The 57,072-nt window shown below is 59.4% G+C and carries 55 protein-coding genes; 39 read left to right on the top strand and 16 right to left on the bottom strand.

Features of this window, described 5'->3' with window-relative positions:
• Positions 1-313: 313 nt before the first annotated feature.
• Positions 314-3,082 carry a DNA polymerase I gene (gene polA, locus ACIPQ1_RS05670; RefSeq protein ID WP_411386062.1) on the bottom strand — a complete coding sequence of 923 codons (2,769 nt, stop codon included), beginning with the start codon at positions 3,080-3,082 and terminating at the stop codon, positions 314-316.
• A 74-nt stretch (positions 3,083-3,156) separates the two neighbouring features.
• Here polA and ACIPQ1_RS05665 point away from each other — a divergent pair, with 74 nt between their 5' ends.
• Positions 3,157-3,444, top strand: coding sequence for a DUF2782 domain-containing protein (locus ACIPQ1_RS05665; protein WP_053126892.1), 288 nt, complete (start codon positions 3,157-3,159; stop codon positions 3,442-3,444).
• A gap of 58 nt (positions 3,445-3,502) precedes the next feature.
• Positions 3,503-4,453 (top strand): homoserine kinase, encoded by a 951-nt coding sequence (locus ACIPQ1_RS05660; RefSeq protein WP_446533729.1) that lies wholly within the window; start codon positions 3,503-3,505, stop codon positions 4,451-4,453.
• A gap of 131 nt (positions 4,454-4,584) precedes the next feature.
• On the opposite strand, the gene znuA is transcribed toward ACIPQ1_RS05660, so the two are convergent.
• A complete protein-coding gene (gene znuA, locus ACIPQ1_RS05655; RefSeq protein ID WP_250961576.1) occupies positions 4,585-5,517 on the bottom strand; it encodes a zinc ABC transporter substrate-binding protein ZnuA in 933 nt (310 codons plus the stop codon).
• Positions 5,518-5,583: 66 nt separating this feature from the next.
• Here znuA and zur point away from each other — a divergent pair, with 66 nt between their 5' ends.
• Genes zur through ACIPQ1_RS05635 form a run of 4 tightly spaced genes read left to right on the top strand, consistent with a single transcriptional unit; the run spans position 5,584 to position 8,380 of the window.
• Positions 5,584-6,066: a zinc uptake transcriptional repressor Zur gene (zur, locus tag ACIPQ1_RS05650; RefSeq protein ID WP_053126886.1), complete on the top strand. Its 483-nt coding sequence runs from the start codon at positions 5,584-5,586 to the stop codon at positions 6,064-6,066.
• A complete protein-coding gene (znuC, locus tag ACIPQ1_RS05645; protein WP_060739886.1) occupies positions 6,066-6,848 on the top strand; it encodes a zinc ABC transporter ATP-binding protein ZnuC in 783 nt (260 codons plus the stop codon). Before zur ends, znuC begins: the two co-directional genes overlap by 1 nt.
• Entirely contained in the window at positions 6,841-7,629 is a 789-nt protein-coding gene (gene znuB, locus ACIPQ1_RS05640) for a zinc ABC transporter permease subunit ZnuB (RefSeq protein ID WP_411386059.1), read from the top strand. The genes znuC and znuB overlap by 8 nt, the downstream gene beginning before the upstream one ends.
• A 37-nt stretch (positions 7,630-7,666) precedes the next feature.
• A complete protein-coding gene (locus tag ACIPQ1_RS05635) occupies positions 7,667-8,380 on the top strand; it encodes a PA5502 family lipoprotein (protein WP_411386058.1) in 714 nt (237 codons plus the stop codon).
• Between the two features lie 118 nt (positions 8,381-8,498).
• Here the strand turns inward: ACIPQ1_RS05635 and katE are convergent, their stop codons facing one another.
• Positions 8,499-10,715: a catalase HPII gene (gene katE, locus ACIPQ1_RS05630; protein ID WP_411386057.1), complete on the bottom strand. Its 2,217-nt coding sequence runs from the start codon at positions 10,713-10,715 to the stop codon at positions 8,499-8,501.
• Positions 10,716-10,901: 186 nt separating this feature from the next.
• Here katE and ACIPQ1_RS05625 point away from each other — a divergent pair, with 186 nt between their 5' ends.
• From ACIPQ1_RS05625 to ACIPQ1_RS05615, 3 genes are all read left to right on the top strand, one after another.
• Positions 10,902-11,909, top strand: a complete 1,008-nt coding sequence (locus ACIPQ1_RS05625; protein ID WP_186706437.1) for an ATP-binding cassette domain-containing protein — start codon at positions 10,902-10,904, stop codon at positions 11,907-11,909.
• Positions 11,909-12,571, top strand: a complete 663-nt coding sequence (locus ACIPQ1_RS05620) for a methionine ABC transporter permease (RefSeq protein WP_030139002.1) — start codon at positions 11,909-11,911, stop codon at positions 12,569-12,571. The genes ACIPQ1_RS05625 and ACIPQ1_RS05620 overlap by 1 nt, the downstream gene beginning before the upstream one ends.
• A gap of 77 nt (positions 12,572-12,648) precedes the next feature.
• Positions 12,649-13,422, top strand: coding sequence for a MetQ/NlpA family ABC transporter substrate-binding protein (locus tag ACIPQ1_RS05615; protein WP_446533728.1), 774 nt, complete (start codon positions 12,649-12,651; stop codon positions 13,420-13,422).
• Between the two features lie 101 nt (positions 13,423-13,523).
• On the opposite strand, the gene ACIPQ1_RS05610 is transcribed toward ACIPQ1_RS05615, so the two are convergent.
• Complete coding sequence (locus tag ACIPQ1_RS05610) at positions 13,524-13,871, bottom strand: DUF6124 family protein (RefSeq protein ID WP_411386055.1); 348 nt, start codon at positions 13,869-13,871, stop codon at positions 13,524-13,526.
• A 641-nt stretch (positions 13,872-14,512) separates the two neighbouring features.
• On the opposite strand from ACIPQ1_RS05610, the gene ACIPQ1_RS05605 reads away from it, so the two are divergent.
• The 4 genes from ACIPQ1_RS05605 to ACIPQ1_RS05590 all read left to right on the top strand — a co-directional run bounded on the left by ACIPQ1_RS05605 (position 14,513) and on the right by ACIPQ1_RS05590 (position 17,467).
• Complete coding sequence (locus ACIPQ1_RS05605; RefSeq protein ID WP_033062452.1) at positions 14,513-14,887, top strand: lysozyme inhibitor LprI family protein; 375 nt, start codon at positions 14,513-14,515, stop codon at positions 14,885-14,887.
• A 301-nt stretch (positions 14,888-15,188) separates the two neighbouring features.
• Complete coding sequence (locus ACIPQ1_RS05600; RefSeq protein ID WP_446533727.1) at positions 15,189-16,313, top strand: diguanylate cyclase; 1,125 nt, start codon at positions 15,189-15,191, stop codon at positions 16,311-16,313.
• A gap of 371 nt (positions 16,314-16,684) precedes the next feature.
• Positions 16,685-17,104, top strand: a complete 420-nt coding sequence (locus ACIPQ1_RS05595) for an organic hydroperoxide resistance protein (RefSeq protein ID WP_250961589.1) — start codon at positions 16,685-16,687, stop codon at positions 17,102-17,104.
• Between the two features lie 33 nt (positions 17,105-17,137).
• On the top strand, positions 17,138-17,467 hold the full coding sequence (locus ACIPQ1_RS05590; protein ID WP_250961590.1) for a hypothetical protein: 330 nt from the start codon (positions 17,138-17,140) through the stop codon (positions 17,465-17,467).
• A 113-nt stretch (positions 17,468-17,580) separates the two neighbouring features.
• Here the strand turns inward: ACIPQ1_RS05590 and ACIPQ1_RS05585 are convergent, their stop codons facing one another.
• On the bottom strand, positions 17,581-18,369 hold the full coding sequence (locus ACIPQ1_RS05585; RefSeq protein ID WP_411386052.1) for an SDR family NAD(P)-dependent oxidoreductase: 789 nt from the start codon (positions 18,367-18,369) through the stop codon (positions 17,581-17,583).
• 544 nt (positions 18,370-18,913) lie between these two features.
• Between ACIPQ1_RS05585 and ACIPQ1_RS05580 the strand changes: the two genes are divergently transcribed.
• Both ACIPQ1_RS05580 and ACIPQ1_RS05575 read left to right on the top strand, forming a co-directional pair.
• On the top strand, positions 18,914-19,042 hold the full coding sequence (locus tag ACIPQ1_RS05580) for a lipoprotein (RefSeq protein ID WP_411386051.1): 129 nt from the start codon (positions 18,914-18,916) through the stop codon (positions 19,040-19,042).
• Positions 19,039-19,509 carry a hypothetical protein gene (locus tag ACIPQ1_RS05575; protein ID WP_411386050.1) on the top strand — a complete coding sequence of 157 codons (471 nt, stop codon included), beginning with the start codon at positions 19,039-19,041 and terminating at the stop codon, positions 19,507-19,509. Before ACIPQ1_RS05580 ends, ACIPQ1_RS05575 begins: the two co-directional genes overlap by 4 nt.
• Before the next feature lie 160 nt (positions 19,510-19,669).
• Here ACIPQ1_RS05575 and ACIPQ1_RS05570 read toward each other — a convergent pair whose 3' ends face one another.
• The 5 genes from ACIPQ1_RS05570 to ACIPQ1_RS05550 form a co-directional block, all read right to left on the bottom strand.
• Positions 19,670-20,029 carry a DUF6124 family protein gene (locus ACIPQ1_RS05570; RefSeq protein WP_434651200.1) on the bottom strand — a complete coding sequence of 120 codons (360 nt, stop codon included), beginning with the start codon at positions 20,027-20,029 and terminating at the stop codon, positions 19,670-19,672.
• A 506-nt stretch (positions 20,030-20,535) separates the two neighbouring features.
• Entirely contained in the window at positions 20,536-20,889 is a 354-nt protein-coding gene (locus tag ACIPQ1_RS05565) for a VOC family protein (protein WP_411386049.1), read from the bottom strand.
• A gap of 130 nt (positions 20,890-21,019) precedes the next feature.
• On the bottom strand, positions 21,020-21,745 hold the full coding sequence (locus ACIPQ1_RS05560) for a hypothetical protein (protein WP_446533726.1): 726 nt from the start codon (positions 21,743-21,745) through the stop codon (positions 21,020-21,022).
• A 387-nt stretch (positions 21,746-22,132) separates the two neighbouring features.
• Positions 22,133-23,020, bottom strand: a complete 888-nt coding sequence (locus ACIPQ1_RS05555) for a lysophospholipid acyltransferase (RefSeq protein WP_411386047.1) — start codon at positions 23,018-23,020, stop codon at positions 22,133-22,135.
• 43 nt (positions 23,021-23,063) lie between these two features.
• Positions 23,064-23,621 carry a DNA-3-methyladenine glycosylase I gene (locus ACIPQ1_RS05550; protein ID WP_250961595.1) on the bottom strand — a complete coding sequence of 186 codons (558 nt, stop codon included), beginning with the start codon at positions 23,619-23,621 and terminating at the stop codon, positions 23,064-23,066.
• 81 nt (positions 23,622-23,702) lie between these two features.
• On the opposite strand from ACIPQ1_RS05550, the gene glyQ reads away from it, so the two are divergent.
• The 4 genes from glyQ to ACIPQ1_RS05530 all read left to right on the top strand — a co-directional run bounded on the left by glyQ (position 23,703) and on the right by ACIPQ1_RS05530 (position 28,104).
• The gene (gene glyQ, locus ACIPQ1_RS05545; RefSeq protein ID WP_003177094.1) at positions 23,703-24,656 is read left to right on the top strand and encodes a glycine--tRNA ligase subunit alpha; all 954 of its coding nucleotides are present in this window, start codon (positions 23,703-23,705) and stop codon (positions 24,654-24,656) included.
• Positions 24,653-26,707, top strand: coding sequence for a glycine--tRNA ligase subunit beta (gene glyS, locus ACIPQ1_RS05540; protein ID WP_446533725.1), 2,055 nt, complete (start codon positions 24,653-24,655; stop codon positions 26,705-26,707). Before glyQ ends, glyS begins: the two co-directional genes overlap by 4 nt.
• A 3-nt stretch (positions 26,708-26,710) precedes the next feature.
• On the top strand, positions 26,711-27,244 hold the full coding sequence (gene gmhB, locus ACIPQ1_RS05535) for a D-glycero-beta-D-manno-heptose 1,7-bisphosphate 7-phosphatase (RefSeq protein WP_411386045.1): 534 nt from the start codon (positions 26,711-26,713) through the stop codon (positions 27,242-27,244).
• Between the two features lie 80 nt (positions 27,245-27,324).
• The gene (locus tag ACIPQ1_RS05530) at positions 27,325-28,104 is read left to right on the top strand and encodes a lysophospholipid acyltransferase family protein (RefSeq protein WP_250961599.1); all 780 of its coding nucleotides are present in this window, start codon (positions 27,325-27,327) and stop codon (positions 28,102-28,104) included.
• Positions 28,105-28,305: 201 nt separating this feature from the next.
• On the opposite strand, the gene ACIPQ1_RS05525 is transcribed toward ACIPQ1_RS05530, so the two are convergent.
• A complete protein-coding gene (locus tag ACIPQ1_RS05525; RefSeq protein ID WP_186706454.1) occupies positions 28,306-29,823 on the bottom strand; it encodes a sensor histidine kinase in 1,518 nt (505 codons plus the stop codon).
• 218 nt (positions 29,824-30,041) lie between these two features.
• On the opposite strand from ACIPQ1_RS05525, the gene ACIPQ1_RS05520 reads away from it, so the two are divergent.
• Entirely contained in the window at positions 30,042-30,776 is a 735-nt protein-coding gene (locus ACIPQ1_RS05520) for a response regulator transcription factor (protein WP_186706455.1), read from the top strand.
• Between the two features lie 120 nt (positions 30,777-30,896).
• Here the strand turns inward: ACIPQ1_RS05520 and gabP are convergent, their stop codons facing one another.
• The 5 genes from gabP to dnaA form a co-directional block, all read right to left on the bottom strand.
• Positions 30,897-32,291 carry a GABA permease gene (gene gabP / locus ACIPQ1_RS05515; RefSeq protein WP_446533724.1) on the bottom strand — a complete coding sequence of 465 codons (1,395 nt, stop codon included), beginning with the start codon at positions 32,289-32,291 and terminating at the stop codon, positions 30,897-30,899.
• A 304-nt stretch (positions 32,292-32,595) separates the two neighbouring features.
• Positions 32,596-35,013 (bottom strand): DNA topoisomerase (ATP-hydrolyzing) subunit B, encoded by a 2,418-nt coding sequence (gene gyrB / locus ACIPQ1_RS05510; protein WP_186706457.1) that lies wholly within the window; start codon positions 35,011-35,013, stop codon positions 32,596-32,598.
• A 5-nt stretch (positions 35,014-35,018) separates the two neighbouring features.
• The gene (gene recF, locus ACIPQ1_RS05505) at positions 35,019-36,122 is read right to left on the bottom strand and encodes a DNA replication/repair protein RecF (RefSeq protein ID WP_092167953.1); all 1,104 of its coding nucleotides are present in this window, start codon (positions 36,120-36,122) and stop codon (positions 35,019-35,021) included.
• Between the two features lie 14 nt (positions 36,123-36,136).
• Positions 36,137-37,240 (bottom strand): DNA polymerase III subunit beta, encoded by a 1,104-nt coding sequence (gene dnaN, locus ACIPQ1_RS05500; protein WP_003196145.1) that lies wholly within the window; start codon positions 37,238-37,240, stop codon positions 36,137-36,139.
• 38 nt (positions 37,241-37,278) lie between these two features.
• Complete coding sequence (gene dnaA / locus ACIPQ1_RS05495) at positions 37,279-38,805, bottom strand: chromosomal replication initiator protein DnaA (RefSeq protein WP_186728442.1); 1,527 nt, start codon at positions 38,803-38,805, stop codon at positions 37,279-37,281.
• Positions 38,806-39,373: 568 nt separating this feature from the next.
• On the opposite strand from dnaA, the gene rpmH reads away from it, so the two are divergent.
• The 19 genes from rpmH (at position 39,374) to glmU (ending at position 56,972) form a co-directional block, all read left to right on the top strand.
• Complete coding sequence (rpmH, locus tag ACIPQ1_RS05490) at positions 39,374-39,508, top strand: 50S ribosomal protein L34 (RefSeq protein WP_003213577.1); 135 nt, start codon at positions 39,374-39,376, stop codon at positions 39,506-39,508.
• Positions 39,509-39,524: 16 nt separating this feature from the next.
• Positions 39,525-39,926: a ribonuclease P protein component gene (rnpA, locus tag ACIPQ1_RS05485; protein ID WP_003207107.1), complete on the top strand. Its 402-nt coding sequence runs from the start codon at positions 39,525-39,527 to the stop codon at positions 39,924-39,926.
• Positions 39,919-40,164 (top strand): membrane protein insertion efficiency factor YidD, encoded by a 246-nt coding sequence (gene yidD, locus ACIPQ1_RS05480; RefSeq protein WP_010465488.1) that lies wholly within the window; start codon positions 39,919-39,921, stop codon positions 40,162-40,164. Before rnpA ends, yidD begins: the two co-directional genes overlap by 8 nt.
• A gap of 2 nt (positions 40,165-40,166) precedes the next feature.
• Positions 40,167-41,849: a membrane protein insertase YidC gene (gene yidC / locus ACIPQ1_RS05475; protein ID WP_411386043.1), complete on the top strand. Its 1,683-nt coding sequence runs from the start codon at positions 40,167-40,169 to the stop codon at positions 41,847-41,849.
• Between the two features lie 79 nt (positions 41,850-41,928).
• The gene (gene mnmE / locus ACIPQ1_RS05470) at positions 41,929-43,299 is read left to right on the top strand and encodes a tRNA uridine-5-carboxymethylaminomethyl(34) synthesis GTPase MnmE (protein ID WP_411386042.1); all 1,371 of its coding nucleotides are present in this window, start codon (positions 41,929-41,931) and stop codon (positions 43,297-43,299) included.
• 691 nt (positions 43,300-43,990) lie between these two features.
• Positions 43,991-45,889 carry a tRNA uridine-5-carboxymethylaminomethyl(34) synthesis enzyme MnmG gene (mnmG, locus tag ACIPQ1_RS05465; protein WP_411386041.1) on the top strand — a complete coding sequence of 633 codons (1,899 nt, stop codon included), beginning with the start codon at positions 43,991-43,993 and terminating at the stop codon, positions 45,887-45,889.
• Between the two features lie 5 nt (positions 45,890-45,894).
• Positions 45,895-46,530, top strand: coding sequence for a 16S rRNA (guanine(527)-N(7))-methyltransferase RsmG (gene rsmG, locus ACIPQ1_RS05460; protein WP_411387570.1), 636 nt, complete (start codon positions 45,895-45,897; stop codon positions 46,528-46,530).
• Between the two features lie 18 nt (positions 46,531-46,548).
• Positions 46,549-47,346: a ParA family protein gene (locus ACIPQ1_RS05455; protein WP_003187199.1), complete on the top strand. Its 798-nt coding sequence runs from the start codon at positions 46,549-46,551 to the stop codon at positions 47,344-47,346.
• Between the two features lie 9 nt (positions 47,347-47,355).
• A complete protein-coding gene (locus ACIPQ1_RS05450) occupies positions 47,356-48,228 on the top strand; it encodes a ParB/RepB/Spo0J family partition protein (RefSeq protein WP_053126822.1) in 873 nt (290 codons plus the stop codon).
• Positions 48,229-48,376: 148 nt separating this feature from the next.
• The gene (locus ACIPQ1_RS05445; protein WP_053126821.1) at positions 48,377-48,784 is read left to right on the top strand and encodes a F0F1 ATP synthase subunit I; all 408 of its coding nucleotides are present in this window, start codon (positions 48,377-48,379) and stop codon (positions 48,782-48,784) included.
• Between the two features lie 16 nt (positions 48,785-48,800).
• Positions 48,801-49,670, top strand: coding sequence for a F0F1 ATP synthase subunit A (gene atpB / locus ACIPQ1_RS05440; RefSeq protein WP_039593180.1), 870 nt, complete (start codon positions 48,801-48,803; stop codon positions 49,668-49,670).
• 131 nt (positions 49,671-49,801) lie between these two features.
• A complete protein-coding gene (atpE, locus tag ACIPQ1_RS05435; RefSeq protein ID WP_003097235.1) occupies positions 49,802-50,059 on the top strand; it encodes a F0F1 ATP synthase subunit C in 258 nt (85 codons plus the stop codon).
• Between the two features lie 58 nt (positions 50,060-50,117).
• The gene (locus tag ACIPQ1_RS05430) at positions 50,118-50,588 is read left to right on the top strand and encodes a F0F1 ATP synthase subunit B (RefSeq protein WP_003187193.1); all 471 of its coding nucleotides are present in this window, start codon (positions 50,118-50,120) and stop codon (positions 50,586-50,588) included.
• A 12-nt stretch (positions 50,589-50,600) separates the two neighbouring features.
• Positions 50,601-51,137 (top strand): F0F1 ATP synthase subunit delta, encoded by a 537-nt coding sequence (locus ACIPQ1_RS05425; protein WP_003207094.1) that lies wholly within the window; start codon positions 50,601-50,603, stop codon positions 51,135-51,137.
• A 21-nt stretch (positions 51,138-51,158) separates the two neighbouring features.
• On the top strand, positions 51,159-52,703 hold the full coding sequence (gene atpA, locus ACIPQ1_RS05420; RefSeq protein WP_003207093.1) for a F0F1 ATP synthase subunit alpha: 1,545 nt from the start codon (positions 51,159-51,161) through the stop codon (positions 52,701-52,703).
• A gap of 50 nt (positions 52,704-52,753) precedes the next feature.
• Positions 52,754-53,614: a F0F1 ATP synthase subunit gamma gene (gene atpG / locus ACIPQ1_RS05415; RefSeq protein WP_411386040.1), complete on the top strand. Its 861-nt coding sequence runs from the start codon at positions 52,754-52,756 to the stop codon at positions 53,612-53,614.
• A 27-nt stretch (positions 53,615-53,641) separates the two neighbouring features.
• Complete coding sequence (gene atpD / locus ACIPQ1_RS05410) at positions 53,642-55,018, top strand: F0F1 ATP synthase subunit beta (RefSeq protein WP_014340987.1); 1,377 nt, start codon at positions 53,642-53,644, stop codon at positions 55,016-55,018.
• A gap of 45 nt (positions 55,019-55,063) precedes the next feature.
• Positions 55,064-55,480: a F0F1 ATP synthase subunit epsilon gene (locus tag ACIPQ1_RS05405; RefSeq protein ID WP_186706462.1), complete on the top strand. Its 417-nt coding sequence runs from the start codon at positions 55,064-55,066 to the stop codon at positions 55,478-55,480.
• 124 nt (positions 55,481-55,604) lie between these two features.
• Entirely contained in the window at positions 55,605-56,972 is a 1,368-nt protein-coding gene (glmU, locus tag ACIPQ1_RS05400; protein ID WP_446533723.1) for a bifunctional UDP-N-acetylglucosamine diphosphorylase/glucosamine-1-phosphate N-acetyltransferase GlmU, read from the top strand.
• Positions 56,973-57,072: the final 100 nt, after the last annotated feature.

Below are 57,072 nucleotides of genomic sequence, written 5' to 3'. Positions count from 1 at the left end.
GTTTGCGGTGATTCAATGCGGTATCGATTGCCGGGCTGACGCTATCGCGAGCAAGCTCGCTCCCACAGTGGGATGGGTGTTGGGCTCGATCTTCGGCTCGACACAAACCCCATGTGGGAGCGAGCTTGCTCGCGATGGCCATCTCCCTATCCTGACACCACTCCCCTGTGGCGCGGGAGCTTGCTCCCGCTGGCCTGCGCAGCAGGCCCCTGCATTTTTCCAGCAGACCGCATCGCCCGGTTTACGGCTGCTGCGCAGCCGAGCGGGAGCAAGCTCCCTCGCCACAAGAGCCCTAGGCCTCAGGACGTGGGAATCAGTGCGCCTCGTCCCAGTTATTGCCCACGCCCACTTCCACCAGCAGCGGCACGTCCAGCGTGGCGGCGGCGCTCATGTGCTGGCGGATCTCTTCGCGCACCTGGTCGACCAAGTCTTCACGCACTTCCAGCACCAGTTCGTCGTGGACCTGCAGGATGACTTTCGCATCCAGCCCTGACGCCGTCAGCCAGCCATCCACGGCAACCATGGCTTTCTTGATGATGTCAGCCGCCGTGCCTTGCATCGGCGCGTTGATGGCGGTGCGCTCGGCGCCTTTGCGCAGGGCCGGGTTTTTTGCGTTGATGTCCGGCAGGTACAGGCGACGACCAAAAATGGTTTCGACGAAACCTTGCTCGGCCGCCTGGGCGCGGGTGCGCTCCATGTAGGCCAGCACACCCGGGTAGCGGGCGAAGTAGCGGTCGATGTAGGCCTGGGATTGCTTGCGATCGACGCCAATCTGCTTGGCCAGGCCGAACGCGCTCATGCCGTAGATCAAGCCGAAGTTGATCGCCTTGGCGCTGCGGCGTTGGTCATGGGTGACGGCTTCCAGGTCGACGCCGAACACCTCGGCCGCCGTGGCCCGGTGCACGTCCAGGTCATTGCGAAAGGCGTGGAGCAACCCTTCATCCTTGGCCAGGTGCGCCATGATCCGCAGTTCGATCTGCGAATAGTCCGCCGCCAGCAGCTTGTAGCCTTTCGGCGCAACGAACGCCTGGCGGATGCGCCGGCCTTCGGCGGTCCGAATCGGAATGTTCTGCAAGTTCGGATCGATGGACGACAGGCGCCCGGTCGCGGCGACGGCTTGCTGGTAATTGGTATGGACGCGGCCGGTGCGGCTGTTGATCTGTTCCGGCAGGCGATCGGTGTAGGTGCTCTTGAGCTTGCTCAGGGAGCGGTACTGCATCAGCACCTTGGGCAGCGGGTAATCCTGCTCCGCCAATTCGGCGAGCACCGCTTCGGCGGTGGAAGCCTGGCCCTTGGCGGTTTTGCTGAGCACCGGCAAGCCGAGCTTTTCGTACAGGATCACGCCCAATTGCTTCGGCGAACCGAGATTGAATTCCTCACCGGCGATGGCAAACGCCTCACGCTCCAGCGCCACCAACTTCTCGCCCAACTCAACACTTTGTACGCCCAGCAGGTTGGCATCCACCAGCGCGCCCTGGCGCTCGATGCGCGCCAGGACCGGCATCAGCGGCATTTCGATGTCGTTGAGCACCGGGCCCAGGCTTGGCGTGGCGGCCAGCTTTTCCTGCAAGGCCTGGTGCAGGCGGAAAGTCACGTCGGCGTCTTCGGCGGCGTAAGGGCCGGCCAGTTCCAGGGAGATCTGGTCGAAGGTCAGTTGCTTGACCCCCTTGCCGGCGATGTCCTGGAAATCGGTCTTGCTTTGGTCCAGGTACTTGAGCGCTAGGCTGTCCATGTCGTGACGGGTCGCAGTGGAGTCCAGCACGTAGGATTCCAGCATGGTGTCAAAGGCGATGCCCTGGACCAGGATGCCGTTGTTCTGGTCACCCCCAATGGCGCAGTTGGCCAGGATGTTGGTTTCGAACTTGGCGTGCTGGCCGACCTTGAGCTTGTCCGGGTTTTCCAGCAGCGGCTTGAGCGCCTTGAGCACTGTGTCGCGGTCCAGTTGCTCCGGCACGCCCATGTAGGAATGGGTCAGCGGGATGTAGGCCGCCTCGAACGGGGCCACGGCGAACGACAAGCCGACGAGTTGCGAATGCTGGGCATCGCCGCCGTTGGTTTCGGTGACGAAGGCAAACAGCGGCGCTTTTTCCAGTTTCGCCAGCCACGCGTCGAAGCGCGCCTGGGCGAGGATGACTTCGTACTTGGCCTCGGCAGCGCCGGGCTGTTCTTCGGCCACTTCGAGGATCTCCTGGCCGGCACGCTTGGCGTCCCGCTGGTTTTCTTCGAACCAGCTCTTGAACTCTAGCAACGTATACAACTCGGCCAGTTTCTCGTGGTCGGGCGTGCCCATTTGCAGGTCGTCGAGACCGACATCCAACGGTACGTCGGTCTTGATGGTCGCCAGTTCGTAGGACAGGAACGCCATTTCCTTGTGCTCTTCGAGCTTGGCGGCCAGAGTCTTGGCACCACGGATCGGCAAGGTGGCGACGATGTCCAGTTGCGCGTACAACTCGGTCAGGCCGCCGTTGACGCCCACCAGCAGGCCGGAAGCGGTCTTCGGTCCGATACCCGGGACGCCCGGGATGTTGTCGGACGAATCGCCCATCAACGCCAGGTAATCGATGATCTGCTCCGGAGCGACGCCAAACTTCTCCTTCACGCCAGCCACGTCCAGGGCGCTACCGGTCATGGTATTGACCAAGGTAATGTGCCCGTCGACCAACTGCGCCATGTCCTTGTCGCCCGTGGAGATCACCACCGGACGGTCGGCCGCCGCGCTGCTGCGGGCCAGGGTGCCGATCACGTCATCGGCCTCGACGTTGTCCACGCACAGCAACGGGAAGCCCAGGGCCTTGACGCTGGCGTGCAGCGGTTCGATCTGCACGCGCATGTCGTCGGGCATGCTCGGGCGGTTGGCCTTGTATTCGGCGTACAGTGCATCGCGAAACGTCCCACCCTTGGCGTCGAACACCACGGCGAACGGACTGTCCGGATACTGCTTGCGCAGGCTCTTGAGCATGTTCAGCACGCCCTTGACCGCACCGGTCGGCAGGCCTTTGGACGTGGTCAGCGGTGGCAGCGCGTGGAAGGCGCGGTACAGATAAGAAGAACCGTCCACCAGGACGAGGGGGGCTTGGCTCATGAGCAGGATCAACCTTTTCGGCGGGTCCGGGGCTAGAATAGCGGGACCGTTGACGACAAAGGGACAAGGTTATCATGCGTACACTAAATCGCCTGTTACTGGCTGGCTTGTTTGCATTCACCCCGCTGGCCGTCATGGCGGCGGATGACGCGCCCTCGGCGGACCCGGATGTCACCATCCGCACCGAAGGCGATAAAACCATTCAGGAATATCGGCAAAACGGCTTTTTGTACGCGATCAAGGTCACGCCCAAGAACGGCAAGCCTTATTTCCTGGTACGCGCCGACGGCACTGATGCAAACTTCATCCGCTCGGACCAGCCGGATATGCTGATCCCTTCGTGGAAAATCTTTGAGTGGTAATACCGCTCGCGACTTCAACCGGCGCCCGCTGAAGGGCGCCCGTACTGGCAGTTTAACCATGTCTGTGTTCACGCCCCTGGCTCGGCCCGAGCTGGAAACCTTTCTCGCCCCTTACGGGCTCGGCCGCTTGCTTGATTTCCAGGGGATCGCCGCTGGCAGCGAAAACACCAATTTCTTTATCAGCCTGGAGCAGGGCGAATTCGTCCTGACCCTGGTCGAGCGCGGCCCGGTGCAGGAAATGCCGTTCTTCATCGAACTGCTGGACGTGCTGCACGACGCCAACCTGCCGGTGCCTTACGCCTTGCGCACCACCGACGGCGTCGCGCTGCGGGAGCTGGCGGGCAAACCGGCGCTGCTGCAACCGCGCCTGGCCGGCAAGCACATCAAGCAGGCCAACGCTCAGCATTGCGCCCAGGTCGGCGAATTGCTCGCCCACCTGCACCTGGCGACCCGCGACAACATGATCAAGCGCAAGACCGATCGCGGCCTGGACTGGATGGAGGAGGAGGGCGGCAAGCTGCTTTCGCACCTCGACGCCGAACCGCGTCAGCTGCTGGAGGCTGCGCTGGAGGAAATTTCGTTAAAGAAGGTCGGCATCCTGGCGCTGCCCCGGGCCAACATCCATGCCGATCTGTTCCGCGACAATGCGATGTTCGAAGGCACGCACCTGACCGGGCTGATCGACTTCTATAACGCCTGCTCCGGGCCGATGCTGTATGACGTCGCCATCGCCCTGAATGACTGGTGCTCGGATGACGACGGCGTGCTCGATGGCGCCCGGGCCCGGGCGTTGCTGGGTGCTTATGCAGCGTTGCGGCCGTTCACGGCTGCCGAGGCCGAGCTATGGCCGACCCTGTTGCGCGTGGCATGCGTGCGGTTCTGGCTGTCGCGGTTGATCGCCGCCGAATCGTTTGCCGGGCAGGATGTGTTGATCCATGACCCAAAGGAGTTCCAGCAGCGGTTGGCGCAGCGGCAGACGGTTCATACGGTGTTGCCGTTCGCCCTCTGACACCTAGTGGATCTGAATGCCTTTGTGGCGAGGGAGCTTGCTCCCGCTCGGTTGCGCAGCGACCGCAAGATTTTTTAGGGCCGCTTCGCGGCCCAGCGGGAGCAAGCTCCCTCGCCACAAGAGCAGTGGGGTTATAACGACTCCAGGCACCCCGCCAAATCATTCCCCAGCTTTTCCAACAACTGCTCATACCCCTGCGCCGTCGCCGGGGTGTAGCCGCCCAGTGCATCCAGTTCCGCCAGTTTCACCGGCAACCCGGCCACCAGGGTTTCGGCCAGGCGCGGGCGCAGGGGCGGTTCGCTGAAGACGCAGGTCTTGCCCACCGCCTGCAAGCGCGTGCGCATCGCCGCCACATGCTGGGCGCCGGGCTGGACTTCGGCAGCCACGGCGAACACCCCGGCGTGCTTGAGGCCGTAGTTGTCTTCGAAATAATCGAACGCCTCGTGGAAGACGAAGTACGGCTTGCCCGCAACCCCGGCCAGGCGCGTCTTGAGGCGCGTGTCCAAGGCATCGAGGCGCTGGTTGAAGCCCTTGAGGTTGTTTTGATAGCGGGCCGCATTCGCTGGATCCGCCGCGCTCAGGTCAGCCGCCATCCTGGCAGCAATCACCCGCGCATTGTGCGGCGACAGCCACAGGTGGGCGTCCACGGTGCCGGGGCGATGGTCGTGATCGTGATCATCGCCCTCATCATGGTCATGATCCTCGTGGGACGCACTGTCCTGGGCGAAGTGACGCAACTTGAGCCCGGGCAGCTCCTGCACCGCAACGGAGGGCAGGGTACGACCGTTCAACACGCGCGGTAGGAAACCTTCCATGTCCGGCCCAATCCAGTACAGCAGGTCCACCGACTGCACCTTGCGTACATCGGAGGGCCGCAACGCGTAGTGATGCGGCGAAGCCCCCGGGGGCAGCAACACTTCTGGAACGGCCACGCCGTCCTGCACGGCGGCGGCGATCAACTGCAGCGGCTTGATGCTGGTGAGGACCTTGACGTCGGCCTGGGCCGGGCCGATCAGTAGAACACTTGCGACAAAAGCGACAAAGAGCGAAAAAAATCGGGACACGATGACCACTCGTAGAGGCGAGAACGGGTAACATAATAACGTCTCTCACTAAACTCGTCGCTGCCCATGCCTATTACACCCCTTGCCAGTCGTCCCCACGATCACTCCCACTGCGTGCACAGCGCGCTGTCCGAGGCCGACGCCATCTGCGCGCGCCAAGGGTTGCGCCTGACCGCCCTGCGGCGGCGCGTGCTGGAACTGGTCTGGCAAAGCCACAAGCCACTGGGCGCCTACGACATCCTCGCGGTGCTCAGCGAACAGGACGGCCGCCGCGCCGCGCCGCCAACCGTCTATCGGGCGCTGGATTTCCTCCTGGAAAACGGTCTGGTGCATCGGATTTCGTCGCTCAACGCCTTCGTCGGCTGCAACCATCCGGAGCACGCCCACCAAGGCCAATTCCTGATTTGCCGCGAATGCCACGCTGCCATCGAGCTGGAACAGAAATCCATCAGCGATGCCATCGTCGCCAGCGCCAAGGACGTCGGTTTCGTCGTCGACACCCAGACCGTCGAAGTCGTCGGCCTCTGCTCCGGCTGCCAGGGGGCCTGATGAGCAACGCGCTGATCCGCCTCGAGCAGGTGGCCGTGACGTTCGCCGGGCAGAACGTGCTGGACAACATCCACCTGAGCGTCGAGCCGGGGCAGATCGTGACCTTGATCGGCCCCAACGGCGCCGGCAAGACCACCCTGGTACGCGCCGTGCTGGGTTTGCTCAAGCCCGACAGCGGCAGCGTCTGGCGCAAGCCCAGGTTGCGCGTCGGCTACATGCCGCAAAAACTCCACGTCGACCCGACGCTGCCACTGTCGGTGCTGCGTTTCCTGCGCCTGGTGCCTGGCGTGGACCGCGCCCGGGCCTTGGCTGCGCTCAACGAGGTCGGCGCCGAACAGGTGATCGACAGCCCAGTGCAAAGCGTGTCCGGTGGCGAGATGCAACGCGTGCTGCTGGCCCGCGCCCTGCTGCGCGAACCTGAATTGTTGGTGCTCGACGAACCGGTGCAAGGCGTCGATGTGGCGGGGCAGGCCGAGCTGTATAGCCTGATCACGCGCCTGCGCGACCGCCATGGCTGCGGCGTGTTGATGGTGTCCCACGATTTGCACCTGGTGATGAGCACCACCGACCAGGTGGTCTGCCTCAACCGCCACGTTTGCTGCTCCGGGCATCCCGAGCAGGTCAGCGGCGATCCGGCCTTCGTCGAGCTGTTCGGAAAGAACGCACAAAGCCTGGCGATTTATCACCACCACCATGACCACGCCCATGACCTGCATGGCTCGGTGGTCAGCGCCCCTTCTGCTTCCAATCATGTTCATGGAGACGGCTGCAAGCATGGCTGATTTTCTGTTGTACGCCCTGCTCGCAGGCTTGGCACTCGCCCTGGTCGCCGGTCCGCTGGGTTCGTTCGTGGTCTGGCGGCGCATGGCCTATTTTGGCGACACCTTGTCCCACGCGGCACTGCTGGGCGTGGCCCTGGGTTTTCTGCTGGATGTCAGCCCGGCCATCGCGGTGACCGTTGGCTGCCTGTTGCTGGCGGTGGTGCTGGTCACCCTGCAACAGCGCCAGCCACTGGCGTCCGACACGCTGCTGGGCATCCTCGCGCCGAGCACGCTGTCCCTCGGGCTGGTGGTGCTGAGCTTCATGCGTGACGTGCGGATCGACCTGATGGCCTATCTGTTCGGCGATCTGCTGGCAATCAGTCCGACGGACCTTGCCTGGATCCTGGGCGGCAGCGCGGCGGTGTTGCTGTTGCTGGTGGCGCTGTGGCGACCAATGCTGGCGGTCACCGTCCATGAAGAACTGGCGCGGGTCGAGGGTTTGCCCGTGGTCAGCCTGCGCTTGGCGCTGATGCTGCTGATTGCGGTGGTCATCGCCGTGGCGATGAAGATTGTCGGTGTGTTGCTGATTACTTCATTGCTGATCATTCCGGCGGCTGCGGCACAGCGTCACGCCCGCTCACCCGAGCAAATGGCCTTGGGCGCAAGCCTGCTGGGCATGCTCGCGGTGTGTGGCGGCCTGGCCCTTTCCTGGTTCAAGGACACCCCGGCCGGCCCGTCGATCGTGGTCAGCGCCGCTGCGTTGTTTCTGCTGAGTTTTGTCCTGCCCCGTCGAGGGGTGTAGACTTGCTCGCTTTTTGCGCAAATAGAGAGTCGCAGGAATGAAGCCGTTCGCCTCCCGTTATCTGCTCCTTGTCGCATTTTCCCTGCTGCTGGGCGCGTGCCAGAGTACTCCGCCGGTCACCCAGGCTCCCGATACGCGGGGCCCGGCCATCGCGCAGCTCGAACAAAGCCTGGCCAGCAATGAGCTGGCCACCGCTGAAGGCCAGTTGGCCGCCTTGCAAGCCCAGTCGCCCGAAGATCCGACGCTGGAACCCTACCAGCGGCAATTGGCCGAGGCGTATCTACGCCGCAGCCAGATCGACCTGCAAAAAGGCGATGTCAACGCCGCCGCCACCGCCCTGAGCCGTGCCCGAGCGTTGATGCCCAAGGCCCCGGCCCTGACCGGCGAGGTCAACAGCGCCATCGCCGAAGCCCGCAAGGCCGACCTGGAAAAAGCCGAGGCCGACCTCAAGGCCGCCGAAGCCAAACCGGTCGCCAAGGTGATCGACCCGAGCGCACCGAGTACTACCGTTGCGCTCAACATAGCCGATATCCAGCAAATGCGTCGGCAATTGGACGCCATCGCCGCCGATGTGGTGAATTACCAATGCGACGTCAGCATCCAGGCGCCGCGTACCGATGATTATCCGTGGTTGGCGACGTTGTTGAGCAAACGGGTCAAGAAACTGGATCCGGGGTTTGACCTGAAGCTGCAGAAGCAGATTTTGCGCAGTGTGCCGGCGCAGGTTGTGCTGACGCCGCGTAAGCACTAAAAGCATCGCGAGCAAGCTCGCTCCCACATGAGATTTTGTGATCGACACAAAACCACTGTGGGAGCGAGCTTGCTCGCGATAGCGCCCTACCGGACAACAAATCCCTTTCAGGCAGCCATCAAGCCGGAACCGCCTTCGCCTTGGGCTCCCGCGCCCAAACCCGATGCTGAGCAATCGCCGCGAAAAACCGCGAAAAACCGCTCGCATCCGCATCTTCGATCAACCCCGCATCCACCTCCAGCTTCAACTCCACCAACAACTGCCGGGCCTCACCATGAAGCCCGATGGCTTTCAGATGCTTGTAGGCCTCCAGCACGTAATGCAACGCCACGCCGTCGCGACTCAAGGCCTTGATCGACTCCGCGCCACCGGGCACGAACACCGCGTCAAAGGCAATCGACGGCAAGCCTTCCATGGACGCATCCACCGCCAGGGTTTTCCCATCGGCCGTGGTAACCGGCGCCGAAGTCGGCCCCAGCACTTTGGCGTGGGCGCCCTCAGCCTCCAGAGCCTGCTTGAGCTTATCGATGATCGCGCCATCGACACCGTTGGCCACCAACACCGCCACTTTGCGCGTCTTGATGTCACCGGACAGCAGGTTCGCCTGGCTCAAGGCCGGGGATTGTTCCAGCGAAGGCGTCGGAACATCGACAGTACCTGCGGTCGGTGCCGGCAAGCCGAGGTTTTTTGCTACCCGCCCGGCCAGTTCCAAGTCGATGTTGGCGAGGATCTCATTGACCTGCCGCGCCCGGATGAACTCCCGCTCGACCTTGCCCAACTCGAAGCTGTAGGCGGCGATGATGTGCTCTTTTTCGTGGGGGCTCATGCTCTTGTAGAACAGCCGCGCCTGGGAGAAATGATCAGAGAACGAATCGCTGCGTTGGCGGATCTTGTAGGCATCGATACGCTCTGGGTAACTTTCGAAGCCACCGTCCTGCGGACCCGGCGGGGTTTCCTTCGGCCAACCACCGTCGATGGAGTTCGGCTCATAGGACGCCCGCCCCTTGTCGATGGTGGTGCGGTGCATGGCATCGCGCTGGCCGTTGTGCACCGGCGTAATCGCCCGGTTGATCGGTAGCTCATGAAAATTCGGCCCACCGAGTCGGCTGATCTGCGTATCGGTGTAGGAAAACAGCCGGCCTTGCAGCAGCGGGTCGTTGGAAAAGTCGATGCCCGGCACGATGTGCCCAGGGCAGAAAGCGATTTGCTCGACTTCGGCGAAGAAGTTATCCGGGTTGCGGTTCAGTACCATCTTGCCCAACGGGGTGATAGGCACAAGTTCTTCGGGAATGATCTTGGTCGGGTCGAGCAGGTCGAAGTCGAATTTGTGCTCGTCCTCCTCGGCAACGATCTGCACGCCGAACTCCCATTCCGGGTAGTCGCCCATCTCAATGGATTCCCACAGGTCGCGACGGTGGTAGTCGGTGTCCTTGCCCGCGAGTTTCTGGGCTTCGTCCCACACCAGGGAACAGGTCCCGGCCTTGGGTCGCCAGTGAAACTTGACGAAGCTACTGCGGCCTTCGGCATTGATCATACGGAAGGTGTGCACCCCAAAGCCCTGCATCGTGCGTAGGCTTTTTGGAATGGCCCGGTCAGACATCGCCCAGATCACCATGTGGGCCGATTCCGGCACCAGCGAGACGAAATCCCAGAACGTGTCGTGGGCCGAGCCACCTGTAGGAATCTCGTTATGGGGCTCGGGTTTTACCGCGTGGACAAAGTCCGGAAACTTCACCGCGTCCTGAATGAAAAACACCGGCATGTTGTTGCCCACCAGGTCGAAGTTGCCTTCGTCGGTGAAAAACTTCACGGCAAAGCCGCGCACGTCCCGCACGGTGTCACCGGAACCCCGTGGACCTTGCACGGTGGAAAAGCGCACGAACACTGGCGTCTTTTTACTCGGGTCTTGTAGGAAACCAGCCTTGGTCAGGGCCGCATGGGACTCATAGGCCTGGAAGTAGCCATGGGCGCCGGTGCCGCGGGCGTGCACGATGCGCTCCGGGATCCGTTCATGGTCAAAGTGCGTGATTTTTTCACGCATGATGAAGTCTTCCAGCAGCGAGGGCCCGCGTGGGCCGGCGCGCAAGGTGTTCTGGTTATCGGCGATCTTCACGCCCTGGTTGGTGCGCAGCGCCTGCTCGGTGGCGTCGGAGCGAAACTGTTCCAGGCTTTCGAGCTTGGCGTTAGTGTTACCGCGGTCCAGGGTGTCGGTCCCGGCCAGTTGGCTCTTGTCGACCGTGGGCTTGTTGATACTCATCAGGCATGACTCCTCTTTGCGTTCCTCGCTGTGGCCAGGACTCTTGAGTTCGATGCCGCAGGTGCAGGACCCGGGCATTTGGAGTGGCTTAATGAGTGACCCATGCCGTTTGGCTGTGTTCCTTTTTTATGGCCTTTGATCGCGTTATTGCCAAATGACTGGTCCAATCGCAAATAAATGCTAAGAACCTCTATACGGACAGGCTAAAATGCGCGCCCGGCTAACCGCTGATCCTTTTCAAACGCGCCCCACAAGGTTCGCTACGTGATCGAGTTTCAAAACGTCCATAAAACCTACCGGGTTGCCGGTAGGGATATCCCCGCCCTGCATCCGACCAGTCTGACGATTGAGAACGGTCAGGTCTTCGGCCTGATTGGCCATTCCGGTGCAGGAAAAAGTACCCTGCTGCGCCTGATCAATCGCCTGGAAGATTCCACGGGCGGCAAGATCATCGTCGACGGCGAAGAAGTCACCGCCCTGGATGCCAGCGGCCTGCGCCGTTTTCGCCAACAGGTCGGGATGATCTTCCAGCACTTCAACCTGCTGGCGTCCAAGACCGTGGCCGACAACGTGGCACTGCCGCTGACCCTGGCCGGCGAGTTGTCCCGCAGTGACATCGACCGCCGCGTCGCCGAGTTGCTGGCGCGGGTAGGGCTGTCCGACCACGCCCGCAAATACCCGGCGCAGCTGTCCGGCGGCCAGAAGCAGCGCGTCGGCATCGCCCGCGCCCTGGCGACCAAACCCAAGATCCTGCTGTGCGACGAGGCCACCAGCGCCCTCGACCCGCAGACCACCGCCTCGGTGCTGCAACTGCTGGCAGAGATCAACCGCGAGCTGAAACTGACCATCGTGCTGATCACCCATGAAATGGACGTGATCCGCCGCGTTTGCGACCAAGTGGCCGTGATGGACGCCGGCGTGATCGTCGAGCAAGGCCCGGTGGCCGAGGTGTTCCTGCATCCGAAGCACCCGACCACCAAGCGTTTTGTCCAGGAAGACGAGCAGATCGACGAAAGCGAACAGCGCGACGACTTCGCCCACGTCCCAGGACGCATCGTGCGTCTGACGTTCCAGGGCGACGCGACCTACGCGCCATTGCTCGGCACCGTCGCCCGGGAAACCGGTGTGGACTACAGCATCCTGGCCGGTCGCATCGACCGCATCAAAGACACCCCCTACGGGCAACTGACCCTCGCCATCACCGGCGGTGACATGGAGGCGGCGTTTGCCCGCTTCACCGCGGCTGATGTCCATATGGAGGTGCTGCGCTGATGGAATTTTTTGCAAACGTCGACTGGCTGGAAATCTGGCTGGCCACCGGCGACACCTTCCTGATGCTGTTCGGCTCGTTGCTGTTCACCGTGCTGCTCGGCCTGCCCCTGGGCGTGTTGTTGTTCCTGTGCAGCCCGCGCCAGTTGCTCGAAGCCCGCGGCGTTTATGCGCTGCTGTCGCTGATCGTGAACATCCTGCGTTCGCTGCCGTTCATCATCCTGTTGATCGTGATGATTCCGTTCACGGTGTTGATCACCGGCACCTCCCTGGGCGTGGCCGGCGCGATTCCACCGCTGGTGGTCGGCGCCACACCGTTCTTCGCCCGCCTGGTGGAAACCGCCCTGCGCGAAGTCGACCGCGGCATCATCGAAGCCACCCAAGCCATGGGCGCGACCACGCGGCAAATCATCGTCAACGCCTTGCTGCCAGAAGCCCGCCCGGGCATTTTTGCAGCGATTACGGTGACAGCGATTACGCTGGTGTCCTACACGGCCATGGCCGGTGTGGTCGGCGCCGGTGGTCTGGGCGACCTGGCGATCCGCTTCGGCTACCAGCGTTTCCAGACCGATGTGATGGTGGTCACGGTGGTGTTGCTGCTGGTGCTGGTGCAAGTCCTACAGACCGTGGGCGACAAACTGGTTGTGCATTTCTCTAGAAAATAAGGCCTCGGGCCAATAAACATGAGCCGGCCATTCGCTGGCAGGCGCCAAGAGCAGGCGCCCCACAAGGAGTTAGCTGAATGAAAAAACTACTGGTTGCCTTCGCTGCCGCCGCAGCGTTTTCCGCCCACGCCGCCGACACCCTCACCGTCGCGGCCACGCCGGTGCCCCACGCGGAAATCCTCGAATTCGTCAAACCGGCCCTGGCGAAGGAAGGCGTGGACCTCAAGGTCAAAGTCTTCACCGACTACATCCAGCCGAACGTACAGGTCGCGGAGAAACGCCTGGACGCCAACTTCTTCCAGCACCAGCCGTACCTGGATGAGTTCAACAAGGCCAAGGGCACGCATCTGGTGAGCGTGGCCGGTGTGCACCTGGAACCCCTGGGCGCGTATTCCAGCAAGTACAAGGCACTGACCGAACTGCCAGGCGGCGCTAACGTGGTGATCCCGAACGACGCCACCAACGGCGGCCGTGCGCTGTTGCTGCTGGCGAAGGCTGGGGTGATCAAGTTGAAGGACTCGGGCAACATCCTGTCCACCACCAAGGACATCACCGAGAATCCAAAGGATCTGAAATTCCGTGAGTTGGAAGCGGCGACTATTCCGCGGGTGCTGACTCAGGTGGATCTGGCGTTGATCAATACCAACTATGCGTTGGAGGCCAAGCTTGATCCTTCCAAGGATGCGCTGGTGATCGAAGGTAACGACTCGCCTTATGTGAACATCTTGGTGGCCCGTCCGGATGACAAGGACAGCGAGGCTATGAAGAAGCTGGTTGCGGCGCTGCATACGCCGGAAGTGAAGGCTTTTATTCTTGAGAAGTACAAAGGCGCGGTTTTGCCGGCGTTTTGAGCTGATTAGGTGGTGAAAAAACGGGGCTGCGTGGGAATGCAGGCCCGTTTTTTTATGCTCGGAAATATGCGGCGTCACGGAAAGACCCGCAAGATCACGGGCTATCGCGGATCAACGTTATCCAACACCCGATTCGCCAGCAACGAACTCAATTCAATCAACTGCTGAATGCCTAGGAGGATATGGCGCCGCTGGCCTTCCAAGTCGAAGGCCAGGTTGCTGACCATCGCATCAGCTGCCGCCAGGGTTTCGCTGAGGTTGGCGAGGAGGGATTCGTTGTCGGCGTTTTTTGCGACGGTGAAGAGTTGGCCCGGTTGGGACGCATCTTCGGATTTTTCCGGTTTCGGTAGCAGATAGTGATCCAAGACGCGCTTGGTGGCTTCGTCGTGCTTTTTTGCCTTGGATTTGGCGTGGCCTGTCTCTGGAGGGTTCGGAGTAGGTTTGAACATTGGGACTTTCCTATATAGGGCCGCCACCATCTCGCTACTAAACGAAAGGAGGCAGCTGTGCGCAAGTTAGTAGACCGGTAAAGTCACCAAACCCGGCGCGCCCGAAGGCGCCTCGCGCACAGCCACCATCAAGTGCAGGCAAACGCCTGACTGGATGACACTCATGCAACCGTAGATGACTAACCGAGCTACTAAACCCGACCACTGATGGGCAGTGGCAGGAAAACAATAGAACCCATGGTCAAGGCGCACAAGCGGGCGGATTCTGGCGTAGTTGTAGGCAATGGCGCAAGGATTCGTAGCTTGACGGAAGGATCGCGCCAGCGGAATAAACAGGGCTTGGTTTTGGCCCGTAAATTGGGCTAGACGGGTTTGTCTGTAGGTATTTTTCGGGGTGGGTGAGGGCAGCTTTGCAGCCCAGCGGGAGCAAGCTCCCTCGCCACGTTTGACCGGTTGGGGATTCGGCGAGGGCGGGAACGACGCAGGCTTTTTCAGCAATCACTGGCTCCCGAACCTCTATCCGCATTTGCCCAGTGTTCGGGCCGAATGAACCCTAGGATCCGCTTCATTGTTCTACGACCCTCATGATAAATTCCCGCCGCGACCTCTAATCAATAGAGGGCATTCAGGGAGAGAAATCAGTGATCAAGTCTTTGTTGGTTGGGGCATTGCTGGCAATGGCATCCGCATCGGCATCCGCGATGAGTTGCGATAACCCTAGAAACGCCTATGACAGAACCTATTGCGCGTCGCTGAAAATGGTTCAGTCGGATCAGGACATCAACGATCAATATAAAAAGACGATGAGTGCCCTGAACCCGGATCAAAAGAAAAAGGTGAAAGCCGCTCAAATCCAGTGGATCAAAAATCGTGACAGCGCCTGTTCCAACGATGGCCTGCTCTACCTGGACTGTGCCAACGAGAAGACCGAGGCGCGTATCGTCATACTCAAGGCTGTCGAACGCGAGTGCCGTGCTGCCGGTTGCGACGACGCCAAGCTGTCGCAAGTCGAGTAACCCGTAAACAACTTGCCCTCGCTGAAAAACCCGACGTAACACGTCGGGTTTTTCTTTGGCGGGTTCGATGATCTGATTTTGAGCTATCGGAAGGCAGGATTGATCCCAGCCTGATTCCTGTAAAGAAGATGATGCAGTTTGTCTGTAGGAATGGTTGGGGCTGCTGCGCAGCCCAGCGGGAGCAAGCTCCCTCGCCACGGGGTTTCGGTTCAATCGGGGCCTTGGGTGTAATTCAGTTGTTTGCGTTGGTGGCAGGGTGCCACAATCGCCGTTTTCGTTGCGTTACGATCAGGTGGATCAAATGGATGGTCCAAGATCTCGGAACGGCCAGGCTTCTTTCATAGCCGAGCAGGTGCGAACGGACCGATTGCAGCAACTGTTTCGCCAGTCCGTTTCTGCGGTTTTCGGCAGTTACCTGGCGGCCATCATGCTGAGTTGGCTGTGCTGGGACCGGTTTGAGCACAGCGTCATTCTTTGGTGGATTGCCATCCTGACCGCATCGACGCTGTTGCGTATCGCGATGTTTGTCGCCTATTTCCGCAGCGACGAAAGTGAGCGCACGCCTCAACGCTGGGAGCGCCGATACTGGGTCACGCTGGTGCTGTCCGCCAGCATCTGGGGCGGCGGGGCGTTTGTGCTCATGCCGGCGGACGATCTGTTGTCCCAGGCGTTGGTCATGCTCTTTACCGTCGGAATGTCCGTCAGCGCGGTGTCCTGCTATTCGGCTTACCGCGACATGACGCTGGCTTCCATTGGCGTGGTGCTGTTCCCGTGCACCGCCTGGCTGCTGTTTCAACCGTCGCCGATCCAAGTTGGCATGGCCCTTTCGATCCTGGTGTTTGCGGCATTTGCCGCCCGGGCCACGCACAAAATGTCCCAGGCACTGGAAATCGCCTTTCGACTCACCCGTGAAATGGAACAGGCGAACAGCATTTCGACCCGTGCCGCACAAACCGATGAACTGACCGGCCTGAAGAGTCGGCGGGCTTTTTTCGAGCATGCCCAGCAGCTTTATGACGAATGTAAGAGCAGCCGGTTAGGGTTGTGTGCCGTCATGTTGGACATGGATCACTTCAAGCACATCAACGACACCTACGGCCATCAGGTGGGGGATCAGGTTTTACGCGAGATGGGGACGGTGATCAGTTCATCGTTTAGGGCAACCGATATCCACGGACGACTCGGTGGGGAAGAGTTCGCCATTCTGCTTCCGGATACGTCCATCGAAGTCGCGACCCAAATTGCAGAACAGCTCATCGATACGATTTCGGGTTTGATGATCGAGCCTGTTCAGGGCATATCCGCCAGCCTTGGCGTGGCGTCGACGGGGGCCTGTAATAAGGACCTTCACAGCTTGATGAACGATGCGGATAAGGCCCTGTATCGAGCGAAGGCGTTGGGGCGTAATCGAGTGGCGGTTGCTTAGTTGGGTTGGCTTTGCATCATCCGTTGAATTTTTATCGTTCCCACGCTCTGCGTGGGAACGATCGAAAAACCCATCATTCTGCTTTATGAATTTTCCTCTCTATGAAGGCCTGCCACTGCGCTGGCCCTGCTGATTTCCCTGGAAACTCCTTCTCCTTGGCTTACCTTGCGGCCCACGCGGGCTAGCGATACCGCAGAGCCTAAAAAATAAATTTCCTTTTAGATCAATTGTTTAATCCAAAAACGACAAATCTTTGAAAATTTATCTTGCGCGCTAATTATTCATCCGTTAACTTTATCTCAACTGGTTAGCGCACAAACATTTAGCGCAGACCTAAATTGATCAAACCCATCAGCAAGCGAGGAAACACCATGAACGTTCTCTACACCGCAGTCGCAACCTCCACCGGTGGCCGTGATGGCCGTGCTGTTTCCAGCGACAAGATTCTCGACGTGAAACTGGCCACTCCAAAAGCCCTGGGCGGCGCTGGTGGTGAAGCGACCAACCCTGAGCAGTTGTTCGCCGCCGGCTACTCGGCCTGCTTCATCGGCGCATTGAAGTTTGTCGCCAGCCAGAGCAAACGCAGCATTCCTGCTGACGCCTCGATCACGGCACACGTCGGCATCGGCCAGATCCCTGGCGGTTTCGGCCTGGACATCGACCTGCACATCACCCTGCCAGGCCTGGATCAAGCCGATGCTCAAGCGCTGGTCGACGCGGCTCACCAGGTTTGCCCGTACTCCAACGCGACTCGCGGCAACGTCGACGTCCGTTTGCACGTCACCGTCTAACTCACTTCATCTACGAATTAAAAGGATCAGGACATGAACACTCTCGGCAAAACTCTCGTTGGCTCGCTTCTGGCTCTGTCGCTCAGCAACGCGTTTGCGACTACTTTTGTTCAACCTACGTTCGCTGAGGGTGGTTCGGATCGCCTGATCGAAAGCCGTGTCGCTGAGGGCGGTTCGGATCGACTGATCCAAAACCGCGTCGCCGAGGGTGGCTCGGATCGACTGATCCAAAACCGCGTAGCCGAGGGCGGCTCGGATCGCCTGATCCAAAACCGTGTCGCCGAGGGTGGTTCGGATCGCCTGATCCAAAACCGCGTGGCCGAAGGCGGCTCGGATCGTCTGATGGAAAACAGAGTGAGCTGAACGATCCCTTCATCACTCCGAAAGCCGGTCGAACCCACCCATGTTGCTTCCAAAACAAAAGCGCCGCTTATCTCTCACGACGAAGCGGCGTTTTTTTCAACGTGTCATAAGTCCTAAACGATGCTATCCACCACACCGCCATCGACGCGCAACGCCGCTCCGGTGGTGGCCGAAGCCTGTTCCGAACTGGCGTAGATGATCATGTTGGCGACTTCCTCGACACGCGCCGCGCGCTGGATGATCGAGGTGCTGCGGTGCTCGTTGACGAAATCTGCCGCGACCTTTTCCAGGCTTTCCCCGCTACGCTCGACGTCTGCCTGGAGCATCTGGGCAACGCCTTCGGAAAGGGTCGGCCCTGGCAACACCGAGTTCACCGTCACACCCGTGCCGGCAAGGCGCTTGGCCAGGCCGCGAGCGATGGACAGTTGCGCGGTTTTGGTGAAGCCGTAGTGGATCATGTCAGCAGGAATGTTCACGCCCGATTCCGACGAGACAAACACAATCCGCCCCCAACCGCGCTCGACCATGCCCTGGGCGTAGGCCCTGGAAATTCGCACGCCGGACATTACGTTGGTTTCGAAGAAGCGCTGCCATTCGCTGTCTGGCGTTTCGAAGAAGTCTTGCTGTTTGAAAATGCCCAGGTTGTTGATGACGATATCGAAGCTCGGGTGTTTGGCGATCAGTGCCTGGCAGCCAGGCGCATTGCTCAGGTCGCCCACAAAACCGGTGGCATTTGAAGCAAGGGCGCCCAAGCGCTGCAACGCGTCCTCCACGCTGCTCTCGCTGCGACCGTTGATGACCACGTGGGCGCCAGATTCGAGGAAGCCTTTGGCTGTGGCAAAACCGATACCGCTGGTGGAGCCAGTGATTAGGACGTGACGGCCGGTGAAGTCGATTTTCATGGGATGACTCCTTAGTAATGGATCAGAGGGCTGAGCGATATTTGTGAGTGCGGATACCTCCGAACAGTATGAGATGAGTTTTTACCATCTCAAATAGTCGTCCATCCCAACGTCTTCATATCGCCGGAGGTTAATCATGGACGCGATTTGCGCTTTTCGCTGGTTTGAGATCTGCTGAAATGGACTACTGAACGCTGAGATGCCAAAGCAAGAGAGAAAGGGAGAAGCATTCAGCCCCCTGGGAAATAAATCTGTTCTTGCTCACAGTAACGACAGAAACAAATGGTTCTTTTTCGGCTTTCCTAGCATTCATTTCCTAAAAACTTGCCATTAGAACCATTTTAAGATTATCTGTAGACAACTATGATGTCAAAATGGTAGCCTCCAGACCAAAATAATTTTCGAGCAAGTTACAGCGTCGTAGCTAGTCTGGTCAGTGTTAAATTAGTCATCCCGTCCAAAATTGGGCCGCTGATCAATTTAAAGATTACTCATCTAAAAAAACCATAACAAATAGCCTTCAACTAAGGCGAAAAAGGCAGAGATGCGTCATATGAAAAAAACATTGTTTGTGTTTTTGCTAACTTACCTTCTCACTGGCTGCCAATCAACAGCTCAAAACACCAACAGCTCTGGCCAGAAAAAATTCGTTTTTTCCGAGTTCAGCAGATGAAAAATATTCTGTTGGCAGGATCTTTGGCCGTAGTTGGACTTCTTGGAGGCTGCGCAGCAGACAAAAAAGAACCCAACCCGGCTTTCTCACAAGCCCAACCTTCACCCGCAACTTCGGAAGCGAGACGTGTTTCCATGCAGCGGTTTCAAGAAGATCAGGCGGGTGCTACAGCATTGGTTATGATGGGGTGCGCAGAGAAGCTGCACATCCCACCCGAGCATCCTCCGGAGTATGAGGCTGCTGCTGTACAGTGCGCGAGCGATCAGATGAAGGTCATCAGCAATGAAGCGCTGGCCCGTATAGATGCTCGAGAACTGGCTTATAACGAAGCGGGTCAATTCTTGCTCAATCAAGCAGTGAGCTTTTTAAAGGCTAACAGCGAGGCAGCGAGAATCCAGGATTCCGCAGAGCTTATTAGAGTTGCGGTACAGGAAGGGCGTAGAGTGCTTCTTTCCAAACGTAAATGATCTCCCCTAGCGCTCGTTTCTTGGTAGTGGGCTAGTACCACCTCTTACCTCCAGCCTCCTAGCCTCACTTCGGTATGCAGCAGTTAAGAGGAAACAACAGTTCAATAAAGCAAACCAAATGCAAAGTGTCAGGCTGCTTTATTGGGCGGATGTTTACCTATTATCGAGCTTCGACATTATCCAACACCCGATTCGCCATCATCGTACTCAGCTCAATCAGCTGTTGAATCCCCAGCGCGGAATGACCTCGCGAGCCATTCAGGTCAAACGCCAGATCGGCAATCATCGCCTCGGCCGAAGCCAGGGTTTCACTGAGGTTGGCGAGCAGGCATTCGTTGTCGACGTCTTTGGCGACGATGAATATCTGGCCGGGTTTGGGTACATCTTCGGGCTGTGCCGGTTTTGGCGACAGGTAGTGATCCAGGACGCGCTCGGCGGTTTCGTCGAGTTTCCTGGTATTGGATTTGGCTTGCGAGGAGGCTTGGTCCGCCTTGGGCGGATTGGGCGTTGGTTTGAATATAAGCTGAAATCCTTCAGTTAGGCCGCAACCTCTTCCCTACTAAAAGAAGGGGTGGCGGCTGTACGCAGGTTAGTAGACCGGAGATTCCAGCATTGCGGCGCGCCGAAGCGCCCTGCGCACAGCCACCATCAAAGGACAGGAATTGGGATACCTGCCTGAGTGGAGAACTCATGCATCTTGCGGGAAAACCACGGGCTACTAAACCCGACCGCTGATGGGCAGTGGCAGGAAGACAATAGAACCCGGGGCAAGGCGCACAAGCGGGCGGGTTCTGGCGTAGTTGTAGGTAAAGGCGCAAGGATGTGTGGGTGGGTGGAGGGATTTGGGCATAGGGATAAACAACAGACGATGTGTAGGGATTGTCTGTAGTAATGGGCGGGCTGGGTGGGGACTGCTGCGCAGCCCAGCGGGGATAAATCCCCTCGCCACAATGGTGAGCTTTGGGCCCATTTGGGGCACCTCAGGTCAGATGGGCTGAAGTGGCGAGGGGCTTTGATCGAGGGTGATCAGGCAGCCGACCACACCGCCAGCTCGTAGCCGTCCGGGTCGATGAAGTGGAAACGTTGACCGCCTGGAAAGGCAAATACGTCACGGCTGATGGTAGCGCCTGCGTTCTTGAGCCTGAGTTGGGTCGCTTCGAGGTCATCGGCGTACAAGATGATCAACGGGCCGCCCGGGCGCACCGGTTCGCCGGTCGTGAAGCCACCGGTCAGGCGACCGTCGCTGAATTCGGTGTAGGTCGGGCCGTAGTCGACGAAATTCCAGCCAAACACACCGCCATAGAAGGCTTTGCTTCGGGCGATGTCGTTGACATTGAACTCGATGTTATCGATCTGACGGTCTTTTCCGCGAATGCCCATTGATGCTTCCTTGGCGAGTGGGGGACAAGCAAGCTTAGGGCATCAGCCGACATTCATGTAAATGTGCCGGCCTCTTCGCGAGCAAGCTCGCTCCCACAGGGGTTGGGCAAGATTCGGTAGCCCCAACCTTTCAGGCCTGCGCGCTGAATCGCTGCGCAGCACGCCGTGCAAGCATCGCGGCTTCCGTCTCTCGCGTCGCCCGTTCGCCTTTGTAGGCCAATTGGTTGAAAAACAACCCGTCCGAAAACTCCTGGGGAGACATAGAGCTTCTGCTTTTGAGCATCGGCGCCAAGTCGATGGTGCCGGCGAAGTTTTCCTTGGTCAGGTTGTACAGGCCCAGGTAGCTGCCGGACCAGGGCGAGTCGGCGTCGACCATGTCGATAGAGGCGTCGCGGAACGCAACGGCTGAGGCTTTCAGGTCGCTGGATTCATTGAGCAAATCGGTCAGCCGCTGGGTGTCTGCGCTGCTGAGTTGGCCGGCCGTGTTGAGCACCTTGAGTCGGCCATCGGCCTCGACGGTGAAGCCGTATTTCTTGCCGGCCAGGTCCGGATGGGTTGCCGACAGCGTTGACTGGAAGGTCTCGAAAGAAGTCTTCAGGGTGTTTTTCGCGCTCTCGGCAAGTGCGGCGAATCGAGGGAAGTCTGGCGATTGGGAGCGACCGATCCAGGTTTCGATGACCACTGGCGATTCCACCATGACCTGGGCGTCGTCGCTGGGGTGGTAGATCGCCGCAGGGCCGGCGTTTGCCAACTGCTTTACGGCGTCTGCTGGCGGATGGGTTACCAGCTTCTGGTCGGAGCGGGTGAGGTTGGTGTTGGCGGGAGCGATAGCGGCAGAGCTAACAGAGAATTCCATTTCATCGGTCCATGATTGGCGGATACATCGGGTTATCGACAGCGGAGGACCGAGCTTTAGGAGCAAGGGCTGCTGCGCAGCCCAGCGGGAGCAAGCTCCCTCGCCACAGGAGGGTGGGGCCAGTTGGTTAAGCGGTGGCTGTCAGGAGCGCTATCGCGAGCAGGCTCGCTCCCACAGGGGTTGGGGATGGATGCGATGTCTGTGAGCTACCTGGAAAAACTGTGGGAGCTGAGCTTGCTCGCGATGGCGGCGGCACATTCAACATCGACGCAAGCAGACCCACCGCTATCGCGAGCAAGCTCGGCTCCCACCGGGGGCTTGGGTGTTCACAGTTTCTGCATCCACCACAAATCCCAAGCAGCCTCGCTCATATGAAGCAACAGGCCCTCAGTACCACCGCGCCTCGCCCGGTGGGCGTTTCTTGAAGCGTTTCATGCTCCACATGTACTGGCTTGGGTAGGCCCGTACATAGCGCTCCACCACTTGGCTCATGGCTGCGCACGAGGTTTCGGTGTCGGTGCTGTACATCGCGTCCGGGGCGGCTTCGAGGATGACTTTGTAGCCCGAGCCGTCCGGCAGGCGCAGGGCATGAAGGAACACGCCGACTGCTTTGCCGCCGGCAAGCATGTTCGGTACGAACTTGCTGGTCAGGGCCTGGGTGGCGAAGAAGGGCACGAAGATACCGGCGGACTCGGACGGTTCCGGGTCGGCGGGAATGCCCACCTGGCCGCCTTTGCGCACTTCCTTGATGACGCTGAGGATGCCTTCCTTGGTCGACGCCGCGACTTTGTTGCCCAACTGTACGCGTTGTTTTTGCAGCAGTTCATCCACCGCCTTGAGCTTGGGCGGACGGTAGAAAATGATCGGTTTGCACTGGCTGCAATAGAAGTGGTTGAGCACTTCCCAATTGCCCAGGTGGCTGGTGATGCCAACCACGCCTTTGCCGGAGGCCAGGGCTTCTTTCAGCACGTCCAGGCCTTCGACTTCGCGCACCAGTTCGATGGAGCGCTGGGCCGGCCAGATCCAGGCGCAGGCGCTTTCGGTCAGGGATTTGCCGATGTCCTTGAGGCTCTGGCCCACCAGGCGTTCGCGCTCGGCCGGGTCCATCTCGGGAAAGCACTTGGCGAGGTTGATCCGCACCACGTCGCGGGAACGGTTGGGAAATTTCCACATGAGCCAGCCAATCGCCGAGCCCACTGCCTGCACTGCCCTCCAGGGCAGCAGCGCAAACAACCGCAGAGCGCCGACCAGCAAGGCGCCTTTCAACTTATCCACAGGTCACTCCTGAATGTATGGGCCGTGTTGCGAGCCGGCTATTCTAACCGCCGTTTACCAACTCGGCGTAGCGGTCGCAGTCCTGGGTGTGGTCCATGACCATGCCCGAGGCCTGCATCAACGCATAACAAATGGTCGGGCCGACAAAAGTGAATCCGGCTTTCTTCAGGCCTTTGCTCATCGCCACTGCCTCGGGCGTGATGGCCGGCACTTCGGTGCGGTCCTTGAAATGATTGATGATGGGTGTGCCGCCTACGTACGACCAAAGGAACGCCACCGGGTCTTCCAGGGCCAGCCAGGCCTGCGCATTGCGGCGGGCGGCCTTGAGCTTGAGACGGTTGCGGATGATGCCGGGGTCGAGCATCAGTTCATCGATTTCCGCATCGCTCATCTGCGCCACCCGCTGCACATCGAAGCCGTACAACACTTCCCGGTAGCGCTCGCGTTTGCGCAAAACGGTGATCCAGGACAACCCGGCCTGGAACCCTTCGAGCAAAAGCAACTCGAACAAACCCTGCGCATCGCGCAGCGGCGTGCCCCACTCCTGATCGTGATAAGCCATGTACAACGGATCGTCAGAACACCAAAAGCAGCGTGGCATAAGGCTCCAGGGGGCGTGCGCACGAACGAATCGGGTATACTCCCGCTCTTTAAATCGCAGCCCAAGAAACAGGTGAATTTCGTGAGCCAGCCTACGCCAGCCGTGCGTACCTTCCAAGACTTGATCCTCGCCCTCCAGCAATACTGGGCCGAGCAAGGTTGCGTGGTACTTCAGCCCTACGATATGGAAGTAGGCGCCGGCACTTTCCACACTGCCACGTTTCTGCGTGCCATCGGCCCGGAAACCTGGAACGCCGCTTATGTGCAGCCCAGCCGCCGCCCGACTGACGGCCGCTACGGCGAAAACCCGAACCGCCTGCAGCACTACTACCAGTTCCAGGTCGTGCTGAAGCCGAACCCGGAAAACTTCCAGGAACTGTACCTGGGCTCCCTCAAGCACGTCGGCCTCGACCCGCTGGTGCACGACATTCGTTTCGTCGAAGACAACTGGGAATCGCCAACCCTGGGCGCCTGGGGCCTGGGCTGGGAAGTCTGGCTCAACGGCATGGAAGTGACTCAGTTCACTTACTTCCAGCAAGCGGGCGGCATCGAGTGCTACCCGGTCACCGGCGAGATCACCTATGGCCTGGAACGCCTGGCCATGTACCTGCAGGGCGTGGATTCGGTCTACGACCTGGTCTGGGCCGACGGCCCGTTCGGCAAAGTGACCTACGGCGACGTGTTCCACCAGAACGAAGTGGAGCAATCCACCTACAACTTCGAACACGCCAACGTCGAGAAGCTGTTCGAGCTGTTCGATTTCTATGAGAGCGAAGCCAAGCGCCTGATCGAGCTGGACCAGCCGCTGCCGTTGCCGAGCTATGAAATGGTGTTGAAGGCGTCCCATACCTTCAACCTGCTGGACGCACGCCGGGCGATTTCCGTGACCGCGCGCCAGCAATACATCCTGCGTGTACGCACCCTGGCACGTTCCGTTGCGCAAGCCTACCTGCTGGCCCGTGCCAAGCTGGGCTTCCCGATGGCGACCCCGGACCTGCGTGATGAAGTGTTGGCTAAGCTGGAGGCTGCACAATGAGTGCTCAAGATTTTCTGGTTGAACTGGGCACCGAAGAACTGCCACCCAAAGCCCTGAACACCCTGGCCGATGCGTTCCTGGCCGGTATCGACAAGGGCCTGCAAGCCGCCGGCCTGAGCTACGAAGCCAAACAGGTGTACGCCGCGCCGCGCCGCCTGGCCGTGCTGATCACCGCCCTGGCGACCCAACAGCCGGACCGCAGCATCAACCTCGACGGCCCACCACGCCAGGCCGCGTTCGATGCCGATGGCAACCCGACCCAGGCCGCCTTGGGCTTCGCCAAGAAGTGCGGCGTTGACCTGAGCGAAATCGACCAGAGCGGTCCGAAGCTGCGCTACAGCCAGAGCATCAAGGGCAAGCCGACCGCCAGCCTGTTGCCGACCATCGTCGAAGACTCGCTCAATGACTTGCCGATCCCCAAGCGCATGCGCTGGGCTGCGCGCAAGGAAGAGTTCGTACGTCCAACTCAATGGCTGGTCATGCTGCTCGGTGACCAGGTCATCGATTGCACGATCCTGGCCCAGAAGGCCGGTCGCGATTCCCGCGGTCACCGCTTCCATCACCCGCAAAGCGTGCGCATCACCTCGCCGGCCAACTACCTGGCCGACCTGCGTGCCGCCTACGTGCTGGCCGACGCCAACGAGCGCCGCGAACTGATCAGCAAGCGCACCGAAGAGCTGGCCACTCTGCAGGAAGGCACCGCCATCGTGCCGGCCAATCTGCTGGACGAAGTGACCGCGCTGGTGGAATGGCCGGTGCCGCTGGTGTGCTCGTTCGAGGAACGTTTCCTTGAAGTGCCGCAGGAAGCGCTGATCACCACCATGCAGGACAACCAGAAATACTTCTGCCTGCTGGACGCCGAAGGCAAGTTGCTGCCGCGCTTCATCACGGTCGCCAACATCGAAAGCAAGGATCCGCAGCAGATCATCGCCGGTAACGAAAAAGTCGTTCGCCCGCGCCTGACCGATGCCGAGTTCTTCTTCAAGCAAGACAAGAAACAACCCCTGGAAAGCTTCAACGAGCGCCTGCGCAACGTGGTGTTCCAGGAAAAGCTCGGCAGCGTCTACGACAAGGCCGAGCGCGTATCGAAACTGGCGGCGTTCATCGCCCCACGCATCGGCGGCGATGCCCAGCGCGCCGCCCGTGCCGGCATCCTGTCCAAGTGCGACCTGTCCACCGAAATGGTCGGTGAGTTCCCGGAGATGCAAGGCGTCGCCGGTTACTACTACGCCCTCAACGATGGCGAGCCGCAAGATGTGGCCCTGGCACTGAACGAGCAGTACATGCCTCGCGGTGCCGGCGCTGAGCTGCCGACCACCCTGACCGGTGCGGCGGTGGCGATCGCCGACAAACTCGACACCCTGGTCGGCATCTTCGGCATCGGCATGCTGCCCACTGGCAGCAAAGACCCGTATGCCCTGCGTCGCGCGGCGCTGGGCGTGTTGCGAATCCTGATCGACAAGCAATTGGACCTGGACCTGAACGACGCCGTGGCGTTCGCCGTGAATGCGTTCGGCAGCAAGGTCAAGGCCGCCGGCCTGGCCGATGCGGTGCTGGAATTCATCTTCGACCGCCTGCGTGCGCGTTATGAAGATGAAGGCGTCGACGTTGCGACCTACCTGTCGGTGCGCGCCCTGAAGCCGGGCTCCGCCCTTGACTTCGACCAGCGCGTACAAGCGGTGCAGGCGTTCCGCAAATTGCCGGAAGCAGCCGCGCTGGCGGCGGTGAACAAGCGGGTGTCGAACCTGCTGGGCAAGGCCGAAGGCAACATCGCGGCCACCGTCGAAGCCAAGTACTTCGACAATGCCAACGAGTTCTCCCTGTATTCGGCGATCCAGCAGGCGGACCAGGCGGTCCAGCCAATGGCGGCAGCGCGTCAGTACAGCGAAACCCTGGCACGCCTGGCGGCACTGCGCGAGCCGGTGGATGCGTTTTTCGAGGCGGTGATGGTCAATGCCGAAGACGCCAAAGTACGGGCCAACCGTTACGCGCTGCTGGCGCGTCTGCGTGGGCTGTTCCTCGGCGTCGCCGATATTTCGCTGCTGGGGTAACGCTTGAAACTGCTGATTCTCGATCGGGACGGGGTGATCAATCACGACTCCGATGCTTACATCAAATCGGTGGAGGAGTGGCTGCCGCTGCCCGGTTCGATCGAAGCCATCGCGCAGTTGAGCAAGGCCGGCTGGACGGTGGCAGTGGCCACCAACCAGTCGGGCATTGCCCGCGGTTACTATGACCTCGCCGTCCTCGATGCCATGCACGAGCGCTTGCGCGCCCTCGTGGCGGAGCAGGGCGGGGAAGTCGGCTTGATCGTCTATTGCCCGCACGGGCCGGACGACGGCTGCGATTGCCGCAAGCCCAAGCCGGGCATGTTGAAAACCATTGCCGCGCATTACGATGTGGCTTTGGCAGGTGTGTGGTTCGTCGGTGACAGTCTCGGTGACCTGGAGGCGGCCAAGGCCGTCGATTGTCAGCCAGTTTTGGTAAAGACCGGGAAAGGCGAGAAGACTCTGGGCAAGACCCTGCCGGTGGGCACCTTGATTTTTGACGACCTGGCGGCGATTGCCGCTGAACTTATCCACAATTAGAGCTCCCAAGACATCCTGATCAAGGACTGTTCGGGAAGCGCTTAAACAGGCGGGCAGTGCCCGCAACGGTAAACGCCGCTATGTCGATATTGCAGGCCATCAGAAGCTTCCTCTTTTACCTGCTGCTGGGCACCAGTTCCTTGTTGTGGTGTTCCTTGAGTTTTTTTATCGCGCCTTTTTTGCCGTTCCGGGCGCGCTACCGTTTCATCAACGTGTACTGGTGCCGCTGCGCACTGTGGCTGAGCAAGGTGTTCCTGGGCATTCGCTATGAAGTGAAGGGCGCCGAGAACGTGCCGGACCGGCCCTGCGTAATTCAGTCCAACCATCAGAGCACCTGGGAGACGTTCTTTCTCTCGGCCTATTTCGAGCCGTTGAGTCAGGTTCTCAAGCGTGAACTGCTGTTCGTACCGTTCTTCGGCTGGGCCATGGCGATGCTGCGCCCGATTGCCATCGATCGCGACAACCCCAAACTGGCGCTCAAGCAAGTGGCGAAGAAGGGTGACGAGCTGCTGAGGGACAACACCTGGGTGCTGATCTTCCCCGAGGGCACCCGTGTTCCTTACGGGACGGTTGGAAAGTTCTCCCGCAGCGGTTCCGCATTGGCGGTGAACGCTGAACTGCCGGTGCTGCCGATTGCACACAATGCCGGCAAATTCTGGCCAAAGGCTGGCTGGATCAGGACGCCGGGCGTCATCACCGTGGTGATCGGCGCGCCGATGTATGCCGAAGGCACTGGCCCCCGCGCCATCGCCGAGCTCAATGACCGCGTACAAGCCTGGAATGAACAGGCACAACGGGACATGGGCTCGCTTCCTCCCGGCCCTGTGGCGGAAGTCCCCACGGAACAAGCCGCTGTTTGAGATCTGTGGATAACCTGTGTACCGTTTTTTCGGAATTCGTTGTTTTTATGCTGTATGTATTTGTTTTTAATACATATTTCCTAAACACATAAAAGCCGTGTTCAGGTGCATAAGTTTTTATAGCACTCAAAAGATCGCAGCCTTCGGCAGCTCCTACAGGACCTATCCAATCCTCGTAGGAGTTGCCGAAGGCTGCGATCTTTAATCTTCCAGCAACGGGAAGCGCAGGCTGAACGTCGTCCCCTTGCCCACTACGCTGTGGCACTCGATTTTCCCCTCGTGATGGTCCACCACCGCCTTGACCATCGATAATCCCAGGCCAATGCCATCCACCCCTTGGGCCGACGAAAATCGTCGGTACTGGCTGAACAGGTCCGGCAGTTCTTCGGCGCTGATGCCTTTGCCCTGGTCGGCGACATTGCAGATCAACCAGCCCGACGCACAATGCACCTGCAGGGAAATGCAGGCGTCGGGCGGGCTGTATTTGATGGCATTTTCCAGCAGATTGAACAGCGCACGGGTCAGCAACGATTGATCCGCCCTCACCATCGCCTCTTCATCTTCCAGTTCATGAACCAACTGGATGCGCTTTGCCTGGGCGATGGGTAGCGCTTGGTCGAGCACATCCAGCACCAGCATCGCGAACAGCGTGGGCTGGAACTGATACGCCTCGGATTCCGCCTTGGCCAATTGCACGAAGCCCTCGGTCAGGTCCAGCGCGCGACGTACCTGGCGCTCGATCTGGTCGAACAACGGATGATCGCCGCCCGCCTGGTGCCGCTGCACATCGAGCAGCGCAAGGATTGCCGAGTGAGGCGCGCGCAAATCATGGGAGAGGAAACGCAGCATGACGCTACGCTGTTCTTCCGCCTCACGTTCGGCGCTCAGATCCGTGAGGCTCAGCAACCAGCCAATCGGCGCATCGCCATCAACCGGGAACAGTGCCGCCCGTTCCAGGCGCAAGCTGCGCTCGCGAATATCGCGAAACTCCACCAAGGGCAGTGTGGATAACCGGTGATGCGCCCCATGCTCCAACCCGGGATAACCCAATTGCGCGAGATGCTCGAGCACATCCCCGCCCGCCAGGCCATGGCCGAACAGCTCACGGGCCTTGCGATTACCGAGCAGCAACTTGCCTTGAGGATCGCTGATCATGGTCGCCACGGGCAGGTATTCCAGGCCGTCGGCGATGAAGCGCCGGGTGTCGCGGGTTCGGCTCATGGCTTGTTCCAGGGCCATGATCTGCCCCTGCAAACGATCGCTGCCGGTGTATGAAGTACGACGACGTTCCGGAAAAACCTTGGGCTCCGCGTCCAGACGCGCCAGCTCCCAGCCGAAATAGGCCAGCACCACACTCAGGCGTCGCCAATTCCAAATCAAGTAGCCGAACATGATGCCCAGCACACTGGCCATGGGCGACCACCACCAACCCTGCGCGCCCAGTACGGCGCTGATCAGCAAGGCCAGGCTCATGCCGCCCACGGTTGTCCACAAGGCCAGGCGCGGGCGCAGCAGCAACAAACCCAATACGCCCCCCACCAGGCATACCGACAACAACGCAGCACCTGAATGGTCGCCCGTTGATTGGCTGCTCAATGACAGCAAGGCCGTCAACGGCAACAGCAGCAGACTTATCCACAACCACTCCCGCACCAACTGGCGGAACAACCGCTGGACCTGGGTGGGCTCACGACTCTCACGGCGACGCTGGTTACTCATAGGCCTCCTGGCCGAACTCAAGAACTGGGGATCTCTTCACAGGTCTGTATCAAGCCCACGACTATAACGAACTCGATGGGTGGCGCGCTGCTGCCTTTCCCTGCGGGCGGCGAGCCGGTATTGTCGCAGCCAGCGACAGGTCAATGGATCAGCCCCTGGCGGCCTTTCATTCCCACCTGAAGATGTCCGTTATTTTCGAGATCAAGGAATCGCATTCCATGCGTGTCGCCATACTGGACGATGAACCGGCCGAGCTGCGCCGGGTAGAGCAGACCTTGCAACAAATCCCCGGCAGGAACGAGCCAGCCTGGACCCTGCACAGCTTTGAGCGAGGCGAAGACCTGTTGCGGCAATTGCGCCGGGAAACCTTCGACTTGTTGATCCTCGACTGGCAACTGCCCGACCTCAGCGGGCTCTCGCTACTGCGCTGGACCCGCGAACACATGGATTCGCCACCGGCCGCCATCATGCTGACCAGCCGCGACGGCGAACACGACATCGTCCAGGCCCTCAACGCCGGTGCCGACGACTACGTGAGCAAACCCTTCAGGCCCAACGAGCTCAAGGCCCGGGTCACCGCTGTGCTGCGCCGTCATAACCTGCAACGCGCGCCCGCCAGCGACGTGCTGGTGTTCAATGACCTGGCATTCGACGACGCCGAACTGACCATCACCCGCGCCGGCATTCCCATCAGCCTGACCGAACGGGAATACCGCCTGGCCCGGTGCCTGTTCGCCAACCTGGGCCGGCCGCTGTCCCGGGAATACTTCTACGAACGCTTCTGGACCCATGAGGAAATGACCTCGTCCCGCCCGCTCGACACCCACATCTACCGTCTGCGCAACAAGCTCGGGCTGACGGCGGATCGGGGTTGGCAGTTGCTGACGATTTATGGGTATGGGTATCGGTTGGAGAGTGTGGCAGCGGGGAGTGAGGCGTCTGTCGCAAGTTAAAAAAGGTCAGTTGGATACCTCTGTGGCGAGGGAGCTTGCTCCCGCTGGGCTGCGCAGCAGCCCCTTTTTTGTGAGTGCTCCGTCCTCAAGCGGGAGCAATCTCCCTCGCCGCAATGGATATCAGCTGACCGTCCGCACCAAGCCCCCAGCCTTTGCGATCCGGCGGCGCTGTATCAGCAATCCGGACACGACCACCAGCATGCTGAGCAGCCCCGTCGCCAGGATCTGCACACGGTGGGCTTCCTGGAACAGCATGATGGTCAAGGCCCCGACGATGAAGAGAATCACCGCGTAGGTCAGGCCAGGGAACAGCCACATGCTGAAGGCGATTTTTTCACCACGGGCTATACGTTGCTTGCGCATACGCAGCTGCGAAACCGCGATGACCAGGTACACCAGCAACGCAATGGCACCCGAACTGGCCAGCAGGAATTCAAAGACCGCCGCCGGTGCCACGTAGTTGGCAAACACCGCGAGGAAGGCCGCACCGGTCGACAGCATCACCGCCCAATAAGGTGTACCGCTCTTGTTAGTGCGCTGGGAAACGGCCGGCGCATCACCGCGCTTGCCTAACGAGAACATCATCCGGGAGGCCGTGTACAGCGCCGAATTCAAGCAACTGGTGACCGCCACCAACACTACGATATCGACGATCAGCTTGGCATTGGGAATGCCCATGCGTTCCAGCACCGTCTGGTAGGAGCCGACGCTGGCCAGGAGCGGGTCGTTCCAAGGCACCAGGGCCACGACGATGAAGATGGAGACGAGGTAGAACAAACCAATCCGCCAGATTACCGAGTTGGTCGCCTTGGAAATCTGCTGGCCTGGGTTCTTCGATTCGGCCGCAGCGATGGTCACGATCTCGGTGCCCATGAACGAAAACATGGTGGTCAGGATCGCCCCCAGCACCGCGCCCATACCGTTGGGCAGGAAGCCCTGGGTGTCGAACAGGTGCGAAACGCCGCTGACCTGGCTAGTGGGCAGCCAGCCGAATATTGCCATCACACCCAGCCCGATGAAGCCAATGATCGCCAGCACCTTGACCAGGGCGAACCAGAATTCGAACTCGCCGTAATTCTTCACGCTGAACAGGTTGGTGACCGTCAACAGCAGGGTAATGACCAGCGTGAAGGACCAGATTGCAATGTCCGGGAACCACGCATGAAGAATCGTTGCGGCAGCGTTGGCCTCCAGCGGAATCACCAGGACCCAGAACCACCAGTAGAGCCAGCCGATGGTGAAACCGGCCCAGTGCCCAATCGCTCGGTCCGCATACGTCGAGAAGGAGCCGGTGTCCGGCGAGGCTACTGCCATTTCGCCGAGCATCCGCATCACCAGCACCACCAAGGCACCTGCGGCAGCGTAGGCCAGCAGCACGGCGGGACCGGCCGCAGCGATCGCGTGACCGGAGCCGACGAACAGGCCGGCACCAATCACACCGGCGATGGAAAGCATCGTCACATGACGGGGCTTGAGCCCTTGCGTCAGATTATCGGAAGTTTGCGTACCACTCATTGAGACAACCCTTGGCATTTGGATTTATTCGTACCACCTCGATCCCATCGTTTCCTGTAAATTTAAAAAAACGATGTGTAAGTTATTAAACACGCAAGTTTTACGCCAGAAAACCTGAGGCCCGCGGTAACCGGGGCTCTTCACAGATTCCTAACCCATTGAGAATGAAGGCTTTATGCCAGGTTGTTACCCAGCTACCCTGTTTGTGACCGATGGGTCTTAAGGACGCGGACATTTTTCAAGCGTAAAAAAAAGCCAACGCATGTGCGTTGGCTTTTTGTTGGAGCGGAGCGCTGCAGAAGAATCAGAAATCCAGGTTGGATACCGCCAGCGCGTTGCTCTCGATGAAGTCACGACGAGGCTCGACCGCATCACCCATCAAGGTGTTGAAGATCTGGTCCGCGCCAATGGCGTCTTCGATGGTGACTTTCAGCATCCGGCGCGAGCCCGGGTCCATGGTGGTTTCCCACAGCTGATCCGGGTTCATCTCACCCAGACCTTTGTATCGTTGGATGGTGTGGCGCTTGGTGCTTTCGGCCATCAGCCATTCAAGGGCTTCCTTGAACTCGGTCACGGCTTTCTTGCGTTCGCCACGTTGGATGTAGGCACCTTCGTCCAGCAGCGTGCTCAGTTGCGCGCCGAGGGATACCACGGTCTTGTAGTCGTTGCTGCCGAAGAAGTCGCGGTTGAAGGTGACGTAGTTCGACAGGCCGTGGGAGATCAGTTCGACCTCCGGCAGCCAGACGTTACGCTCACGGTCTTCACGCAGGCTGGCTTTGTAGACCAGGCCGGATTTCTCGACAGTGCGCAGGCGTACTTCGTACTGGGCCAGCCAATCCTGCATTGCTGCGTGATCGGACAGTTGCTCCAAGCTCACGGCCGGCAGGTAGATGAAGTGCTCGGTCAGTTCCTGTGGGTACAGGCGCGACAGGCGCTTGAGAGTCTTCATCACCAGGCGGAAGTCGTTGACCAGGCGCTCAAGGGCTTCGCCGGAAATGCCTGGGGCATCTTCGTTCAGGTGCAGGCTCGCGTCTTCCAGGGCCGACTGCGTCATGTACTCTTCCATGGCGTCGTCGTCTTTGATGTATTGCTCTTGCTTGCCTTTCTTGACCTTATACAGCGGCGGCTGGGCGATGTAGATGTAGCCGCGCTCGATCAGCTCGGGCAACTGACGGAAGAAGAACGTCAGCAGCAGGGTACGGATGTGCGAACCGTCGACGTCAGCATCGGTCATGATGATGATGTTGTGATAGCGCAGCTTGTCGATGTTGTACTCTTCGCGGCCGATGCCACAGCCCAACGCGGTGATCAAGGTGCCGACTTCCTGGGAGGAAATCATCTTGTCGAAGCGCGCCTTCTCCACGTTGAGGATCTTGCCCTTGAGCGGCAGGATGGCCTGGGTGCGGCGGTTGCGGCCCTGCTTGGCGGAACCGCCAGCAGAGTCACCTTCCACGAGGTACAGTTCGGACAGGGCAGGGTCCTTTTCCTGGCAGTCAGCCAGTTTGCCCGGCAGGCCGGCGATGTCCAGCGCACCTTTACGGCGGGTCATCTCACGGGCCTTGCGCGCGGCTTCACGAGCACGGGCGGCGTCGATCATCTTGCCGACCACCAGCTTGGCTTCGTTCGGGTTCTCCAGCAGGAAGTCGGAGAAGTACTTGCCCATCTCCTGTTCAACTGCGGTCTTCACTTCGGAAGACACCAGCTTGTCCTTGGTCTGGGAACTGAACTTCGGATCCGGCACCTTCACCGAAATGATCGCGGTCAGGCCTTCACGGGCATCGTCACCGGTGGTGGCGACTTTATGCTTCTTCGCCAGGCCTTCCTGTTCGATGTAGTTGTTCAGGTTACGGGTCAGCGCCGAACGGAAGCCCACCAGGTGGGTACCGCCGTCACGCTGGGGAATGTTGTTGGTGAAGCACAACAGGTTCTCGTTGAAGCTGTCGTTCCACTGCAGGGCGATTTCCACGCCGATGCCGTCTTCACGCTGGACGTTGAAGTGGAACACCTGGTTGACCGCAGTCTTGTTGGTGTTCAGGTATTCAACGAACGCACGCAGGCCGCCTTCGTACTTGAACAGTTCTTCCTTGCCGCTGCGCTCGTCCTTGAGGACGATGCCGACACCGGAGTTGAGGAAGGACAGTTCACGAATCCGCTTGGCCAGGATGTCCCAGCTGAAGTGGATGTTCTTGAAGGTTTCGCTCGAGGCCTTGAAATGGATCTGGGTGCCCGTGGACTCGCTGTCGCCAACGATTGCCATCGGTGCCTGGGGCACGCCGTGGACATAGGTCTGTTCCCAGATCTTGCCGCTACGGCGAACCGTAAGAACAAGCTGTTCGGACAGTGCGTTCACTACCGATACACCTACGCCGTGCAGACCGCCGGAGACCTTGTAGGAGTTGTCGTCGAACTTACCGCCTGCGTGGAGGACGGTCATGATGACCTCGGCGGCGGAAACGCCTTCCTCTTTGTGCACGTCTACCGGGATGCCACGGCCGTTGTCGCGAACGGTGATGGACTCATCCGGGTGGATGATGATGCTGATGTCGTCGCAATGGCCGGCGAGGGCTTCGTCGATGGAGTTGTCGACCACCTCGAACACCATGTGGTGCAGACCGCTGCCATCGTCGGTGTCACCAATGTACATACCGGGACGTTTGCGTACGGCATCCAGGCCTTTCAGCACTTTAATGCTCGTTGAGTCGTACGTATTTTCTTCGCTCAATGCCTTCACTCCCGATGGTCGTGGGTCTGGGTGATACGGCCCTGTTCCACGTGGAACAGGGCGACTGGCGTTTCCGTCTGCCAGCCTTCCCTCAATAATTCGTGGTCTACACAGGTAATGAACACCTGGCAGCGTAAGTCTTCCAGCAAGCGGCACAGGGCGCGACGGTGGGCTTCGTCCAGCTCGGACGGCAAGTCATCCACCAGATAAATACACTGACCGCGACGGGCCTGGCTAACCAGATGCCCCTGGGCGATACGCAAGGCACACACCACCAACTTCTGCTGCCCCCGGGACAAGATGTCCGCGGCATTGTGTGCGCCCAATCTGAGGCGCAAGTCAGCGCGTTGTGGTCCAGCCTGGGTATGGCCCATCTGCTGGTCTCGTTGCAGCGAGCCAGCCAGCACGGTGCTCAGTTCCCGGTCCTTGTCCCAGCCTCGGTAATAGCTGAGCGTCAGGCCCTCAAGCTCAACCAGTTCGCTCAAGGTCTGCTCGAAGACCGGTTTCAAGGCTTTGATGTAAGCGCGGCGGTATTCATCGATTTCAGCGCTGGCCTGGCACAGTTCCCTGTCCCAAACCGCTTGCGAAACGGCGTCAAGTGTACCATGCCGCAGCCAAGAGTTTCGCTGGCGCAGCGCCTTCTGCAAGCGTTGCCACGTCGACATGAAACGCGGTTCCACGTGGAACACGCCCCAATCGAGGAACTGCCGGCGAATCTTCGGTGCGCCTTCCAGCAGACGGAAGCTGTCCGGGTTGATCAGCTGCAACGGCAGGATCTCGGCCAGCTGCGCCGCACTGCGAGCGTTCTGCCCATCGATGCGGATCTGAAACTCGCCTTGCCGATCTCGCGATATCCCCAGGGCGCTGTGGCCGCCTTCCGCCAGCTCCACCTGGCCAAACACCGTGCACGCCAACTGATCGTACTGGATGACCGGTAACAGGCGGGTGCTGCGAAACGAACGAGCAAGCCCGAGCAGGTGCACGGCTTCCAGGACGCTGGTTTTGCCGCTGCCGTTGGCGCCGTAAAGGATATTGATGCGGGGGGAAGGGGAGAAGGTCACCGGGTGCAGATTGCGCACCGCGGTGACCGAGACGCGACTTAAGGACATCTAGCTGATTCTGATTACAGACGCATCGGCATGACAACGTAAGCCGAGTCGTCGTTGTCGGACTCTTGCACCAGCGCACTGCTGTTGGAGTCGGACAGGATCAGACGCACTTGCTCGGTGGTCATCACGCCCAGTACGTCCAGCAGATAGCTGACGTTGAAGCCGATTTCCAGAGAGCCGCCGTTGTACTCAACGCCTACTTCTTCTTCCGCTTCTTCCTGCTCCGGGTTGTTCGCCTGGATCTTCAGCTGACCATTGGCCAGTTGCAGACGAATGCCGCGGTACTTCTCGTTGGACAAGATCGCGGTACGGCTGAAGGCTTCGCGCAGCGCTTGGCGATCGCCCAGCACCAGCTTGTCGCCGCCTTTTGGCAGCACACGTTCGTAGTCCGGGAACTTGCCGTCCACCAGTTTCGACGTGAAGGTGAACTCGCCCGTGGTGGCGCGGATGTGGTGCTGGCCCAGCACGATGCTGACATTGCCGTCCGGCTCGGTCAGCAGGCGGGCCAGCTCCAGGATACCTTTACGCGGCACGATCACCTGGTGGCGATCCGGCTGACCGATATCGGCCTGCATCGAGCACATCGCCAGGCGGTGCCCGTCGGTGGCAACAGCGCGGATAACGCCAGCCGACACTTCCAGCAGCATGCCGTTGAGGTAATAACGCACGTCCTGCTGGGCCATGGCGAAACTGGTGCGTTCGATCAAGCGACGCAGTTTGCTCTGGTCCAGGCTGCAAGTCAGCGAACCCGGGCCTTCTTCAACGGTCGGGAAATCGTTGGCTGGCAGTGTGGACAAGGTGAAGCGGCTGCGACCGGCCTTGACCACGAGCTTCTGCTCATCGACCTTGATGTCGATCAGCGCGTCGTTGGGCAGGCTCTTGCAGATGTCCATCAGCTTGCGCGCCGGCACGGTGATGGAACCCGGATCCGCCGGTTCCTCAAGTTGCACACGACCGACCAGCTCGACTTCCAGGTCGGTACCGGTCAGCGACAATTGCTGGCCTTCGACAACCAGCAGCACGTTGGAAAGTACCGGCAAGGTCTGGCGGCGTTCGACGACGCCTGCGACCAGTTGCAGGGGTTTCAACAGGGCTTCGCGTTGAATGGTGAAATGCATGGTCTAGTCCCTTGCCTTAAAAGCTGCGCTGGTGGTCATCAAGTGGTCAGTGTACGCAGCAGGTTCTTGTAGTCCTCGCGGATGTCCGCGTCGGATTCCTTAAGTTCGTTGATCTTGCGGCAGGCGTGCAACACGGTGGTGTGGTCGCGTCCGCCAAACACATCGCCGATTTCCGGCAGGCTGTGGTTGGTCAGTTCCTTGGACAGGGCCATGGCCACCTGGCGTGGACGTGCCACCGAACGCGAACGGCGTTTGGACAGCAGGTCGGAGATCTTGATTTTGTAGTATTCGGCAACCGTTCGCTGAATGTTATCCACAGAAACCAATTTGTCCTGGAGCGCTAGCAGGTCCTTCAAGGATTCGCGAATCAGCTCGATGGTGATATCGCGGCCCATGAAGTGCGAGTGAGCGATCACCCGCTTGAGGGCACCTTCGAGTTCACGCACGTTCGAGCGAATACGCTGGGCAATGAAGAAGGCGGCGTCATGAGGCAGCTCGACCTTGGCCTGGTCGGCTTTCTTCATCAGGATCGCGACCCGGGTTTCCAGTTCCGGCGGCTCGACGGCCACCGTCAGGCCCCAGCCGAAACGCGACTTGAGGCGTTCCTCGAGGCCCTCGATCTCTTTCGGGTAGCGGTCACTGGTGAGAATGACCTGCTGCCCGCCTTCAAGCAATGCGTTGAAGGTGTGGAAAAACTCCTCCTGGGAACGTTCCTTGCGGGCGAAGAACTGAATGTCATCGATCAGCAAGGCATCCACCGAACGGTAGAAACGCTTGAATTCATTGATGGCGTTCAGTTGCAGCGCCTTGACCATGTCGGCCACGAAACGCTCGGAATGCAGGTACACGACCTTGGCATTCGGGTTCTTCTTTAATAAGTGGTTGCCCACGGCGTGCATCAAGTGGGTCTTACCCAAGCCTACGCCGCCATACAGGAAGAGCGGGTTGTAGCCGTGCTTGGGGTTATCCGCCACCTGCCAGGCCGCCGCGCGGGCCAGCTGGTTGGATTTACCTTCGACGAAGTTCTCGAAGGTAAAGGTCCGGTTCAGGTAGCTGGTGTGCTTGAGCGCGCCTTCGACCTGGACGGTGCGCTGTTCGGCCCGCACCGGTGCCTGCTGGGAGCTGGCGCCGGCCATAGGGTCGAAGCTGTCCCGGGAAGGCTCTTCGCTGACTTCGGCAACCTTTTGTGTATTGCGCTTGCTCGAGGCAGGCGCGGGCGCCGGGGCGGCATGGTTGTTGACCGGTGCCGGCGCAGCCTGCTGGGCCTGTGACGCGGCGGCAGCCAGCGGCGCATTGGGCGCGGCGCGGGGTGCCGAGCTGCGTTTGCTGCCTATTAATAAGGACAACGCAGGCGCCATGCCATTGCCATGCTCGTCGAGCAGTTCCATGACCCGGCCCAGGTACTTTTCGTTGACCCAGTCGAGAACGAAACGGTTCGGTGCATAGACACGCAACTCGTCGCCTTCGGCTTCGACCTGTAGTGGACGGATCCAAGTGTTGAATTGTTGGGCAGGCAGCTCATCGCGCAAAAGCTCCACGCACTGCTGCCAAAGTTCCACTGACACGGATATCCCCTAAGTTGAAAGCCGGTGAGGCAAAAACAAGCGGCCATTGTAGCGAGCAGACGTGCACTTATCCACACGCAGCTTGCTCATCGGCCATGATTTATCAGTACGTTAACCGAGAGAAAGACGACCAGCGGTCGGTGGATAAGCTCTGTGGATAACCGCGCCTGAGGTCGTTGCACAACTGGGGGCGAAACTCGGTGGATAACCGCCCTGTGGATAACCAGGCATTTCACCCACAGCTTATCCGACAGCGCAGCACAGGCTGGCCACTGCTTTCCCGTGTAGTTGTCATTCTCTGTACATGGCGGATTACATGGCCTTGACATGGTTATCCACAGATAAGTGGCGGCCTAGCTTTTATAAGCTTTACAGAAAAGCTTTAAATAATTCCCTTCTTTATATCTATATCTAGCGCTGGGTGATGGATCCGCGAAAAACGCCTGGATATCTATTTAAAGGAAACGCTGGTTGGAAATTGACCTAGAGGCTTGCTTTCTCTAGAATCCCCGGTCTCTTAAAACGGGGGCCATTCCGGCCCGTTGTGGACGAACCAGGTAACACGACAATGAAACGTACTTTCCAACCAAGCACTATCAAACGCGCTCGTACCCACGGTTTCCGTGCTCGCATGGCTACCAAGAACGGTCGTGCCGTCCTGTCGCGTCGTCGCGCCAAAGGTCGTGCGCGTCTGGCAGTTTGATAATCCGGCACTGGAGGTGAGTCAGGACTTCAGTCGGGAAAAGCGTCTGCTTACCCCCCGGCATTTCAAGGCAGTCTTTGACTCCCCTACCGGCAAGGTTCCGGGGAAAAATCTCCTGCTCCTTGCGCGCAGTAACGATCTCGATCACCCCCGACTAGGGCTGGTCATCGGGAAAAAGAGCGTCAAGCTCTCCGTTCAGCGCAATCGCCTCAAACGTCTGATGCGCGAATCGTTTCGCCTGAACCAGGATTCACTGGTCGGATGGGACATCGTTATCGTCGCGCGCAAAGGTTTGGGTGACGTAGAAAACCCCGAATTGATTCAGCATTTCGGCAAGCTCTGGAAGCGTCTGGCGCGCAACAAGCCAGTACCAGCAGTCAACACCGAAACTGTAGGGGTAGACAGTCCCGATGCGTAAACTGGCACTCGTTCCGATCCAGTTTTATCGCTATGCCATTAGTCCTTTGATGGCCAGTCACTGTCGTTTCTACCCCAGTTGTTCCTGCTACGCGTACGAAGCCATAGAAAATCATGGCCTCCTGCGCGGTGGCTGGCTGACCTTTCGTCGTTTAGGTCGCTGTCATCCGTGGAATCCCGGCGGTTATGACCCGGTTCCGCCTATCCCTACCTCCCGTTCTTCTTCGATGGCCGAGTAATCATGGATATCAAACGCACGATCCTGATCGTCGCCCTGGCAATCGTGTCCTACGTCATGGTCCTTAAATGGAACCAGGACTATGGCCAGGCTGCCCTGCCGACTCAGAATGTTGCAGCCAGCAATACCGCACCGAGCCTGCCGGATGCTCCAGTTGGCAACAACGCTGCCAGCAATGACGACATCCCACGCGCGGCAAGCGATACCAGCGCTCCTGCCGAAGCCCCGGTGGCCGTAAGCAAAGATCTCATCCAGATCAAGACGGACGTGCTCGAGCTGGCAATCGATCCACAAGGTGGTGACGTCGCCCAGCTGAAGCTGCCGCTGTACCCACGTCGCCAGGATCATCCGGAAATCCCGTTCCAGTTGTTCGACAACGGTAACGAGCGCACCTATCTGGCCCAAAGTGGCCTGATCGGTACCAACGGTCCGGATTCGAACCCGGCCGGTCGCCCGATCTACTCTGCCGAGAAGAAGACTTATCAACTGGCTGATGGTCAGGACCAACTGGTCGTGGACCTGAAGTTCAGCAAGGATGGCGTCAACTACACCAAGCGTTTCACTGTGAAACGTGGCATGTACGACGTAACCGTCTCTTACCTGATCGACAACCAGAGCGCCCAGCCTTGGTCCGGTGCGATGTTCGCGCAACTCAAGCGTGACGCCAGCGACGATCCTTCTTCCAGCACCGCCACCGGCACCGCGACTTACCTGGGCGCAGCCCTGTGGACAAGTTCGGAACCGTACAAAAAAGTGTCCATGAAGGACATGGACAAGGCTCAGCTGAAGGAAACCGTCCAAGGTGGCTGGGTTGCCTGGCTGCAGCACTATTTTGTAACAGCCTGGATCCCGCAGAAAGGCGACAGCAACGTCGTCCAGACGCGTAAAGACAGCAAAGGCAACTTCATCATCGGTTACACCGGCCCGACATTGACTGCCGCGCCCGGTGCAAAAGCCGAAACCAGTGCCGTCCTGTACGCCGGTCCAAAAAGCCAGGCCGTGCTGAAAGAGTTGTCCCCAGGCCTGGAACTGACCGTTGACTATGGCTTCCTGTGGTTCATTGCCCAGCCTATCTTCTGGCTGCTGCAACATATCCACAGCCTTGTCGGCAACTGGGGTTGGTCGATCATTTTCCTGACCATGCTGATCAAGGGGATCTTCTTCCCGTTGTCGGCCGCCAGCTACAAGTCGATGGCGCGCATGCGTGCAGTGGCACCGAAACTGGCCGCCCTGAAAGAACAACATGGCGATGACCGGCAGAAAATGTCCCAGGCCATGATGGAGCTGTACAAGAAAGAGAAGATCAACCCGCTGGGTGGTTGCTTGCCGATTCTTGTCCAGATGCCCGTGTTCCTTGCACTTTACTGGGTTCTGCTGGAAAGCGTGGAGATGCGCCAGGCGCCGTTCATGCTGTGGATTACCGACCTGTCGATCAAGGATCCGTTCTTCATCCTGCCGATCATCATGGGCGCGACCATGTTCATCCAGCAGCAGCTGAACCCAACGCCTCCGGATCCGATGCAGGCGAAGGTCATGAAAATGATGCCAATCATCTTCACCTTCTTCTTCCTGTGGTTCCCGGCGGGTCTTGTGCTGTACTGGGTTGTGAACAACGTGTTGTCCATCACTCAGCAGTGGTACATCACGCGTAAGATCGAAGCGGCGACGAAAAAAGCCGAGGCGTAACTTGCTCTGTGGATAACCACACAAAACGCCCCCTAGTGGGGCGTTTTGCTATCTGCCACTTTTGTCTGGATACCGGTTTATGAGCGCACCGCGTGAAACCATCGCCGCTGTTGCCACCGCCCAAGGTCGCGGTGGGGTCGGCATCGTCCGTATTTCCGGGCCGTTGGCCAGTGTCGCGGCCAAGGCCATCAGCGGCCGTGAGCTCAAGCCGCGGTTCGCCCATTACGGCCCGTTTTTCAGTGATGACCAACAGGTGCTCGACGAAGGACTGGCCTTGTATTTCCCGGGGCCGAATTCGTTCACGGGCGAAGACGTGTTGGAACTGCAAGGGCATGGCGGCCCTATCGTGCTGGACATGCTGCTCAAGCGTTGCCTTGAACTGGGCTGCCGCCTGGCCCGGCCGGGGGAATTCAGTGAACGCGCCTTTCTCAACGACAAGCTCGACCTGGCCCAGGCCGAGGCGATTGCCGATTTGATCGAAGCCAGTTCCGCACAGGCCGCCCGCAACGCCTTGCGTTCCTTACAGGGGGCGTTTTCCCAGCGTGTGCATAACCTCACCGAACAATTGATCGGCCTGCGGATCTACGTCGAAGCCGCCATCGACTTTCCGGAGGAGGAAATCGACTTCCTCGCCGATGGCCACGTGCTGAGCATGCTCGATAAGGTGCGCGATGAGTTATCCACAGTACTGCGCGAAGCCGGGCAGGGTGCCTTGTTGCGCGATGGCATGACCGTGGTGATCGCTGGACGACCGAATGCCGGCAAATCCAGCCTGTTGAATGCCCTGGCCGGTCGCGAGGCGGCTATTGTCACCGAGATCGCCGGCACCACCCGGGACATCCTCCGTGAACATATCCACATCGACGGCATGCCGCTGCACGTGGTGGATACCGCCGGTTTGCGCGACACCGAGGACCAGGTGGAAAAAATCGGCGTTGAACGGGCACTCAAGGCCATTGGCGAAGCCGATCGGGTATTGCTGGTGGTGGATGCCACCGCACCGGAAGCGGACGATCCCTTTGCCTTGTGGCCGGAGTTCCTGGAGGTGCGCCCGGATCCGGCGAAAGTCACCCTGATTCGCAACAAAGCCGATTTGACCGGGGAAGCGATTGCCCTCGACGTCAGTGATGACGGGCACGTGACCATCAGCCTGAGCGCGAAGTCTGCAGGTGAAGGCCTGGAGCTGCTGCGCGAGCATCTCAAGGCCTGCATGGGCTATGAACAGACCTCGGAAAGCAGCTTCAGCGCTCGCCGGCGGCACCTTGAAGCGTTGCGCCATGCCAGCGCGGCCCTCGAACACGGTCGCGCGCAGCTGACCTTGGCAGGGGCAGGGGAGTTGTTGGCTGAAGATTTGCGCCAGGCGCAACAGTCCCTGGGGGAAATTACCGGCGCCTTCAGCTCCGATGACTTGCTGGGACGAATCTTTTCCAGCTTCTGCATCGGTAAGTAACCCTACCGGACTGACGACGAACCCGTGGCGAGGGAGCTTGCTCCCGCTGGGTCGCGAAGCGGCCCCAAAAGCTGTCGAATGCGGATTATCTGATACACCGCACCCGCCGGTTTACGACTGCTTCGCAGCCGAGCGGGAGCAAGCTCCCTCGCCACAGGCCTATCGAGCGCAACACAAACCCGCTACCTCCTCTCTTTTTTGAACTGATTGCCGTTAATGGCGGCTTGCCTGTGGACGCTTCGGCGACCCCTTGCCGGCTGTTTTCTGTGGATTAAGCCCTGTGAATAACTGCCATTGAGGTCGGTTGATAAACCGCCTTCAAAACTGAAGATAACCGCCTCTGTGGATAACCACCTCATTCATCCACAGGCTTACACCGGTTATCCAAGCCCCTCAGTGGCACATGACCACAGGGTTTTGAATCTCTGTACACATTGAAAATAAAGGCCTATAGGAGGTTATCCACAGATATTTGGCTCAGTAAGAATAAACATAAAAACAAAGATTTTATAAATTTCTTTCTTTTTTATTTTTTTAACCGCGAGTTCTCCACAGCTGGTTAAATTTTGTGCAAAGGGTTCTTTAGAAAGGGCGAAGTCCCTATACTTGCCGACCTGGTTCGAAAAACGCCCAGGGCCAGACTCAAAACCTAATTCCGAATTACCTGAATAAAGCAGGCACGAGGTGCGTGGTGGATTTCCCTTCCCGTTTTGAAGTGATCGTCATCGGCGGCGGTCATGCCGGTACCGAGGCAGCACTTGCATCAGCGCGCATGGGGGCAAAAACCCTGTTGCTGACGCATAACGTGGAAACCCTCGGCGCCATGAGCTGCAACCCTGCCATTGGCGGGATCGGCAAAAGCCACCTGGTCAAGGAGATCGATGCCCTTGGGGGCGCGATGGCCATGGCCACCGATAAGGGTGGTATCCAGTTTCGCGTATTGAACAGCCGCAAAGGCCCGGCCGTGCGCGCCACTCGCGCCCAGGCCGACCGAGTCCTCTACAAGGCCGCTGTCCGCGAAATCCTGGAAAACCAGCCGAACCTGTGGATATTTCAACAAGCGGCCGATGACCTGATCGTCGAGCAGGACCGGGTACGTGGTGTCGTCACACAGATGGGCCTGCGTTTCTTCGCCGATTGCGTGGTGTTGACCACCGGGACCTTCCTCGGCGGACTTATCCACATCGGTTTGCAGAATTTTTCCGGCGGTCGCGCCGGTGATCCGCCATCGATCGCTCTGGCTCACCGTCTGCGTGAGTTGCCATTGCGTGTCGGGCGCCTGAAAACCGGTACGCCACCTCGCATCGATGGCAAGTCCGTGGATTTCTCGGTGATGACCGAGCAGCCTGGCGATACGCCGATCCCGGTGATGTCGTTCATGGGCAACAAGGAACAGCATCCACGGCAAGTCAGTTGCTGGATCACCCATACCAACGCCCGCACCCACGAAATCATCGCGGCGAACCTTGATCGATCGCCGATGTACTCCGCTGCCGGTGAAATCGAAGGTGTCGGCCCGCGCTATTGCCCGTCGATCGAAGACAAGATCCATCGCTTTGCCGACAAGGAAAGCCATCAGGTGTTTATCGAACCGGAAGGCTTGACCACCCATGAGCTGTATCCGAACGGGATATCCACAAGCCTGCCGTTCGACGTGCAGTTGCAGATCGTGCAATCGATCCGTGGCATGGAGAACGCGCACATCGTGCGTCCGGGTTATGCGATCGAGTACGACTACTTCGATCCGCGCGACCTGAAGTACAGCCTGGAAACCAAAGTTATCGGCGGTTTGTTCTTTGCCGGGCAGATCAACGGCACCACCGGTTACGAAGAAGCGGGGGCCCAGGGTTTGCTCGCCGGCGCCAACGCCGCACTGCTCGCCAAGGGCAAAGAAGCCTGGTGCCCGCGCCGCGATGAGGCGTACATCGGTGTGCTGGTGGACGACCTGATTACCTTGGGTACCCAGGAACCGTATCGGATGTTCACCTCCCGCGCGGAATATCGCCTGATCCTGCGGGAAGACAACGCCGACCTGCGCCTGACCGAGAAAGGTCGCGAACTGGGGTTGGTGGATGACGCGCGCTGGGCCGCGTTCTGCCAGAAACGCGAAAGTATCGAGCTGGAAGAGCAGCGCCTGAAAAGCACCTGGGTGCGTCCCGGTACCGAGCAGGGCGATGCCATCGCGGCGAAATTCGGCACGCCGCTGACCCACGAATACAATTTGCTCAATCTCTTGAGCCGCCCGGAAATCGATTACGCCGGGCTGGTGGAAGTGACCGGCCAGGGCGCGGAAGATCCACAGGTCGCCGAGCAGGTCGAGATCAAGACCAAATACGCCGGTTACATCGACCGCCAGCAGGACGAAATCGCCCGTCTGCGCGCCAGTGAAGACACCAGGCTTCCTGTGGATATCGATTACACCGGCATTTCCGGGTTGTCGAAAGAAATCCAGGGCAAGCTCGGTGCGTCCCGTCCAGAGACCCTGGGCCAGGCTTCGCGCATTCCCGGCGTCACGCCGGCGGCGATTTCGCTGTTGATGATTCATTTGAAAAAACGCGGCGCGGGCCGCCAGTTGGAGCAAAGCGCTTGAGTTCGATGGTCACCTCGCAACACGCTGAAGAGTTATCCACAGGTGCCCGTCAGCTCGGTATCAGCCTGACCGAGGCCCAGCACGCCCAATTGCTGGGCTATCTGGCGCTGTTGATCAAGTGGAACAAGGCCTACAACCTGACCGCCGTGCGCGATCCGGATGAAATGGTCTCGCGGCATCTGCTCGACAGTCTCAGTGTCATGTCCTTCATCGAAAACGGTCGCTGGCTGGATGTTGGCAGCGGCGGTGGCATGCCGGGGATCCCGCTGGCCATCCTGTTTCCCGACTCGCAAGTGACCTGTTTGGACAGCAATGGCAAGAAAACCCGCTTCCTGACCCAGGTCAAACTCGAACTCAAACTGGATAACCTGCAAGTTATCCACAGCCGCGTCGAAGCGTTCCAGCCTGCCGAGCCGTTCAACGGGATCATCTCCCGGGCGTTCAGCAGCATGGAGAACTTCAGCAACTGGACTCGCCACCTGGGCGATACCAATACGCGCTGGCTGGCAATGAAGGGCGTTCATCCGGCCGATGAGCTGGTAGCATTGCCGGCAGACTTCCACCTCGATAGCGAACACGCCTTGGCCGTACCCGGTTGCCAAGGCCAACGCCATCTGCTGATACTGCGCCGCACGGCATGATTGGGAACACAAGCAAGAATGGCTAAGGTATTCGCGATAGCGAACCAGAAAGGTGGTGTGGGCAAGACCACCACCTGCATCAACCTCGCAGCATCCCTGGTCGCGACCAAGCGCCGGGTGCTGTTGATCGATCTCGATCCACAGGGCAACGCCACCATGGGCAGCGGTGTGGATAAGCATGGCCTGGAAAACTCCATCTACGACGTCCTGATCGGCGAATGCGATCTGGGCCAGGCCATGCACTTCTCGGAACACGGCGGTTATCAACTGCTGCCGGCCAACCGTGACCTGACGGCAGCCGAAGTGGTGCTGCTGGAAATGCAGATGAAGGAAAGCCGCCTGCGCAGCGCCTTGGCACCGATCCGGGAAAACTACGACTACATCCTGATCGATTGCCCGCCGTCGCTGTCGATGCTGACCCTCAACGCCCTGGTGGCCGCCGATGGGGTCATTATCCCCATGCAGTGCGAGTACTTCGCCCTGGAAGGGCTGAGCGACCTTGTGGATAACATCAAGCGCATCGCCGAACTGCTGAACCCGGAACTGAAGGTCGAAGGCCTGTTGCGGACCATGTACGACCCGCGCCTTAGCCTGATGAACGACGTTTCGGCCCAGCTCAAGGAACATTTCGGCGAGCAGCTCTACGACACCGTCATTCCGCGAAACATCCGTCTGGCCGAAGCCCCTAGCTACGGCATGCCGGCCCTGGCCTACGACAAACAATCCCGTGGTGCGCTGGCTTACCTGGCCCTGGCGGGCGAGATGGTTCGCCGTCAGCGCCGCAACCCACGCACCGCTGCAGCCCAGCCAACTTAAGGAAACCCCATGGCCGTCAAGAAACGAGGTCTCGGACGTGGACTGGATGCACTGCTCAGCGGTCCGACTGTCAGCTCGCTGGAAGAACAGGCCGTGCAGGCCGACCAGCGCGAGTTGCAGCACCTGCCCCTGGACCTGATCCAGCGCGGCAAATACCAGCCGCGCCGGGACATGGACCCGCAGGCGCTGGAAGAACTGGCCCAGTCGATCAAGAGCCAGGGCGTGATGCAGCCGATCGTGGTCCGGCCGATCGCCAATGGCCGCTTCGAGATCATCGCCGGAGAACGTCGCTGGCGCGCCAGCCAGCAGGCCGGCCAGGAAACCATCCCGGCAATGGTCCGCGACGTCCCGGATGAAACGGCCATCGCCATGGCGTTGATCGAGAACATCCAGCGCGAAGACCTCAACCCGATCGAGGAAGCCGTGGCCCTGCAGCGCTTGCAGCAGGAATTCCAGCTGACCCAGCAACAAGTTGCCGAGGCGGTGGGCAAATCCCGCGTGACCGTGGCCAACCTGTTGCGCTTGATTGCGTTGCCGGAAGTCATCAAGACCATGCTGTCCCATGGCGACCTGGAAATGGGTCATGCCCGGGCATTGCTCGGTTTGCCGGAAAATCAACAGGTTGAAGGGGCGCGACATGTTGTCGCACGCGGCCTTACCGTGCGCCAGACCGAGGCACTGGTTCGTCAATGGTTGAGCGGTAAACCCGCCCCTGTCGAAGCGCCAAAACCTGATCCGGATATCGCCCGTCTTGAACAGCGCCTGGCCGAGCGCCTGGGCTCTGCGGTGCAGATTCGCCACGGAAAGAAGGGCAAAGGGCAATTGGTGATTGGCTATAACTCTCTCGATGAGCTGCAAGGTGTTCTTGCGCACATTCGCTGAAACAATTGCTCTTGTAGCGCGCAGTCGGAAATCACTACCTGAAGGTTGAATAGGGGCAGAACCGCCCCTATACTCTGCGCGCATTTTGTCGGCACAAATTATGCCAAGTTATTGAATTATGGCGGCCGACTATTGGAGAGCAAAAGCGATGGAAACCCGCACGCCAAACCGCTTGCCGTTCCATCGTCTGGCAGTTTTCCCGGTTCTGATGGCTCAATTTACCGTCGTACTGATCGCCACATTGGCGCTCTGGCAATGGAAAGGAGTCGTCGCCGGATACTCAGGGCTTTGCGGAGGCCTGATAGCCTTGCTTCCCAATATTTACTTTGCTCACAGGGCCTTTCGGTTTTCCGGCGCCCGAGCAGCCCAGGCTATCGTCCGGTCTTTTTATGCCGGCGAGGCGGGGAAACTGATTTTGACGGCAGTGCTGTTTGCATTGACGTTCGCAGGTGTGAAGCCATTGGCGCCGCTGGCTGTATTCGGCGTCTTCGTGCTGACCCAACTGGTCAGCTGGTTCGCTCCCCTGCTAATGAGAACAAGACTTTCGAGACCTTAGGGCGTTTGAGGCAACCATGGCAGAGACAACCGCTTCGGGCTATATCCAGCACCACTTGCAGAACCTGACTTTCGGTCAGCTACCCAACGGCGGCTGGGGCTTCGCCCATACCGCAGCAGAAGCCAAGGAAATGGGCTTCTGGGCTTTCCACGTCGATACCCTCGGCTGGTCGGTCGCACTGGGCCTGATCTTCGTTCTTCTTTTCCGCATGGCGGCCAAGAAGGCGACTTCCGGTCAGCCAGGTGCACTGCAGAACTTCGTTGAAGTACTGGTCGAATTCGTCGATGGCAGCGTGAAAGACAGCTTCCATGGGCGCAGCCCGGTGATTGCACCGCTGGCACTGACCATCTTCGTCTGGGTGTTCCTGATGAACGCCATCGACCTGGTACCGGTCGACTGGATTCCTCAGCTGGCCATCCTGATCTCCGGCGATGCACACATCCCATTCCGCGCCGTGTCGACCACCGACCCGAACGCGACCCTGGGCATGGCGTTCTCGGTTTTCGCACTGATCATTTTCTATAGCATCAAGGTCAAGGGCATCGGCGGCTTCATCGGCGAACTGACCCTGCATCCGTTCGGCAGCAAGAACATCCTCGTTCAAGCCCTGCTGATCCCGGTGAACTTCCTGTTGGAATTCGTGACCCTGATCGCCAAACCAATTTCTCTGGCACTGCGTCTGTTCGGCAACATGTATGCCGGCGAACTGGTGTTCATCCTGATCGCTGTGATGTTCGGCAGCGGCCTGCTGTGGCTCAGCGGCCTGGGTGTAGTCCTGCAATGGGCGTGGGCTGTGTTCCACATCCTGATCATCACCCTGCAGGCGTTCATCTTCATGATGCTGACCATCGTCTACCTGTCGATGGCGCACGAAGAAAACCATTAAGACCAGTCTCGACTAGTCTGATGTCCTTCCCGGTCAAACGGGAAGGAGCCCGAACCGGGCTGAGAAACGATTTGTTTTACCGCTTTAATCTAAAAAACCTAAACCATACGACGTAAAAGTCGGGAGGAAAGATGGAAACTGTAGTTGGTCTAACCGCTATCGCTGTTGCACTGTTGATCGGCCTGGGCGCACTGGGTACCGCAATTGGTTTCGGCCTGTTGGGCGGCAAGTTCCTGGAAGGCGCAGCGCGTCAGCCAGAAATGGTTCCAATGCTGCAAGTCAAAATGTTCATCGTGGCCGGTCTGCTCGACGCCGTGACCATGATCGGTGTTGGTATCGCGCTGTTCTTCACCTTTGCGAACCCGTTCGTTGGTCAAATCGCTGGCTAATTACTCGGATGTCTCGAGTAGATTGGTGTGATGGACAACGTAACTGCGAGGTGTTGGCGTGAACATTAATGCGACCCTGATTGGCCAGTCCGTTGCGTTCCTGATTTTTGTACTGTTCTGCATGAAGTTCGTATGGCCTCCGGTCATTGCGGCATTGCACGAACGTCAAAAGAAGATCGCTGATGGTCTGGACGCTGCCAGCCGTGCAGCTCGCGACCTGGAGTTGGCCCATGAGAAAGTGGGTCAGCAACTGCGCGAAGCGAAAGCTCAGGCAGCTGAAATCATCGAGCAAGCCAAGAAACGCGGTACCCAGATTGTCGACGAAGCCCGTGAACAGGCTCGCGTCGAAGCTGACCGTGTGAAGGCTCAGGCTCAAGCCGAGATCGAACAGGAACTCAACAGTGTCAAAGACGCGCTGCGTGCCCAAGTGGGTGCCCTGGCCGTTGGCGGTGCTTCGAAGATCCTGGGTGCCACAATCGATCAAAACGCGCACGCAGAGCTGGTTAACCAACTGGCTGCTGAAATCTAAGCGAGGGCGATCATGGCAGAACTGACCACGTTGGCCCGACCTTACGCTAAGGCGGCCTTCGAGCACGCTCAGGCCCACCAGCAACTGGCCAATTGGTCAGCCATGCTCGGCCTGGCTGCAGCGGTGTCGCAAGACGACACCATGCAGCGCGTGCTCAAGGCCCCGCGACTGACGAGCGCAGAAAAGGCCGCCACGTTCATTGACGTGTGCGGCGACAAGTTCGATGCCAAGGCACAGAATTTCATTCACGTCGTTGCCGAAAACGACCGTCTCCTGCTTCTGCCGGAGATCGCCACTCTTTTCGACCTGTACAAGGCCGAGCAAGAGAAGTCGGTAGACGTGGAAGTGACCAGTGCTTTCGCATTGAACCAAGAACAGCAAGACAAACTCGCCAAGGTTCTCAGTGCACGACTCAACCGGGAAGTGCGCCTGCAAGTCGAGGAAGACAAGTCCCTGATAGGGGGCGTTGTAATCCGCGCCGGCGACCTGGTTATCGATGGCTCGATTCGCGGCAAAATCGCGAAACTTGCCGAAGCATTGAAATCTTGAGTTTGAAGGGGCAGCAGAGCAATGCAGCAACTCAATCCTTCCGAAATAAGTGAAATTATCAAGGGCCGCATCGACAAGCTCGATGTGACCTCCCAAGCCCGTAACGAAGGCACTGTCGTCAGCGTATCTGACGGTATCGTGCGGATTCACGGTCTGGCCGACGTCATGTACGGCGAGATGATCGAGTTTCCGGGCGGCGTCTACGGTATGGCCCTCAACCTGGAGCAAGACTCCGTAGGTGCCGTTGTACTGGGTTCCTACCAGTCGCTGGCCGAAGGCATGAGCGCCAAGTGCACCGGCCGCATCCTCGAAGTTCCGGTTGGTAAGGAACTGCTGGGTCGCGTCGTCGACGCACTGGGCAACCCTGTTGACGGCAAAGGTCCGCTGAACAACACCGAGACCGACGCGGTCGAGAAAGTTGCTCCTGGCGTGATCTGGCGTAAGTCGGTAGACCAGCCTGTACAGACTGGCTACAAGGCTGTCGATGCCATGATCCCTGTCGGCCGTGGCCAGCGTGAGCTGATCATCGGTGACCGTCAGATCGGTAAGACCGCTCTGGCGATCGACGCGATCATCAACCAGAAGAACAGCGGCATTTTCTGCGTCTACGTAGCCATTGGTCAGAAGCAATCGACCATCGCCAACGTGGTTCGCAAGCTGGAAGAAAACGGCGCCCTGGCCAACACCATCATCGTGGCGGCCAGCGCATCGGAATCTCCTGCGCTGCAGTTCCTGGCACCGTACTCCGGTTGCACCATGGGCGAATACTTCCGCGACCGCGGTGAAGACGCGCTGATCGTTTATGACGATCTGTCCAAGCAGGCAGTGGCTTACCGCCAGATCTCCCTGCTGCTGCGCCGTCCACCAGGCCGTGAAGCCTACCCAGGCGACGTGTTCTATCTCCACTCCCGTCTCCTGGAGCGCGCATCCCGCGTTTCGGAAGAGTACGTAGAGAAGTTCACCAACGGCGCAGTGACCGGCAAGACCGGCTCCCTGACCGCTCTGCCGATCATCGAAACCCAGGCTGGCGACGTTTCCGCGTTCGTTCCGACCAACGTGATTTCCATCACCGACGGTCAGATCTTCCTGGAATCGGCCATGTTCAACTCCGGGATCCGTCCTGCTGTGAACGCCGGTGTTTCGGTATCCCGTGTGGGTGGTGCCGCTCAGACCAAGATCATCAAGAAGCTGTCCGGTGGTATCCGTACCGCCCTGGCCCAGTATCGTGAACTGGCGGCATTCGCCCAGTTCGCTTCTGACCTGGACGAAGCGACCCGTAAGCAACTTGAGCATGGTCAGCGCGTTACCGAGCTGATGAAGCAGAAGCAATACGCACCAATGTCGATCGCTGACATGGCGCTGTCGCTGTATGCCGCTGAGCGTGGGTTCCTGACTGACGTTGAAATCGCCAAGGTCGGCAGCTTTGAACAAGCGCTGATTGCTTACTTCAACCGCGATCACGCCGACTTGTTGGCCAAGATCAACGTGAAGGGTGACTTCAATGACGAAATCGACGCTGGCATGAAAGCCGGTATCGAGAAGTTCAAGGCCACCCAAACCTGGTAAGCCGCAGCGGGAGTCGCAAGGCTCCCGCTTGCTAACCTGATAGGTGTTACATGGCAGGCGCAAAAGAGATTCGCAGTAAGATTGCGAGCATCAAAAGCACGCAAAAAATTACCAGCGCCATGGAAAAAGTGGCGGTCAGCAAAATGCGCAAGGCTCAAATGCGCATGGCTGCTAGCCGCCCTTATGCGGAGCGCATCCGCCAGGTTATTGGTCATCTGGCCAACGCCAACCCGGAATATCGCCACCCGTTCATGATCGACCGTGCTATCAAGCGCGTCGGTTACGTCGTGGTGAGCAGTGACCGTGGTCTGTGTGGTGGCTTGAACACCAACCTGTTCAAGGCCCTGGTCAAGGACATGGCTGTAAACCGCGAACAAGGCGTCGAGATCGATCTGTGCGTGATTGGTAGCAAGGGTGCGGCTTTCTTCCGCAACTTCGGCGGCAACGTCGTCGCTGCTATCAGCCACCTGGGTGAAGAGCCGTCGATCAATGACCTGATCGGCAGCGTCAAGGTGATGCTGGATGCTTACCTGGAAGGCCGGATTGACCGTCTTTCCGTGGTATCCAACAAGTTCATCAACACCATGACGCAACTGCCAACCGTGGAGCAATTGGTTCCACTGGTGGCGACCCCGGAACAGGAACTCAAGCACCACTGGGACTACCTCTACGAACCGGATGCCAAGGAGCTGCTCGACGGCTTGATGGTCCGCTACGTGGAGTCGCAGGTCTACCAGGCGGTGGTCGAGAACAACGCAGCTGAACAAGCGGCGCGGATGATCGCGATGAAGAACGCTACCGACAACGCCGGTGATTTGATCAGCGATTTGCAGCTGATCTACAACAAGGCGCGTCAGGCTGCGATCACCCAAGAGATCTCGGAAATCGTCGGCGGCGCTGCCGCGGTTTAACGGTTCAAATATTCAGAGGATCCAGCTATGAGTAGCGGACGTATCGTTCAAATCATCGGCGCCGTTATCGACGTGGAATTCCCACGCGACAGCGTACCGAGCATCTACAACGCGCTGAAAGTACAAGGCGCGGAAACTACCCTGGAAGTTCAGCAGCAGCTGGGCGACGGCATCGTTCGTACCATTGCGATGGGTTCTACCGAAGGCTTGAAGCGCGGTCTGGACGTTGTCGACTCTGGCGCTGCCATCTCCGTACCGGTCGGTAAAGCGACCCTGGGCCGGATCATGGACGTACTGGGTAACCCGATCGACGAAGCGGGTCCGATCGACACCGAAGAGCGCTGGGGCATTCACCGTCCTGCGCCATCCTTCGCTGAACAGGCGGGCGGCAACGACCTGCTGGAAACCGGCATCAAGGTTATCGACCTGGTTTGCCCGTTCGCCAAGGGCGGTAAAGTCGGTCTGTTCGGTGGTGCCGGTGTAGGCAAGACCGTAAACATGATGGAACTGATCCGTAACATCGCCATCGAGCACAGCGGTTATTCCGTGTTCGCGGGTGTAGGTGAGCGTACTCGTGAGGGTAACGACTTCTACCACGAGATGAAGGATTCCAACGTTCTGGACAAAGTGGCACTGGTCTACGGCCAGATGAACGAGCCGCCGGGAAACCGTCTGCGCGTAGCCCTGACCGGCCTGACCATGGCCGAGAAGTTCCGTGACGAAGGTAACGACGTTCTGCTGTTCGTCGACAACATCTACCGTTACACCCTGGCCGGTACCGAAGTTTCCGCACTGCTGGGCCGTATGCCTTCGGCAGTAGGTTACCAGCCGACCCTGGCTGAAGAGATGGGCGTTCTGCAAGAACGTATCACTTCGACCAAGGAAGGTTCGATCACTTCGATCCAAGCGGTATACGTACCTGCGGATGACTTGACCGACCCGTCGCCAGCGACCACCTTCGCCCACTTGGACGCCACCGTCGTTCTGTCCCGTGACATCGCTTCCCTGGGTATCTACCCAGCGGTTGACCCACTGGACTCGACTTCGCGCCAGCTGGACCCGAACGTGATCGGCCAGGAGCACTACGACACCGCTCGCGGCGTCCAGTACGTGCTGCAGCGCTACAAAGAGCTGAAGGACATCATTGCGATCCTGGGTATGGACGAGCTGTCGGAAGCCGACAAGCAGTTGGTATCCCGCGCTCGTAAGATCCAGCGCTTCTTGTCGCAGCCGTTCTTCGTGGCTGAAGTCTTCACCGGTGCCTCGGGTAAATACGTTTCCCTGAAAGACACCATTGCTGGCTTCAAAGGCATCCTCAACGGTGACTACGACCACCTGCCAGAACAAGCGTTCTACATGGTCGGCGGCATCGAAGAAGCGATCGAGAAAGCCAAGAAACTGTAATCCCGGCGCCCGGCAACGGGCGCTAATTTAGGTTGAGGCAATCAGATGGCTATGACAGTCCATTGCGATATCGTCAGTGCGGAAGGGGAAATCTTCTCCGGTCTGGTCGAGATGGTGATTGCGCATGGTGAGCTGGGGGATCTTGGTATCGCTCTGGGTCACGCACCGCTGATCACTAATCTGAAACCGGGTCCGATCCGCTTGATCAAGCAGGGCGGGGAAGCCGAGGTGTATTACATCTCCGGTGGTTTCCTCGAGGTTCAGCCGAACATGGTCAAGGTCCTTGCCGACACTGTGCAACGTGCTGCCGACCTGGACGAAGCCTCCGCTCAGGAGGCCGTCAAGGCCGCCGAGAAGGCCCTGCACGAGCGAGGCGCGGAGTTCGACTACGGTTCTGCTGCTGCACGTCTGGCAGAAGCCGCAGCCCAGCTGCGTACGCTTCAGCAGATCCGCAAGAAGTAAGCGGCTAAGCCGTCTGCTTTCTGTGCGATTGATTAAAAAGGGTAGCCTCGGCTACCCTTTTTTCTTTTTCCCGACATTCATTACCTGGTCGCAGCCGCAGACCACCCAGGATTGGTAGCCAGTCATGTCTCTTGAAATCGTTATCCTCGCGGCCGGCCAAGGCACCCGCATGCGTTCGGCGTTGCCCAAGGTCTTACACCCGATCGCCGGCAATTCCATGCTCGGTCATGTTATCCACAGCGCCCGGCAACTTGATCCACAGCGCATTCACGTGGTGATCGGCCATGGTGCCGATGCGGTGCGCGAGCGCCTGGCGGCGGATGACCTGAATTTCGTCCTGCAGGACAAGCAACTGGGCACTGGCCATGCCGTGGCCCAAGCCGTGCCGTTCATCACGGCCAATACGGTGCTGATTCTCTACGGCGATGTGCCGCTGATCGAAGTCGAGACCTTGCAGCGCTTGCTCAAGCAGGTCGCGCCACAGCAGTTGGGTTTGCTGACCGTCGAACTGGATGATCCCACCGGTTACGGCCGCATTGTGCGCAACGCCGACGGCCAAGTGACGGCAATCGTCGAGCAAAAAGACGCCAACGAAGCCCAGCGCGCGATCACCGAGGGCAACACCGGTATTCTCGCGGTGCCGGCCGAGCGCCTGGGTGATTGGATGAGTCGTCTGTCGAACAACAATGCCCAAGGCGAGTACTACCTGACAGATGTGATTGCCATGGCCGTTGCCGACGGTCTGGTCGTCGCCACCGAGCAGCCGCTGGACGCCATGGAAGTGCAGGGCGCCAACGATCGCCGGCAACTGGCCGAGCTGGAGCGCCACTACCAGCTGCGCGCCGCCCGCCGCCTGATGGCCCAAGGCGTGACCCTGCGCGACCCTGCCCGTTTTGACGTACGCGGTGAAGTCAGCGTAGGTCGCGACGTGGTCATCGACATCAACGTCATTCTCGAAGGCAAGGTCGTTATCGAAGACGACGTGATCATCGGCCCGAACTGCGTGATCAAGGACAGCACCCTGCGCAAAGGCGTGGTGATCAAGGCCAACAGCCATCTCGACGGCGCGGTCATGGGCGAAGGCAGCGATGCCGGCCCGTTTGCCCGCTTGCGGCCAGGCTCGGTGCTGGAAGCCCGGGCCCATGTGGGTAACTTCGTCGAGCTCAAGAACGCTCATCTGGGCGAAGACGCCAAGGCTGGCCACCTGACCTACCTGGGTGATGCTGAAGTCGGTGCGCGCACCAATATCGGCGCTGGCACCATCACCTGCAACTACGATGGCGCCAACAAGTGGAAGACTGTGTTGGGTGACGATGTGTTCATTGGCTCCAACAACTCTTTGGTGGCGCCTGTGGATATCTCCAATGGTGCAACCACGGCCGCCGGATCCACCCTGACCCAGAATGTGGATAACGGCCAATTGGCCGTCGGACGCGCCCGCCAGCGCAACATCGACGGCTGGAAGCGACCAGAGAAAATAAAGAAGCCCTGAAGTTATCCACATCCCCCTTGTGGGAGCGGGGGGGGGGGGGGGGGGGGGGGGGGGGGGGCGAGGGGGGGGGGGGGGGGCGTACGCCAGGGCGCGGAGCCCA

This window comes from Pseudomonas sp. LARHCG127, from assembly GCF_052871455.1.
This window is presented reverse-complemented; position numbering and strand designations above follow the sequence as displayed.

Bases quoted from the DNA above. Each gene is read 5' to 3' on its own strand.
- ACIPQ1_RS05595 (WP_250961589.1), top strand. From the start codon at position 16,685: ATGAACGTTCTCTACACCGCAGTCGCAACCTCCACCGGTGGCCGTGAT.
- atpD (WP_014340987.1), top strand. From the start codon at position 53,642: ATGAGTAGCGGACGTATCGTTCAAATCATCGGCGCCGTTATCGACGTG.
- zur (WP_053126886.1), top strand. From the start codon at position 5,584: ATGCCTATTACACCCCTTGCCAGTCGTCCCCACGATCACTCCCACTGC.
- ACIPQ1_RS05425 (WP_003207094.1), top strand. From the start codon at position 50,601: ATGGCAGAACTGACCACGTTGGCCCGACCTTACGCTAAGGCGGCCTTC.
- glmU (WP_446533723.1), top strand. From the start codon at position 55,605: ATGTCTCTTGAAATCGTTATCCTCGCGGCCGGCCAAGGCACCCGCATG.
- ACIPQ1_RS05610 (WP_411386055.1), bottom strand. From the start codon at position 13,871: ATGTTCAAACCTACTCCGAACCCTCCAGAGACAGGCCACGCCAAATCC.
- ACIPQ1_RS05455 (WP_003187199.1), top strand. From the start codon at position 46,549: ATGGCTAAGGTATTCGCGATAGCGAACCAGAAAGGTGGTGTGGGCAAG.
- ACIPQ1_RS05450 (WP_053126822.1), top strand. From the start codon at position 47,356: ATGGCCGTCAAGAAACGAGGTCTCGGACGTGGACTGGATGCACTGCTC.
- katE (WP_411386057.1), bottom strand. From the start codon at position 10,715: ATGCCCGGGTCCTGCACCTGCGGCATCGAACTCAAGAGTCCTGGCCAC.
- ACIPQ1_RS05525 (WP_186706454.1), bottom strand. From the start codon at position 29,823: ATGAGTAACCAGCGTCGCCGTGAGAGTCGTGAGCCCACCCAGGTCCAG.
- ACIPQ1_RS05585 (WP_411386052.1), bottom strand. From the start codon at position 18,369: ATGAAAATCGACTTCACCGGCCGTCACGTCCTAATCACTGGCTCCACC.
- ACIPQ1_RS05615 (WP_446533728.1), top strand. From the start codon at position 12,649: ATGAAAAAACTACTGGTTGCCTTCGCTGCCGCCGCAGCGTTTTCCGCC.
- gabP (WP_446533724.1), bottom strand. From the start codon at position 32,291: ATGAGTGGTACGCAAACTTCCGATAATCTGACGCAAGGGCTCAAGCCC.
- rpmH (WP_003213577.1), top strand. From the start codon at position 39,374: ATGAAACGTACTTTCCAACCAAGCACTATCAAACGCGCTCGTACCCAC.
- rsmG (WP_411387570.1), top strand. From the start codon at position 45,895: ATGGTCACCTCGCAACACGCTGAAGAGTTATCCACAGGTGCCCGTCAG.
- glyS (WP_446533725.1), top strand. From the start codon at position 24,653: ATGAGTGCTCAAGATTTTCTGGTTGAACTGGGCACCGAAGAACTGCCA.
- ACIPQ1_RS05665 (WP_053126892.1), top strand. From the start codon at position 3,157: ATGCGTACACTAAATCGCCTGTTACTGGCTGGCTTGTTTGCATTCACC.
- ACIPQ1_RS05660 (WP_446533729.1), top strand. From the start codon at position 3,503: ATGTCTGTGTTCACGCCCCTGGCTCGGCCCGAGCTGGAAACCTTTCTC.
- ACIPQ1_RS05560 (WP_446533726.1), bottom strand. From the start codon at position 21,745: ATGGAATTCTCTGTTAGCTCTGCCGCTATCGCTCCCGCCAACACCAAC.
- ACIPQ1_RS05405 (WP_186706462.1), top strand. From the start codon at position 55,064: ATGGCTATGACAGTCCATTGCGATATCGTCAGTGCGGAAGGGGAAATC.
- yidC (WP_411386043.1), top strand. From the start codon at position 40,167: ATGGATATCAAACGCACGATCCTGATCGTCGCCCTGGCAATCGTGTCC.
- ACIPQ1_RS05565 (WP_411386049.1), bottom strand. From the start codon at position 20,889: ATGGGCATTCGCGGAAAAGACCGTCAGATCGATAACATCGAGTTCAAT.
- polA (WP_411386062.1), bottom strand. From the start codon at position 3,082: ATGAGCCAAGCCCCCCTCGTCCTGGTGGACGGTTCTTCTTATCTGTAC.
- znuB (WP_411386059.1), top strand. From the start codon at position 6,841: ATGGCTGATTTTCTGTTGTACGCCCTGCTCGCAGGCTTGGCACTCGCC.
- ACIPQ1_RS05520 (WP_186706455.1), top strand. From the start codon at position 30,042: ATGCGTGTCGCCATACTGGACGATGAACCGGCCGAGCTGCGCCGGGTA.
- recF (WP_092167953.1), bottom strand. From the start codon at position 36,122: ATGTCCTTAAGTCGCGTCTCGGTCACCGCGGTGCGCAATCTGCACCCG.
- dnaN (WP_003196145.1), bottom strand. From the start codon at position 37,240: ATGCATTTCACCATTCAACGCGAAGCCCTGTTGAAACCCCTGCAACTG.
- atpA (WP_003207093.1), top strand. From the start codon at position 51,159: ATGCAGCAACTCAATCCTTCCGAAATAAGTGAAATTATCAAGGGCCGC.
- znuC (WP_060739886.1), top strand. From the start codon at position 6,066: ATGAGCAACGCGCTGATCCGCCTCGAGCAGGTGGCCGTGACGTTCGCC.
- ACIPQ1_RS05620 (WP_030139002.1), top strand. From the start codon at position 11,909: ATGGAATTTTTTGCAAACGTCGACTGGCTGGAAATCTGGCTGGCCACC.
- ACIPQ1_RS05530 (WP_250961599.1), top strand. From the start codon at position 27,325: ATGTCGATATTGCAGGCCATCAGAAGCTTCCTCTTTTACCTGCTGCTG.
- yidD (WP_010465488.1), top strand. From the start codon at position 39,919: ATGCGTAAACTGGCACTCGTTCCGATCCAGTTTTATCGCTATGCCATT.
- mnmE (WP_411386042.1), top strand. From the start codon at position 41,929: ATGAGCGCACCGCGTGAAACCATCGCCGCTGTTGCCACCGCCCAAGGT.
- ACIPQ1_RS05445 (WP_053126821.1), top strand. From the start codon at position 48,377: ATGGAAACCCGCACGCCAAACCGCTTGCCGTTCCATCGTCTGGCAGTT.
- atpB (WP_039593180.1), top strand. From the start codon at position 48,801: ATGGCAGAGACAACCGCTTCGGGCTATATCCAGCACCACTTGCAGAAC.
- atpE (WP_003097235.1), top strand. From the start codon at position 49,802: ATGGAAACTGTAGTTGGTCTAACCGCTATCGCTGTTGCACTGTTGATC.
- ACIPQ1_RS05600 (WP_446533727.1), top strand. From the start codon at position 15,189: ATGGATGGTCCAAGATCTCGGAACGGCCAGGCTTCTTTCATAGCCGAG.
- atpG (WP_411386040.1), top strand. From the start codon at position 52,754: ATGGCAGGCGCAAAAGAGATTCGCAGTAAGATTGCGAGCATCAAAAGC.
- ACIPQ1_RS05635 (WP_411386058.1), top strand. From the start codon at position 7,667: ATGAAGCCGTTCGCCTCCCGTTATCTGCTCCTTGTCGCATTTTCCCTG.
- ACIPQ1_RS05590 (WP_250961590.1), top strand. From the start codon at position 17,138: ATGAACACTCTCGGCAAAACTCTCGTTGGCTCGCTTCTGGCTCTGTCG.
- ACIPQ1_RS05550 (WP_250961595.1), bottom strand. From the start codon at position 23,621: ATGCCACGCTGCTTTTGGTGTTCTGACGATCCGTTGTACATGGCTTAT.
- ACIPQ1_RS05575 (WP_411386050.1), top strand. From the start codon at position 19,039: ATGAAAAATATTCTGTTGGCAGGATCTTTGGCCGTAGTTGGACTTCTT.
- ACIPQ1_RS05580 (WP_411386051.1), top strand. From the start codon at position 18,914: ATGCGTCATATGAAAAAAACATTGTTTGTGTTTTTGCTAACTTACCTT.